The sequence below is a fragment of the Escherichia sp. E1130 genome (assembly GCF_005781065.1).
Taxonomy (GTDB): Bacteria; Pseudomonadota; Gammaproteobacteria; order Enterobacterales; family Enterobacteriaceae; genus Escherichia.
In genome coordinates this window covers 57672-115342 of the sequence record NZ_VATL01000012.1, presented here as the reverse complement: position 1 = coordinate 115342, position 57671 = coordinate 57672, and the positions used below count along the sequence as shown (strand labels likewise).

Here is a 57671-nt window from a genome sequence, read left to right as displayed (position 1 = left end):
GTACATTTATTTACCGCAGCGCAAAATGTGAAATATCGTCGGCTAATGCCTTAACATCAATCAGGTAAGAGTCTGGAATTTCACACTGTACCCTTTATACTGCCCTATCACTTTGCGAAGTTTTAACAGGTCATAAACACGAATGCGTCAGAAAGAGACAACGGCCACGACCCGCTTTTCACTCCTACCGGGGAGCATTACCCGCTTCTTTTTACTGCTGATCATCGTGTTACTGGTGACGATGGGTGTAATGGTACAAAGCGCCGTTAACGCCTGGCTGAAAGATAAAAGCTACCAGATCGTTGATATTACCCATGCCATACAAAAGCGCGTCGATACATGGCGTTATGTGACCTGGCAAATCTACGACAACATTGCCGCGACGGCCTCTACCTCCTCCAGCGAAGGGTTGCAGGAGACGCGCCTGAAACAGGATGTCTATTATCTGGAAAAACCGCGCCGCAAAACGGAAGCCCTGATCTTTGGTTCTCACGACAACTCAACGCTTGAAATGACCCAAAGAATGTCCACTTATCTGGACACATTGTGGGGCGCAGAGAATGTACCCTGGTCGATGTACTATCTGAACGGCCAGGATAACAGCCTGGTTTTGATCTCCACCCTACCGCTAAAAGATCTCACCTCGGGATTTAAAGAGTCGACCGTCAGTGACATTGTTGATTCTCGTCGCGCAGAGATGTTGCAGCAGGCCAACGCCCTGGATGAACGCGAAAGTTTTTCTAACCTGCGCCGCCTGGCCTGGCAGAACGGACATTATTTTACCCTGCGCACCACCTTTAACCAGCCGGGGCATCTGGCGACGGTAGTCGCTTTTGATCTGCCTATTAATGATTTGATCCCGCCGGGGATGCCGCTGGATAGTTTCCGTCTGGAGCCAGACGCGACAGCTGCGGGAACCAATAATAATGAGAAAGAAGCGACGGATAGCGTCAGTATCCACTTTAATAGTTCGAAGATTGAAATCTCTTCGGCGCTAAACTCCACGGATATGCGTCTGGTCTGGCAGGTTCCTTATGGCACATTGCTGCTGGATACGTTGCAAAACATTCTCCTGCCGCTGCTGCTGAACATCGGTTTGCTGGCGCTGGCGCTGTTTGGCTATACCACCTTCCGCCATTTCTCTGGCCGCCCCACCGAAAGCGTACCCAGCACGGCAGTGAACAATGAACTGCGCGTTTTGCGGGCCATCAATGAAGAGATCGTGTCACTGCTGCCGCTCGGCCTGCTGGTTCACGATCAGGAATCGAATCGCACAGTAATAAGCAACAAAATTGCCGACCACCTGCTGCCGCATTTGAATCTGCAAAACATCACCACTATGGCAGAACAGCATCAGGGCATCATTCAGGCGACGATCAATAACGAACTGTATGAGATCCGTATGTTCCGCAGCCAGGTCGCGCCGCGTACACAAATCTTCATTATTCGCGATCAAGATCGCGAAGTACTGGTGAACAAGAAACTCAAGCAGGCGCAGCGTCTGTACGAGAAAAATCAGCAAGGCCGGATGGCCTTTATGAAAAATATTGGCGATGCACTAAAAGAACCAGCACGCTCCCTGGCGGAAAGCGCAGCCAAACTCAACACACCGGAAAGCAAACAACTGGCGAATCAGGCTGATGTGCTGGTGCGCCTGGTCGATGAAATCCAGTTAGCAAATATGCTTGCCGACGATAGCTGGAAAAGCGAGAGCGAGCTTTTCTCCGTGCAGGATTTAATTGATGAAGTCGTGCCTTCCGTGTTGCCAGCCATCAAGCGTAAAGGTTTGCAGCTATTGATTAACAATCATCTAAAAGCACACGATATGCGCTGCGGCGATCGCGATGCCCTACGCCGTATTTTGCTGTTACTGATGCAATATGCTGTCACCTCAACGCAAATGGGGAAAATTACCCTTGAGGTTGACCAGGACGAATCTTCCGAAGAACGTCTGACTTTCCGCATTCTGGACACCGGAGATGGCATAAGTATTCATGAAATGGATAATTTGCACTTCCCGTTCATCAACCAGACCCAAAGCGATCGTTACGGCAAGGCGGATCCGTTAGCATTCTGGTTGAGCGATCAACTGGCGCGCAAGCTAGGCGGTCATTTAAACATCAAAACGCGCGACGAGCTTGGTACACGTTATTCCGTGCATATCAAAATGCCCACTGCGGAACCGGAAGTAGAAGAGGAAGAAGAGCGTTTACTGGATGATGTTAGCGTGATGATGGACATAACTTCCGCAGAAATTCGGAATATTGTCACTCGCCAGTTAGAAAATTGGGGGGCAACCTGCATTACACCGGATGAAAGATTAATTAGTCAAGATTATGATATCTTTTTAACGGATAATCCGTCTAATCTTACTGCCTCTGGCTTGCTTTTAAGCGATGATGAGTCTGGCGTACGGGAAATTGGACCTGGTCAATTGTGCGTCAACTTCAATATGAGCAACGCTATGCAGGAAGCGGTCTTACAATTGATCGAAGTGCAACTGGCGCAGGAAGAGGTGACAGAATCGCCTCTGGGCGGAGATGAAAATGCACAACTCCATGCCAGCGGCTATTATGCGCTCTTTGTAGACACAGTACCGGATGATGTTAAGAGGCTATATACTGAGGCAGCAACCAGTGACTTTGCTGCGTTAGCCCAAACGGCTCATCGTCTGAAAGGCGTGTTTGCCATGCTTAATCTGGTACCCGGCAAGCAGTTATGTGAAACGCTGGAACATCTTATTCGCGAGAAGGATGTCCCAGGAATAGAAAAATACATCAGCGACATTGACAGCTATGTCAAGAGCTTGCTGTAGCAAGGTAGCCTATTACATGAACAATATGAACGTAATTATTGCTGATGACCATCCGATAGTCTTGTTCGGTATTCGCAAATCACTTGAGCAAATCGAGTGGGTGAATGTTGTCGGCGAATTTGAGGACTCTACAGCACTGATCAATAACCTGCCGAAGCTGGATGCGCATGTTTTGATTACCGATCTCTCCATGCCTGGCGATAAATACGGCGATGGCATTACCTTAATCAAGTACATCAAGCGCCACTTCCCAAGTCTGTCGATTATTGTTCTGACCATGAACAACAACCCGGCTATTCTTAGCGCGGTACTGGACCTGGATATCGAAGGGATCGTTCTGAAACAAGGTGCGCCGACCGACCTGCCGAAAGCGCTCGCCGCGCTACAGAAAGGTAAGAAATTTACTCCGGAAAGCGTTTCTCGGCTGTTAGAGAAAATCAGTGCTGGCGGTTACGGTGACAAGCGCCTCTCACCAAAAGAGAGTGAAGTTCTGCGCCTGTTTGCCGAAGGCTTCCTGGTTACCGAGATTGCTAAAAAGCTGAACCGAAGCATTAAAACCATCAGTAGCCAGAAAAAATCCGCAATGATGAAGCTGGGAGTCGAGAACGATATCGCTCTGTTGAATTATCTCTCTTCTGTGACGTTAAGTCCGGCGGATAAAGAGTAATTTCCCGCATTCCCGATAAACTCCGATTACCGGATGCAGCGTAAACGCCTTATCCGGCCTACAAATTCCATTATTTCAATGGATTACAATAAGGTAGGCCAGATAAGACGCGCCAGCGCCGCATCTGGCATTTGCTCCGATTGCCGGATGCGGCGTAAACGCCTTATCCGGCTTACGATTCTCGCGCTTTCCTGACCCTCTCGGCATACATCGTCAGCGTCTGTTTTATAACATCCAACGTCACTGGCTTAGACAGACAGCTATCCATACCGGACTCCAGACACCGCTGTTTCTCTTCAGCCAACGCATTGGCCGTTACCCCTATTACCGGCAACGTGAGTCCCAACTGGCGGATACGTTGCGTTAACCGGTAACCATCCATATTCGGCATGTTGACATCACTTAACACGATATCAATGTGATTCTTACTAAGAACATTAAGCGCATCAACACCATCATTCGCCGTCTTACACTGATAGCCCAACGATCCAAGCTGATCGGCCAACAGACGACGGTTAATTGGATGATCGTCCACGACCAGAATCATCATATCGTCGTTATTGCTGACCACTTTGTCGGTCGACGGCAGAGAGTTAGCAGGATCGTCGCTCTCCATTTCTATCAGATAGATGCGCGCCAGCAATGTCGGTAGCTCGTGCGGAGCTGCCACACTGTGTACCCATTCACCAGGCGCTTTCTCAAGAGGGATACCGATATGGCGACGACAGAAAGTCACAACCGCCCTGCCCTGCCATTTTTTACTCATCACATCATCGGTGATCAACACATCTTCGGAAGTCGGCTCCTGCCCTTCGTATGTAGCAACGACTATGCCGCTACGCTGCAAACTGGTTTCAAGGAACTGACAGAGCGACGCATTGCGTACCGCCAGCCAGCAACGTTTACCCGTTAATCCTTCGACACCTTTTTTCTGCGGATACTGCGCGCCATACAGTGGAATACGCACCGCAAACTGGCTGCCCATTCCCGGTTCAGAATCCACCGAGATGTCACCGTCCATCATGCTGATCAGTTTTTCACAAATCGCCAGCCCCAGACCAGTACCCTGGAAGTTACGCTGTACGCCCGTCCCTACCTGGAAGAATGGATCAAATAACCGCACCACTTCTTTAGCTGGAATGCCCACCCCGGTATCGCGTACGCGAATAGAAAGATAATCACCATCAACGCGAACATGCAGAACAATGCAGCCGGTATCGGTAAATTTAATAGCATTACTCAACAGGTTGGAGATCACCTGCTGTAAGCGCATTGGGTCGCCATTGAGCGCCATCGGTACATCTGGCTCAATAAAACAGTACAAACCAAGTTGCTTGCGTACCACCAGCGGCAAATAGTTGGCGGTGATGTGGTTCATGACTTCGCGCGGTGAAAACTCGCGAGGTTCGATTTTCAACTGTTCCGATTCAATCTTCGAGAAATCGAGAATGTCGCTAATAATTTTCAATAACAGGCTGGAAGAGTTATTCATTGCCGTCACCAGACGGTCGACACCTTTTGGTAACTCTTTGGTTTGTAATAGATCCAGGTTGCCGATAATGCCATACAGCGGCGTTCGCAGTTCGTGACTGACGGTAGCAAGGAACATCGATTTTGACTGGCTCGCCTGTTCTGCTGCCTGCGCCATTTCTTGCAGCGACTCTTCCATCTTCACACGTGAAGACACATCGACCAGTACGCAAATTGCCACGTTTTCATTACGATAGCGCGAATGAACAAAGCTGATTTGCAGGTTGGTATTGTTACTGGTAAGGACATCGACAAAATTGACCTGCTGGCCACAAATAATTTGCGTTAGCCGTTGGCGATCCTCATGCGTAAGCATGTTGAGATAGGTATGCGCCAGCTCGTTACTCAAAATATTAACGCCATCGACAGTTCGCAAAATGCAGATCCCCACAGGCGCTGAGGCGACTATCTTGCGGTTAAACTGCTCATGCTCTTCCAGTCGCTGGGCGTCACTTTCCGCCGGAATAAAAATACGTCGCTCATACATCCGTGCGAGGGTAAACAATGCAGCACCCGCAATCACGTTCAGCAAAATCGCGTTAAGTATCAACATGCGAATACGTTCCAGCACCTGATCAACAGGCACGGAATAGACAATACTTAGCGAAGACGGCGGTAGATTTTTTTTCAGCACCAGCTCACGGAAACCTGGCGTATAGCCAAACCAGGATCGCTCCTGCATCCAACGCGGTTCGGCTTTAATCTTACTTTCCGGTCCGGTCAGCGAAATCAGGGTATGGCCATTTTCATCAAGAATGGTGACGCCCATCGGCAACGTCCCCGGCAGGAAGAAGTTCTCCATCCGAATTGTCTGTTCTACGCCTAAAAGCGCTTGCAAACGGTTTGCCAGATAAACCGGCGTCAGCGCGTAGAAATATCCCACCCCAGGACGCGGCCCTTCACTGATCCAGAAAAGGTTACTGCCACTGTCATCCTGTGGCGCGTTACGATATTTGTTAATGCGTTCATGCAGGGCTTTCAGAGCGGTGTCACGTTCGACGGGCATATCACGCAGGCCAAAGTTAGCCATACAGAGGTTATCGCTGCCGATTAAAAACACGCGGTTGAGATCGTAAGCCGCAGAGAAATTATCGCGCCAGTAGCGCATAAACCACGCCAGTGACTCCAGGGAGCCTCGCCAGGTATTGCTCATTGCGGAACAATCGGAATCAGCAAACAGAGGTTCGAAAACCGGCACATCTGCTTGCGTTTCACGCCCACGCGGAGAAAGCACGCCGTTTTCCACGGATAAGCGATTTTCAGCAATGTACTTCAGCTCTTTCATGACATCAGAGGTGCGCTGAATAAACCGCTGGGCCTGATCGGAGCTCAGATTAAATTCCTGACGAATCTCAGATTCTCGTTGATGTAAAGCGTTGACGATGTAAAACACTGATGAAAAAGCAATCAACAGCCAGATCAATAACGCCAGCGCTCTGAACATGTAGCGCGAGACTTTCAGGGTTGTGCGAAAAGAAGCAAGGTATTTCAAAGGGGCGAAGCTCCGCCTCAGGTGACCGATGGAGTGTGGTTAAGGTAGCGGTAAAAGCGTGTTACCGCAATGTTCTGTCTTCTCTGGAATATGATACACCGCCGAGAAATCATTACCTTAACCCCTGATAATCGTCGTTTGCCTGAAAAACAAACCCGGATACCCAGCATGCACTCTCTGAAGTGGTTGTACCCACGTCGTCTGCGCAACCAGCTCATTATGATGGCAATCCTGATGGTCATCATTCCGACGCTATCTATTGGTTATATCGTAGAAACAGAGGGTCGGTCAGCGGTCTTATCTGAAAAAGAGAAAAAATTAGCGGCAGTTGTGCAGTTGCTGAACGCCGCACTGGAAGAACGCTTTGCGCTTTACCAACATCTGCCTCGTGAGGCACGCATCCAGGCACTGAATCATGAGTTGGCTCCCATCACTGAACGTATTACCCGAGCATTTCCCGGTGTCGGGGCTGGCTATTACCACAAAGGGCTGGATGCAATTATCACTTATGCCCCGTCGGCACTCTATCAAAGCAATGTAGGTATTAGCATCACCCCGGATCATCCCGGCAATATCGTCATGCAAACCAACACGCCACAACTCTTTTCCGGCAGGCAAGTCCGCGGCGATATTATGAATTCCATGATCCCAATAGAACGCCAGGGCATCGTGCTTGGTTATATATGGGCGAATGAATTAACGGAGGATATTCGTCGTCAGGCATGGAAAATGGACGTGCGGATAATCATTGTCCTTTCTGCCGGGCTGCTGATTAGTCTGCTGTTGATTGTGCTTTTTTCCCGTCGTTTAAGCGCCAACATCGATATCATCACCGCGGGTCTGTCGACGCTAGCGCAGAATAATCCTACGCAATTGCCACCGCTACCTGGCGAACTAGGGCAAATCAGCCGTTGTGTGAATAACCTTGCCGATGCGCTTCGTGAATCGAAAACACTCAATGACCTGATTATTGAAAATGCCGCCGATGCCGTGATTGCCATTGACCGACAAGGCGATGTGATCACCATGAATCCCGCAGCGGAAGCCATTACCGGATACAAACGTCACGAGCTGGTAGGCCAGCCTTACGCCACGCTATTTGCCAACACCCATTTTTATAGCCCTGTCCTCGATACGCTGGCGCACGGCATTGAACATATGGCACTGGAAATCAGCTATCCCGGACGCGACCGAACCATTGAAATCAGCGCCACCACCAGCCGAATCCATGACGGACATGGCCAAATGATTGGCGCTTTAGTGATTTTTTCCGATCTGACGGCACGTAAAGAGGGCCAGCGGCGACTGGCGCAGACGGAAAGACTCGCCACCCTGGGGGAACTGATGGCGGGCGTAGCCCATGAAGTGCGCAATCCTCTCACCGCCATCCGGGGTTACGTGCAAATCATTCGCCAACAGACTCCCCAGTCAGAGCACAAGGAATATCTCTCAATTGTGCTGAATGAGATTGATTCCATTAATAAAGTTATTCAGCAGCTTTTGGATTTTTCCCGTCCGCGTAAAAGCCAGTGGCAACAAGTGTATCTCAATGCCTTGATCGAAGAGACGCTGATTCTTGCCCAAACCTCCGGCGTACAGGCACGGATCGACTTTATTACAGAGCTTGATCCTTCACTCACTGCGATCGTGGCAGATCGAGAACTACTCAAGCAGGTAATCCTGAATATGTTGATCAATGCCGTGCAAGCTATCACCGCGCGCGGGGAAATCCGCATTCGCACGTGGATGTATACGGCTAACCAGCAGGCGATCACGATTGAAGACAACGGCTGCGGCATCGACCTGTCACTACAGAGAAAAATCTTTGATCCCTTCTTTACCACCAAAGCGTCCGGTACGGGACTTGGCCTCGCCCTAAGCCAACGAATTATTAATGCGCATCAGGGCGATATACGCGTCGCCAGCCTCCCCGGCTGTGGTGCCACATTTACCCTTATCTTACCGATTGATCCGCAGGAAAATTTGCCCTTATGAATGCTGTTTACCGAATCCTGATTGTCGACGACGAAGAGAATGTGCGTCGTATGTTGTCCACCGCATTTTCTTTGCAGGGTTATGACACTCACTGCGCCAGTAATGGACAAGAAGCCTTGCCTCTGTTCACCCGTGTGCAGCCGGACGTAGTGCTGATGGATATCCGGATGCCGGAAATGGATGGCATCAGCGCGTTAAAAGCGATGCGTGGTCACAACCCTCGTACGCCCGTTGTCCTGATGACCGCGTATGCGGAGGTCGAAACGGCGGTGGAAGCCTTACGCAGCGGTGCGTTTGATTACGTAATCAAACCGTTTGATCTGGATGAACTGAACCTGGTCGTGCAGCGCGCATTACAGCTGCAGTCAATGAAGAAAGAGATTCGCCAGCTACATCAAGCGCTAAGCGCCAGTTGGCAGTGGGGCCACATATTAACCAACAGCCTGGCCATGAAGGAAATCTGCAAGGATACGGCAAAAATCGCCCTCTCCCAGGCCAGCGTATTAGTCAGCGGCGAAAGTGGTACGGGTAAAGAGCTGATCGCCCGGGCGATCCATTACAACTCCCGACGCGCCAATGGGCCATTTATTAAAATTAATTGTGCCGCGCTACCAGAATCCCTGCTTGAAAGCGAACTTTTTGGTCATGAAAAGGGCGCATTTACTGGTGCACAAGCGCTACGTCAGGGGCTTTTTGAGCGTGCCGACAGCGGAACGTTATTCCTGGATGAAATAGGTGAAATGCCATTGGTATTGCAGGCCAAATTATTGCGTATTTTACAGGAAAGGGAATTTGAACGGATTGGTGGTCATCAAACCATCAAAGTCGATATTCGCATTATTGCCGCTACCAATCGTGACCTGGACGCGATGGTAAAAGAAGGGACTTTCCGTGAAGATCTCTTTTATCGCCTTAACGTAATTCATTTAATATTGCCGCCGCTTCGCGAGAGACGTGAAGACATTTCCCTGTTAGCCAACCATTTTCTGCAAAAATTCAGTAGCGAAAACCAGCGCGATATTATCGAAATAGATCCCAGCGCGATGTCGTTGCTCGCCAGCTGGTCGTGGCCAGGCAATATCCGAGAGCTTTCCAACGTCATTGAACGCGCCGTGGTAATGAACTCAGGACCGGTGATTTTTGCAGAAGATCTACCACCACAATTTCGCCAGTCTGTAAGCCTGAATAGCGATGCGAAGAGCACTCCAGTTGGCGAACGCAATCTCAAAGAAGAGATTAAGCGTGAAGAGAAACGGATCATTATTGAAGTGCTGGAGCAACAGGAGGGAAACCGTACCCGCACCGCACTGATGCTCGGTATCAGTCGCCGCGCGTTAATGTACAAACTGCAAGAATACGGTATTGATCCAGCTGGTACGTAAGACAAAAACTGCTATGCAGAAATTTGCACAGTGCGCAAATTTCTGCATAGCAGTGTATTACCTCCTTCCCTCCTTATTTTTTTAATTCCCTTTTTTTCAATACATTAGAAATCGACATCGAATAACTTCATTCTGGCACTCCCCTTGCTATGCCTTCTGTGTACCCACAACGGTGTATTCAAGAGGGATAAAAAATGAAAACAAAATTGATGAGCATAGAGGACGCCGCCAGCTTCTTACGTGATGGCATGACCATTATGGTTGGTGGTTTTATGGGAATTGGCACGCCTCCCCGCCTCGTTGAGGCATTACTGGAGTCCGGTGTCAGGGATCTGACATTAATCGCCAATGACACGGCATTTATTGATACTGGTACTGGCCCGCTGATCGTCAACGGTCGGGTCAGCAAAGTCATCGCTTCACATATCGGCACCAACCCGGAAACCGGACGGCGTATGATTTCTGGCGAAATGGAGGTCGTTCTCGTACCGCAAGGTACGTTGATTGAGCAAATTCGCTGTGGCGGTGCCGGACTTGGTGGTTTTCTCACCCCAACCGGTGTCGGCACCGTCGTCGAAGAAGGCAAACAAACGCTCACCCTCGATGGCAAAACCTGGTTGCTTGAACGTCCATTGCGGGCAGACCTGGCGTTGATCCGCGCCCACCGTTGCGACGCACTCGGAAACCTCACCTACCAACTCAGCGCCCGCAACTTTAACCCCCTGATTGCTCTCGCAGCAGACATCACGCTGGTGGAACCCGACGAACTGGTCGACACCGGCGAATTGCAACCTGACCACATTGTCACCCCCGGTGCCGTTATCGACCACATCATCATTCCGCAGGAGAGCAAATAATGGACGCAAAACAACGTATTGCGCGCCGCGTGGCGCAGGAACTTTGTGATGGTGACATCGTTAACTTAGGGATCGGTTTACCCACAATGGTCGCCAACTATTTGCCGGAGGGTATTCATATTACTCTGCAATCGGAAAACGGCTTCCTCGGTTTAGGCCCGGTCACAACAGCGCATCCAGATCTGGTTAACGCAGGCGGACAACCGTGTGGCGTTTTACCCGGCGCAGCGATGTTCGACAGCGCGATGTCATTTGCGCTGATTCGTGGTGGTCATATTGATGCCTGTGTACTCGGTGGCTTACAGGTCGATGAACAAGGCAATCTCGCCAACTGGGTCGTGCCAGGAAAAATGGTACCTGGTATGGGAGGTGCGATGGATCTGGTGACCGGATCGCGCAAAGTGATCATTGCCATGGAACATTGCGCCAAAGATGGTTCAGCAAAAATTTTACGTCAATGCACCATGCCGCTAACCGCGCTTCACGCAGTTCATATACTGGTGACAGAACTGGCGGTGTTCCGCTTTATCGATGGCAAGATGTGGCTCACTGAAATTGCCGAAGGTTGTGATTTAGAAACTGTGCGTGCCAAAACTGAAGCGCAGTTCGCCGTCGCTGATGATCTTTTGCTCCCACAGGGGGCGCTATGATCGGTCGCATCTCGCGTTTTATGACGCGCTTTGTCAGTCGCTGGCTTCCCGATCCCCTGATCTTCGCCATGCTACTGACATTAATCACCTTTGCAGTAGCACTCTGGCTAACGCCACAAACTCCAGTCAGCATGGTGAAGCTCTGGGGCGACGGCTTCTGGAATCTGCTGGCATTCGGGATGCAAATGGCGCTCATCATCGTGACCGGACATGCACTCGCCAGTTCTGGTCCGGTGAAAAGTTTGTTACGTACTGCGGCGTCAGCAGCCAAAACGCCTACCCAAGGGGTCATGCTGGTCACCTTTTTTGGTTCCGTCGCCTGCGTAATCAACTGGGGATTCGGTCTGGTGGTTGGCGCAATGTTTGCTCGCGAAGTTGCACGTCGGGTACCAGGCTCCGACTATCCGTTGTTGATCGCTTGCGCCTACATCGGCTTTCTCACCTGGGGCGGTGGTTTTTCCGGCTCAATGCCGCTACTGGCAGCAACACCGGGGAATCCCGTTGAGCATGTCGCCGGGTTAATTCCGGTCAGCGATACCCTGTTTACTGGCTACAACATCTTTATCACCCTGGCCCTGATTGTGGTGATGCCGTTTATCACCCGCATGATGACGCCTAAGCCTTCCGACGTGGTGAGTATCGATCCGAAGCTGTTGTTGGAAGAAGCGGATTTCCAGAAGAAGCTCCCTGCAGACGCCCCACCTTCAGAGAAACTGGAAGAAAGTCGCATCCTGGCGTTGATTATTGGTGCTCTGGGCATTGCTTATCTGGTGCTGTACTTCTCCGAGAAGGGATTCAACATCACCATCAACACCGTCAACCTGATGTTTATGATTGCCGGTCTGTTGTTGCATAAAACGCCGATGGCCTATATGCGGGCGGTAAGTGCGGCTGCGCGCAGTACCGCCGGGATTCTGGTGCAATTCCCCTTCTATGCTGGGATCCAGTTAATGATGGAACACTCCGGCCTCGGTGGCCTGATCACCGAATTTTTCATCAATGTCGCCAACAAAGATACCTTCCCGCTGATGACCTTTTTTAGCTCTGCGCTAATTAACTTCGCCGTGCCTTCTGGCGGTGGACACTGGGTTATTCAGGGGCCATTCGTCCTTCCTGCCGCGCAGGCGTTAGGGGCCGATCTGGGTAAATCAGTCATGGCGATTGCTTACGGTGAACAGTGGATGAACATGGCACAACCGTTCTGGGCGCTACCTGCACTGGCAATAGCCGGGCTCGGTGTCCGAGACATCATGGGCTATTGCATCACCGCCCTGCTCTTTTCCGGCGTCATTTTCGTCATTGGTTTAACGCTGTTCTGACGGCAACTCATAAAAGGAAGAAAAATGAAAAATTGTGTCATCGTCAGTGCGGTACGTACTGCCATCGGTAGCTTTAACGGTTCTCTCGCCTCCACCAGTGCCATCGATTTGGGGGCAACGGTGATTCAAGCCGCCATTAAACGCGCGAGAATCGATTCACAACATATCGATGAAGTGATTATGGGGAACGTGTTGCAAGCCGGGCTGGGGCAAAACCCGGCGCGTCAGGCGCTGCTAAAAAGTGGACTAGCTGAAACGGTGTGCGGATTCACGGTCAACAAAGTGTGTGGTTCAGGTCTGAAAAGCGTGGCGCTTGCCGCCCAGGCGATTCAGGCAGGTCAGGCGCAGAGCATCGTGGCGGGTGGAATGGAGAACATGAGTTTAGCGCCCTACTTGCTCGATGCAAAAGCACGCTCTGGTTATCGACTGGGAGACGGACAGATTTATGACGTAATCCTGCGCGATGGCCTGATGTGCGCCACCCACGGTTATCACATGGGGATTACCGCCGAGAACGTTGCCAAAGAGTATGGAATAACCCGTGAAATGCAGGATGAATTGGCGCTACATTCACAGCGTAAAGCGGCAGCCGCCATTGAGTCCGGTGCTTTTACAGCCGAAATCGTCCCGGTAAATGTTGTCACTCGGAAGAAAACCCTCGTCTTCAGTCAAGACGAATTCCCGAAAGCGGATTCTACGACAGAAGCGTTAGGCGCATTACGCCCGGCCTTCGATAAAGCAGGAACAGTCACCGCCGGGAACGCATCTGGTATTAACGACGGTGCTGCCGCTCTGGTGATTATGGAAGAATCTGCAGCACTGGCGGCTGGCCTTAAACCACTGGCACGCATTAAAAGTTATGCCAGCGGCGGCGTGGCCCCCGCGTTGATGGGAATGGGCCCCGTTCCCGCCACGCAAAAAGCGTTACAACTGGCGGAGCTACAACTGGCGGATATTGATCTCATTGAGGCTAATGAAGCGTTTGCTGCACAGTTTCTTGCTGTAGGGAAAACACTGGGCTTTGATCCTGAGAAAGTGAATGTCAACGGTGGTGCCATCGCGCTCGGGCATCCTATCGGTGCCAGTGGTGCTCGTATTCTGGTCACACTATTACATGCAATGCAGGCACGCGATAAAACGCTGGGGCTGGCAACACTGTGCATTGGTGGCGGCCAGGGAATTGCAATGGTGATTGAACGGTTGAATTAACGAACAAAAACGCCCGATAGCGAAAGTTATCGGGCGTTTTCTTGAACATCGGCAGCGAAGGTAACCCCATTAATCACCAGTCAAAACTTTTCACCAGCGTCAGCTCGCCAGCATTACGCATCGGTACAATAAATGTTTCCTGTTTCTCATTGACCGATCCTTCATCGGTGATCAGTGTCAGTTGGGCGGTAGTTAATTCCGTTTCACTGCGCCCGCCGTAGTAGTTGATATACACCTGATAACGGCCGTGAACTGGCGCTGGCATGGCGAAAATCTCGGGTCCGTACCCCGTCGTGACATCCATATCCAGTGCACCACTGTTTTTCAGCACGGTATTACCGTACCAGGCATGCTCTCCATCGGGCGTAACAACGTGAAGGTCGAGGTCGGTATTGTCCGTATCCCACGAGAGAACCAGCCGTAAACGCGCGCGAATCGCTCCAGCCCCCGGCGTAGAGTAAAACTGCATTTTTTGTCGGCTTTGCCCATCGGGGCTGATGACCTGCACGCTGTTACTGCCTTCCGTGAAAATATAAGGGCGTGCAAATGAACCATCGGATTCAATTCTCTGCGGCATACTGGCACCGTTGACCACCAGTCGCCCCTGCTGGACTTTGCCCGCCGCAGCATAATTTTTTATTTTGCCGCGGATTTGCGCAGAGATATTTTGATCATCAGCCATGTTGACGGATGACGCCGGGTAATTGATCGATTGTGAAAAACTGGCATCTTCGCCCTCTGCCGGATGCCAGCCAGAGAGCGGAGCATCAATCTCGACTTCCTGCACACCTTCACTGTGAGCGACAGGCGAAAGCGCCACCAGTAACAACGGAAGAAAAATCTTTCGCATAGCATTAGTCCATTAATAATTGTCGGGTCAGCGTTTCGATATAGTTCTCATCAAGCCCGGTGGGATAACCATCAAAGGCCAGGTGCAGATACTCATGGGTTAAATCCAGCCGATCCTGAAGCGTAAAGAAGTTACGAATAAACAGCCGTTTCTGCTGCCGATCGGTATAGGGGAAACCTGAGACTAAACGACAGACCGCAAACACGTCTGGTTCGTTGTACCCCGTCTCGCCTTGTAATATACGCCGCCACTGCGGCATTTTTTTCGCCAGCCAGGCTTTCGCTTTGGGTAATAACTGGCAGGTTGAGCGTGGCGCTCCCCAGCGGCTAAGGCTGTTATCGGGATAAGCAAACGCCAGTATCTGGTCGTAACGCTCTCCCTGCCCCGCCTGGGACGTGGCTTGCCGCCAGGAAAGCGTCCCTTCGGTAGCGCGACTGCCATGATAATGAACCGGATCGCCCGCATAGATGAGATCCTGCGTCCAGGCGGTCATCGTTCGCGCCCCCGTGGTAGCTGGCGAAGCAGAAACACGCTGCGTGGCGCTGCTGTCGGGAATGGTCAGGCAATCGCCTTCCCGATTGGCGTTTTGCTGTAAAAAAGTGCGAATCGCCACGGTCATGGCTTTCGCTGCCTCAGGGGGCGTACTTTTCGCCTCGCGATCCAGAACTCTGGCAACGTACTCTTCACGATCGAGATGCGACTGTAATTTCAGTTTGCCCTTCTCCGTCAGTAACGTCGTCTCACCACGGCTAACAAACGTAATGTGGTTACCATTGGCGAACGTCACACGATAGCGCCCATTGAGCACACCAGGTTTTACTGCCGTCGTGCTCTTTTCCTCAGTGACTTTCTTCAACGGATAGCGAGCAAACAGATCCACCAGTACACATTGCCCGCTGGCAACTTGCGTCGGCACAGGCAAAACCTGATTAAGTACCGTCGCATAACGGGTCAGTACTGTCTTGCTGGTGCCACTACCTGCAACCCACAGCGGCGTGCCATCAGTTAACCATCCGGCAAAACCACCCTGGCGGATTTCCTGTTTATCATCGGCAAACCAGCTCCAGGTTTTCACCCGCACACGACTACCGAGCATAGACGCAACACCGATTTTCGCCTCGTCCAGCACAACATCCAGTAAGACTTCCTGAGCTTTGTTTTGCGCGGGTAAAGTCGCTAATGAATCAAGCAGCGATGTAACGGTTACCGACGTTTCTGGTTTCAGCGTAGAAAGAGATGCTAACCACGCCGGAGCCTGACGCGGTTGCCAGTATTGCCCCCATACATCCGCGCTAATGTGCAACCGCTGCGGCGCAAAATAGAGTCCGCAGGAGCGTACCAGCGCGGTATCGCGCGTTATGCTCTCCCCCGCCTGGCAACAATAAACTTCTTCCGGGGAGTTGCCGCGACACTGGTATGGCTGCTCCGGTTGATGGGTATCCTCCAGCCAGGCGTAAACATACAGTTTCCACAAACTCCCTAACGGCGTGGTGAGCGTGTCAGGTAACGTCGAGACATTTGTCACGCCTGACAACGATAACTGATACAGTTGGTCATGCTGCGCGCCCCGCAGCGCCAGTTGTAACGGCGTCTCCTGTGCAAACGTCGGCAGGGTAACCAGCGTTAATAGCCAAACGACTCTGCGCCAGTTCACTTATTTCACCTGCATTCCGGTCCATTCGCTACCTGCCGCAACGCTTTGCTGCGCAGGTGCATAGGAACGCACATAGCGAGCAGGCGGCAGAACGAATTGCCCTTTTTGTGAGAAGCGCAGCAGATGGCGGAAAGTGACCGTTCCCGTCAGTTCTTTCACCGGCACCATATAGGCCAGTTCGCCCATTTCATTACGCGCTTTTTCCAGCGATTGCCCCTGCTGTTTCGCGGCGTTGGGTTTATTGACCGAAATGCCCCACGTTGTCCGTTCAACATCGGCTCCCGGCGGCAGTGGGACTTCCACCTGACCGTAGCGCAGAACTGCATCCTGCTCGCTGGTAAGCGTGATTTCATCGAGATACAGCGCATCGCTGTTAATCTCATTGCTGGTCACCGGCTGCAACGTAAAACTCATTTCTTCATCACCGGGGATAAGCCGATACAACTGGCGTTCAACGGTCACCGGAATATTACTTTGTTGAGCCGTTTTTGCCGGTTCACGCCAGCGGACCTGCACGTTTTGCGGCGGTAATTCGTCACCAAAAGAGAGAATTTCCGGCACGCCCTGACCAACCCAACGCCAGTATTCGCCCCCTCCGGTTAACTTATGTTTGGCCCATGCGCCCGCAGGCACAGGTAATACAACCGGGGGCATCGTCGCCATATATTTCGCCAGCCAGTTCATGGCCAGCGCGCGCTCAATAGTGGATTGCTCAGCGGTCAAACCACTTAAAATAGCGGCCGCCTGGGTGGTGTCGCCACCGCTATTGAGCAGCACAACCGTGTGCGCCAGCGGCTGATTGCTGTTTGCCGCTATATCCCACGCATATTGCTGAACCTGTGGCATCACAGTGGACTTCAACTGCGTTTTTTTCAGCAACGTCATGGTTAAGACGTTTGCCACCGCATCTGCCAGCGGAGATTCCGGTGTATCAAGGATCAAACTGTCATTGATATCGCTGGTGTCTTCCTCAGAGAAATCTTCTGTTTTAGTTCCGCGCCGGGCGATAGCTTCATCCAACCCTTTCAACAACGTTTTGCACGGCAGATTCATCTCCTGCGCCCACGCCAGCACCAGCGCCCGATGCAATAACGGCATGTTATCCGCCTGCTCCGCGTAGCTGTCGAGCATATGTTGCCAGTATTCCGGTTGTTGCGTCACGCCAAGGGCCTGGCTCGCTTGCCAGTCGGCGTACCATGCCCATGCCGTGAGGAATGCATCGCCATTGCCATCTTCACCCCACCAGGTAAAGCGCGCTCCTGGCCCCGCCAGTTGCATCAGCCGCAGACGGTTATCCTGAATCATCTGACGAATGTCGTTAGCGGCGGCACTTTGATGATCGGCAAGCGAACGCCAGGCAAGACTGAGCGGGATCAGACGGCTACCGGTGTTGATCACGCCACCCCAGGGTTCCTCTATTAACGCATCAAGATTGTTGCGGAAAATCTCCTGCGGCGTTTCGCTACTTTGCAACCGGATATTGCTCGCCTGCTCGGGCAACATCAGCGCATTATCGCCACCGCCGAGCATGACGTTTTTCTGCTGTTCAACGGGCCAGCTGTTATCAACAAAAGACAGTTTTGTGCTAATGCTGTCCTGCACTTGCCCATTTTGTTGCAGTTCTGCGCTTAACAAGCCAGATTGCTGAATGTTCTGCGCCAGCGAAATATAGTTCGCCCCCTTATGCAGTGTCAGCGTCTGGTGCATCTCGTCGCCCGCAAATTTACTCACCAGCTCTACCGGTTCGTTATCCTGCTGACTGAAGATAAACAGCCCTGCCGCTGGTTTGTCGCCAAGGCGATAGACCGTTGGCATGCTCCACTTCATGTAGAGATTTTTTTCCGAGCGCAGATAAGCACGTCCCTGCCCGACCAGTCCGTCGCCGTTCATCCCTCGAGCGGTAATGCGCCAGCGCGTTAACGAATCCGGCATCAGGAATGTAAAGTACGCTTTGCCTTGTTTATCCGTGGTTAGCGACGGTATCCATGCCGCGGTATCCACCTCTTCACGCCGTGGACGTTCAAGCATTTTTACTCGCCGCTCGCTGCGGTTAGTCGCGCCAGGCGCAACCGGCTCGCTGGAGAGCGCCTGGTCGTAGCTGATAAATGACAGACTGGAACTGGTGCGTACATTGTTACGTCCCAGCGGATAGAAAAATTTGCCGATACTCGGCGCGATTTCCGGTTGCAGCGCGTAGATCATTTCATCGACCACGCCAACCGTTAGCTGTGCAGAAACAGGTTTACCTTTCAGCGACGAGGTTAATTCGACATTGACCAGTTCACCTGGCTGGTAATGGGTTTTGTCCGTTTTCACCCGGATATCCAGCTGAGGAACGGCAACTTTGATCCCAGCGTTCTGAAAACTGTACTGACCGTTACGGGTATACAGCACCGAAAAAGTGATGTTGGGCGCAAAGGTATTGCTCACCGGAACGCGGGCTTCATACTGGGTATCGTTTAAGCGTTGTAGCGTCAGCCAGCTTGCCGGATGCGATAGCAGCGACTGCTGTTCCACGCGATCGCGTTCCAGCGTCAATAACGCTTCATCAATAGGCTCCGGGAAGGTAATCAGCATCTTCGCGGTTTCGCCTGGCTGGTACAGCGTTTTATCCGCCACGATATCTACCGTACCAGTATGCGCCGTGCTGCCCTTACCGCTGACGGCATGGCTTAACCCGGCGAGAATTAAGCCGTCTTTATCGCGTAATGTCAGATTGTAGTTGCCAGGTTTTTCGAAATTAACGGTGAAGGATTTACCGCCAGACGGTAGATCTCCGCTGTGGCTTGTTCGGTCTTCCAGACGTAACCACTCATACTTAACAGGAACCTGCTTTGAAGATTCCAGCGCGGTATAACGGAAAACAACCGACTCGCCGCTATTACTGTATTGTGCGGCGGTGCTTAGAGAGTAATGCGCCAGACCGCGTTCGATGAGGATCTCTTTGGTTGTGGTAACACGATATGCCGCGCCGTCGCTGGCGGAGACGGTCAGTAAATAGCGGCTCGGTTTATCTGCTGCGGGAAGATTTAACGCCACATGACCGCTGGCGTCTGAAACTGTTTCACTGCCTTCAAGCGACACAGGGAAGCGCCCGGCATAACGCAAATCGTTACCGACCATCGAAAGTTGTTGGGCGCGCAAACTTAACTGCACGCGGGCATTTTTTACCGGCTCGCCATCCGGGTAGAGCAGTTGCAGTTTGCCGCTGACCGCTTCGCCAGTTTTGAAATCTTTTTTGTCGAGAGCTAAACCAATTTCGAAATGTGGTTTGATGTAGTTTGCCACGCGAAAACTGCTGCTATAGACCTGCTTGCGGTAAGCCAGGCGTAACTCATAACCTCCGGCAACGGCATTTTCTGGCAGGCGGAAACTCCCCTGCCCGCCATTACGCGCATCAAGCGTGACATCGACGGTTTGCAACAGGCTGCCGTTGGCGTCCAGCACTGAAAGCTTCGCCGGTGCGCTGACGATAGGGGATGAATGCAACGGATCGTGAAACTCGCGGCCCATCACTTTAACATCGACACGATCGCCTGCGCGATATAGCGGGCGATCGGTAAAGATATACAAGCGGGTATTGTAGATTTCGCTTTCGTAGAAGAAGTTCTCGGAGACAAAAACGCCGCCTTCAGCATCTTTACCCAGAATATATGAACGTTCAGGCGATATATGTTGTAACTGCAAGGTGCCGCTGTCATTGGTGACGCCTCGGGTCATCACGCCAAGACCGTCAGTCCACAGGATTTCTGATCCAGGCTTCGCTTCCCCCTGCTTTTTGCCAGCGGTCCATACCAGAAGCTCGTTACCCGACACTTTACTCAACGCCACGGTATTGGAGACAAACACCACCGTCGTCGCCCGATACCCACCCACCATCGCTTCGACGAGATACAGCCCCGGCTCTTGTTTGCCGAGAGGAATATAGATGTTGCCCGGCTGCGGCGAGATGAAGTTACTGGATGCGCCTTCCAGTTTTACCCCTTGCTGCGGCTCAACCGGTTTTGCCTGCCATAGTGGATAACGGAACTGTTCCACCAGTGGATATTTCTTCAGCGGTGAAAACTGGCTGTTTTGTACATAACGGGAAGGTTTGATGATGGCATTGCCGAGCTGCAATTCCGGTAATGCCTGGGTCACATTCTGCCGTGACTGATAAGAGAAAGAACGCTGCATGACACGGCGAGATTTGCCGTACCAGTTATCCCACAGCCAGGTTAGCGTATTGTTCAGACCGTCACCCAGATACTGCAGTTGTACTACAATGCGGTGCAGGTTTTTCTGCTGACGCAGAAATGCCATCGGATCAGGAATACGATACAGGCGAACATCCACGCCGCCGTACTCTTCCATCTGATAACGTTGATAATCGCGCCCCGGCGCTTCCAGACGTACTTTCGCCTCTTCGCTGCTGCTAAAACTGCTGTCAGCGAGCAAAAAGAACGTTCCCCCGGCTGGCGGCGCATAGTTGCTGGAAGGAAGCGAATCGTCAGCATTAACAAGCCCCGCCCCCACAAGAGACAGGCACAGGCAGGCCGCTATTGCGCCAGAAAATTTAAACGATAAATGCCAATGAAATTGGGATTGGAATCGTTGGGTATCCATCGGGTGTCCTTCCATGTCATAAGTTGTTGCAAACTGACTGCGCGCATTCCGTTGTCAGTTTTCGTGGCGCTTCCGGTGTGGTAGATGACGTAACGCCCCATCCAGACCATTAAGTGCTGGGCATCGCCCTGATCGAAAAAAATCATATCGCCTGGCAGTGCCTGGTTTATATCCTGGCCAATAAACTGGCTGTTGTACTGAATCAAATTAATCGCGGTCACGTAGGGGCCGGTTTTCCCGTTCCCTTGGTTCCAGTTTTGTGCCAGTTGTCGTTGCTCAGGTGTTAGCGTCATTTCTGGCGGTAGATACTGGTTTGACAGACCGTTACTTTTAAGCCATTTGCTATCGTGAACTTTCAGCGACTCGTTCGCTGCAAAGCGCACCAGGCCTGCGCAATCCTGTTGATACCAACGTGGACTTGGCCCCTGGCGTAGCTGTTCCTGCGCAATGCGCACAAACCAGGCACGAAATAGTCCCGATTGTTCGACATTCAGCATTTCGCTATGAGCAACAAAACAACACAGCCAGCAAATCAGTGCCAGCAGTCCACGCCTCATAATGGCTGCCAGTTGATTGGCAACCATTGCCAGGCGGCGCCCGGTTTCATCTGGTCCAGCTTCATGACATAACGAGGCTGTTGCGATAAAGCGTCCAGTTTCGGCATTAATAAAGTTTGTGCGGCGTTATAAAAAACCGGTTCGAGATTCTTCGGCAGACTGGTCAGCGTTTCGTTACGCAGCAGTTTCGCCATTCCTTGTGGATTGATATAGACCGGAACGACGCCATCAGTGGGTATCACATCCACCATTGCCGGGCGGGTTTTATTCAGTGTTTGCAGCGCGTTATTAACCAGCGTGTCATCGAGGGAGAAAAGCAGCGTTTTGTTTTGCATCGCCAGCGACACGCGGAAAAAATAATCCGACATTAATTGATCTGGTTGCGCCGCCTGCGCTTTCGGATACTGACCGTATCGGGAACTCACTTCGCGACGCCAGATTTGCGCTTCGCCCTGCTGAGTTTGAGTTACCGGTAATACGCCTTCTGGCGCTTTGCTTTCACGAGCACCAATATTTTGGGTAAACAGTTTCCCTGGCAATGGCGCCTGTTCGTCAGTGCCATCAAACTGACCAACAAACAGCGGGGTTTGCAGTTTTGAATCCTCATACCAGCACAGCCCGGCGGCACCATCTAATGCCCCATTCAACTTGTCGTTTTCCTGAGCGATTTGTGAGAGCATCTCTTCAGCAATACCGTGCGAGTAAGGCACCGCCACGCAGAAGCTTGCCCCGGCAGGCATACTGCTCCATACCGGCGTAAAATCGAAACTGGCATCCACGCTAGCGGATGCATCATTTAACGCCAGAAAGCTATGCCAGCCGTCGTTGCTCATTTCGAAGCGTACGCCAGCAAAAGAAGGCATTAATCGCTGGTAGCCAAAACCCAGCAAATTTGCACTGACCACGATGCGCTGGCGTACTGGCGTTTTTTCGGCAGCACGCTCTTCCAGACCGAAGCTGGCTTGCCAGCGTTTTTTGCCGCTCAACAAATCACTTGCGATCGCCGTGGCTTCAGTATCCTGCTGGTCATCTTTAAACAGCATATCCGTGCTGGAAAACACCAGCATCTTGTCCTGATATGTCGCGAACATCAGGGCGTTATTGCCGTTATAGCGCAACTGATAAACAGGGATGGTTTCACTATTTAGCTTAATACTACTGATTTCCGTCTTGCTTAACTGGCTGTCGCTGGTAGCAGCAAACAGCAATGGCTCCAGCAACTTGCTCAAGCCACTACGCTGGATAAGCACCATATAATGTGAAAGATGGCCTTGGTTATCGTGCCACAGTGCCGCCTGCGCGGGCTGGTCTAAGAGCAACGAAAAGAGCTTATCTTTCAGCGTGAGATCGTGTTCATAGACAATGCGGCGAATACTGCCTTCAATGCCCAGACGATCGGCATGATTCTGATAATAGAAAACGAAATCTTCACTCAGGACATCGTGGAGAAAAGGAATAGTAAGGAGATCTTTGGGAAGCTGGCTTAGAGAGTCGCTATCGAGAAAGAGGTCAGGCTCATTGAGATCGATTTGCAAATTATTATGCACTACCAGCGGCGACAACGTTTTTTCTGGACCGCTGCCAGTGTATTGCAATGCCCAGACGCCCGCGGAAAGGAGCGCAACAACACCGACACCTACAAGGCCATAAAACTGCCAGCCTTTCGCCTTTTTTTCACCGCTCATTGCCACATTCCTTGTGTATAACCGTCATTTTTGACGAACGAACCCGCCCTTTAGCGCGCCCTAATACGACAAAAGCCCAGACTTTGCAGCCTGGACTTTTCATTTCGAAGAAGGGATGTTTACTCCCTTCGGTCATGAAGCGATGAAATTATTCTTCTTCCGGTTCGTCGTCAACGTCCACTTCCGGAGCGATTTCATCGTCCCCTTCCGCGGCACTGCCGTCGATGGTATCCAGATCTTCTTCGTCAACCGGTTCAGCAACACGCTGCAGACCCACTACGTTTTCATCTTCCGCAGTACGGATGAGGATCACGCCTTGGGTGTTACGGCCAACGATGCTGATTTCCGAAACGCGAGTACGTACCAGCGTACCGGCATCGGTGATCATCATGATCTGGTCGCAATCATCTACCTGCACCGCGCCAACCACTAAACCGTTACGTTCGGTTACCTTGATGGAGATAACCCCTTTCGTCGCACGCGACTTGGTTGGGTATTCCGCCACTGCGGTACGTTTACCATAACCGTTCTGCGTTGCGGTGAGGATGGCGCCATCGCCACGCGGCACGATCAGAGAGACGACTTTATCGCCTTCGCCTAAGCGAATACCGCGAACACCGGTGGTGTTGCAGCCCATCGCACGGACAGAAGACTCTTTAAAGCGCACCACTTTACCTTCGGCGGAGAACAACATTACTTCATCTTCGCCACTGGTCAGGTCAACGCCGATCAGCTCATCGCCTTCAACCAGTTTGATCGCCACTTTACCGGCGGTACGCAGACGGTTGAATTCGGTGAGGACGGTTTTCTTCACAGTACCGTTAGCGGTCGCCATGAAGACTTTCACGCCTTCTTCAAACTCGGTCACCGGCAGGATCGCGGTGATACGTTCGTCCTGCTCCAGCGGCAGCAGGTTGACGATCGGACGACCGCGCGCGCCACGAGAGGCTTCCGGCAACTGGTAAACTTTCATCGAATAGACGCGACCGCGGCTGGAGAAGCACAGGATATGATCGTGAGTGTTCGCCACTAGCAGTCGGTCGATAAAGTCTTCTTCTTTAATACGTGCGGCAGATTTACCTTTCCCGCCACGACGCTGCGCTTCGTATTCAGAAAGCGGCTGATACTTCACGTAGCCCTGGTGAGAGAGCGTGACGACGACATCTTCCTGGGTGATCAGATCTTCCAGGTTGATGTCTGCGCTGTTGGCGGTGATTTCAGTACGACGTTTGTCACCGAACTGTTCACGAACCAGCTCCAGCTCTTCGCGGATCACTTCCATCAGACGATCGGCGCTGCCAAGAATACGCAGCAGTTCCGCGATCTGATCCAGCAGTTCTTTGTATTCGTCGAGCAGTTTTTCGTGCTCAAGGCCAGTCAGTTTCTGCAAACGCAGATCCAGAATTGCCTGGGCTTGCTGTTCGGTCAGATAGTACAGACCATCGCGCACGCCGAACTCTGGCTCCAGCCATTCCGGACGCGCAGCATCGTCGCCAGCACGTTCCAGCATCGCGGCAACGTTGCCCAGCTGCCACGGATTAGCAACCAGCGCGGTTTTCGCTTCTGCAGGGGTCGGAGCATGACGGATCAGTTCGATGATCGGGTCGATGTTTGCCAGCGCCACGGCCAATGCTTCAAGGATATGCGCACGGTCGCGAGCTTTACGCAGTTCGAAAATGGTACGACGGGTCACCACTTCGCGGCGGTGACGAACAAACGCCGCGATGATGTCTTTCAGGTTCATGATCTTCGGCTGACCATGGTGCAATGCCACCATGTTGATACCGAAAGAAACCTGCAACTGGGTCTGGGAGTAGAGGTTGTTGAGCACCACTTCACCGACCGCATCGCGTTTCACTTCAATCACGATGCGCATGCCGTCTTTGTCAGACTCGTCACGCAGCGCGCTGATGCCTTCCACGCGTTTTTCTTTTACCAGTTCCGCAATCTTCTCGATCAGGCGCGCTTTGTTCACCTGATACGGAATTTCGTGGACGATAATGGTTTCACGCCCGGTTTTGGCGTCAACTTCCACTTCTGCGCGAGCGCGGATATACACCTTGCCGCGACCGGTACGGTAAGCTTCTTCAATACCGCGACGACCGTTAATGATTGCCGCCGTCGGGAAGTCCGGACCCGGGATGTGTTCCATCAGCCCTTCAATGCTGATGTCTTCATCATCGATATACGCCAGACAACCATTGATGACTTCCGTCAGGTTGTGCGGCGGGATGTTGGTTGCCATACCTACGGCGATACCGGAGGAACCGTTCACCAGCAGGTTAGGAATTTTGGTCGGCATGACGTCAGGAATTTTTTCCGTGCCGTCATAGTTATCAACGAAATCGACCGTCTCTTTTTCGAGATCGGCCATCAGTTCATGGGCAATTTTCGCCAGACGGATTTCCGTATAACGCATTGCCGCCGCAGAGTCGCCGTCGATAGAACCGAAGTTACCCTGACCGTCTACCAGCATATAACGCAGCGAGAATGGCTGCGCCATGCGGACGATCGTGTCATAGACCGCCGAGTCACCATGGGGATGGTATTTACCGATTACGTCACCAACGACACGGGCAGATTTTTTATAGGCTTTGTTCCAGTCATTGCCTAGTACGTTCATGGCGTAAAGTACGCGACGGTGTACCGGCTTCAGGCCATCTCGGACATCTGGCAGCGCACGGCCAACAATGACCGACATCGCATAATCCAGATAGGAGCTTTTCAGCTCTTCCTCAATGTTGACCGGTGTAATTTCTCTCGCAAGGTCGCTCATCTAACCGCTATCCCTCTACTGTATCCCGGATTCAAAGGTCGCAAATTATAACACAGCCGCGAAGATCTAGGTAAACCTATACGCTTTATTCACATCCAATGCCTGATATACTCGATTGTCTTGCCAATTACGGAGTAGAAGTGCCAATGAATGCCGAAAAATCGCCGGTAAACCATAACGTAGACCACGAAGAGATCGCTAAATTTGAAGCCGTCGCCTCCCGCTGGTGGGATCTGGAAGGCGAGTTCAAACCACTGCACCGCATTAACCCGCTGCGTCTGGGCTATATTGCCGAGCGTGCTGGCGGTTTATTTGGCAAAAAGGTGCTCGATGTCGGTTGTGGCGGCGGCATTCTGGCCGAGAGTATGGCGCGCGAAGGCGCGACGGTGACCGGTCTGGATATGGGCTTTGAGCCATTGCAGGTGGCAAAGCTGCACGCGCTGGAAAGCGGTATTCAGGTAGAGTACGTACAGGAAACCGTGGAAGAACACGCGGCAAAACATGCCGGGCAGTATGATGTGGTGACCTGCATGGAGATGCTGGAACACGTTCCCGATCCGCAGTCAGTGGTCAGAGCCTGTGCACAACTGGTAAAACCGGGTGGCGATGTCTTTTTCTCCACGCTTAATCGTAATGGCAAGTCGTGGCTAATGGCGGTGGTCGGCGCTGAATATATTTTGCGCATGGTGCCTAAAGGCACGCACGACGTGAAGAAGTTTATTAAACCGGCAGAATTGCTGGGCTGGGTGGATCAAACCAGTCTAAAAGAGCGCCATATGATCGGGCTGCATTATAACCCGATCACTAATACTTTTAAGCTCGGCCCCGGCGTTGATGTGAACTATATGCTGCACACACAGAATAAGTAAGGTTGTTGTTTGGATTCATCCGGCAACCGCGCCAATGCCTGATGCGACGCTTGTCGCGTCTTATCAGGCCTACAAATGCTCCCCGCCGACCGGATAAGGCGTTTACGCCGCATCCGGCAACCGTGCCAATGCCTGATGCGACGCTTGCCGCGTCTTATCAGGCCTACAAATGCTCCCCGCCGACCGGATAAGGCGTTTACGCCGCATCCGGCAACCGCGCCAATGCCTGATGCGACGCTTGTCGCGTCTTATCAGGCCTACAAATACTCCCGTAGGCCGGATAAGGCGTTTACGCCGCATCCGGCAACGATGCCGGGCGGACAGCGATTACCATTTCACCGTCATCGACAAAAACCCTGCCGTCTGGGCAAAATCATCGCTTCCTTTCTGCCACGCCACGCTGCCACGCAGGGAAACTCGCTGACTGATATTGCCCGTTACTCCCACTTTTATTTCACCACGCTGCTTCGCCGCATCGTCGCTGATTTGGCTACCATCTTCTTCAATTTCCGTCGAATGGGGATCGTGATAATAATTCAAATCCAACGTTGGCGTGATATGAAGCGCAGTATGCCATTCGCTGTGTAATCCCAGCCGCGTCTGAATATCATCGCCCTGCGATTGTGACACCCGCGCATGGTTAGCGGCGGTAAAATCATCCTGCTGCACGCCCTGATAAATCACCTGCGCCTGCGGTTCAATCACCACACCACGCCCCGGTAACCACTGATAGCCGGCTTCCAGCGAAGCAACGATCCCCGACGAATGGTAATGATCCGCACCATCACCTTGTTCAGAAACATCATTGCTAAACCAGGCATATTGCAGCCAGCTATCCAGCCATGCCCCTTGTTTTTGGCTACCGTGCTGAAACCAGCTTGAGGTCAGCCCAACAGCATAACCGTGGTTCTGGTTATCGGCGCGAGTTCCGGTCATGTTTGAGCGACTGTCCCCCTGATTATCACTGTAGCCACCTACGGCCCCTAGCATCCACTGGCCATCATCGCCCCAGTCTCCGCTTAACAGGTTGCCGCTAAGCTGTACCGTAGAAATGTCTTCATGCTGGGCCAACTGCCCTGCTGCTGTGTAATGATAATCTCCGCCGATAACGCGTAAATTCAGCGTCTGACCATCGCCACCAGCGTGATCGTGTCGCTCCATCATAAACGCCTGATTTGCCGCCCGAAGGTTATTAAAATATCCACCAACTTTGGCATTCAGCACAGGCTGATAAGCGGGTGTTGGGTCGGGCTCCGGCGTGGGATCGGGAGTCGGATCCGGATCGGGCGGTGGCGTCGGAGTGACTTTTTGCGAGCGCAGATACCAGTCATTATCATCTTCCACCAACGTATAGTCGTAAGCGCCCATATTGACGTAGCCGCTGCCCGCCAGACTAAACTGCGCATTGTTTTGAAATTGCGTGGGATCGGCTGCGAAATCAACCACTTTAATGCCTGTAGATGTCGGCTCACCAATCCCGGTAATGGGGTTAACCACCACGGTCGTGTTGCCAGCAGTATTACCGTTCAACACCAGTTGGTCGCTTGCTGAGTCATCGCCGTTTAATTCGCTATCGAGCAGTAGCGTACCGCCGCCGGTATAATCACCGTTTACCGTCAGCGTATCGCCAGCGACGCCATTTTGCAGGCTAACCGCACCGGACGTATTGGTCAGATCACCATTAACCGTCACGTCTGAAAGATAAGTCAGACTGTCGGTTTCCAGGTTGGTATTAAGCTCACCTGTCAACATCACACCATCGGTGGCATTCACCAACGTACCGTCGCCGTTAAACAGCGAGGCATCCAGTGCGGCGGAAGTATCCTGCCCGGTCAGGCGCAAAACCGTACCATCGCTGATGTCGATAGTGCCGCTGGAAGTAGCATCAATAGACTGAATATCCTGATCCGCACCAGTCTCGAACGTCGCCCCATCACCGACCCACAGCGATGATGCATAAGGAAAGATATCCACAGCATCGCCTTTCAACGTGCCTTCTTCCACTCGCACCGCCGACTGCGCCGTGCCACTGGCAGTCAGTTCCAACGTTCCTGCACCGGTTTTCGTCAGTGTGGTTCCCGCGTCCTGCTGCTGCCCGCTGCTGTCAGCCATCAGTGCGCCCCACTGCGTGTCTACACCCGCATCCACCATCACTTCACCATCGGCGCGCATTTCGATATCACGTCCGTGGCCTGCCGCATCTGAACGCGTGTCAACGTCGGAGGTAATCTCCATCGTGCTATCTTGTTGATTATCAGTAAAGATAACCTGGCGGTTATAGTGGGTATCACCAAGCTGAGAGTTGTCGCTCACCACCAGCGTACCGGAAGCGATTTGTGTTGTGCCGAGGTATTGATTGTCATTTGCCAGGCTGACCTGCCCGTCACCTGCATCCACCACCACATAAACACCATTATTCCCGTCATCGCCAATATGCAGATCGTCGCCACCGTAAAGATCGACAACATCCTGCTGACCAATCACCGTACCGTCGCTGCCACTGATTTCCAGACCATCGTTCTCTGACGTACCGCTCTGCCAGGTAGTAAAATCGGAGAGATCCAATACGCCGCCATTTAACACGATGGACTGCGGATCGTCTTGCATCTCCGCAAGATCCGTGGCGTTACCCGAAAGCGAGAGGATTGCGCCATCTTCCACCACAATATCGCCGGTCAGCGCCATCGACTGCGCACCCGCCAGTATATAACTCCCGTTTTCAGCAATAGTCAGTTGCCCTTCCCCCTGAATAGTTCCGGCAAAACCGCCCTGGTTGACGGTAACATTGCCGCCAGCGTCAATATTTAAAGTGCCATTCTGAAAACCCGTTAACGAATGTACAAATGTTTGCTGAGTCGAACCGACGTTAAGCTCTGCCTGATTATCTGTTTGTCCGATACTACCAACGCTCAAGCCATAGCAATTTTGTGGATTACTTTGGCACTGACTGTCACCCACATTCATCAGCGAATTATTCCGCCCTAGCGTGACTTCACCGTTTTTAATTCTCATCTCGCCGGTAAAATCATTGTTATCAGCGTTAAGCACCAGTTCGCCCGCTCCAGCTTTGGTAATAACGCCCGTCCCCGCAATGGAGTCGATAGCCCCATCATTTTTTGTACTGCCAATGATCAAGGTTTTATCAGCCGCAACATCAAAACGGATTTCACTTGACCCTGTATACAGAAAGCCTCCAGCTGCTGCCGAAGCGTCTTCACCATAAGCGGATGCGCTGTTATTCACATCTACTAATACGCCCCCGTTCTGGCTGTAGCTGTCATCAACAGCGATATCAATAAGATAAGGAGAAGTCGTGCTACTGGTATAAATTGCGCCACCATAACCTTCAGCAGTGTTATTTATGAACGAAGTATTGTTAATAATGGTAAATCCTGATGGGTGTGTTTTATCGCTATTATTATCAGTAATATCGATGGCTCCACCATCACCATCACTGTAACTTGTTGATGTATATGCCTGATTATTATCAAAAACAGTGTTATTTAAGTAGACATTATTATTAATCGAATAAATTGCGCCACCTTTACCATCATTAGCAACATTATCCGTAAATACAGCATTGGTAATGCTAAGATCAATATCACCAGCGTCATTTGTTCCCGCAGAGTAGATCGCCCCTCCATACCCTCCAGCGATGTTATTGTCAAAAATAACCTGAGTAAGGTTCAGCGTTGAGTTTTCTTTTGCAAAGATAGCTCCGCCATTATTATATTCACCGCTCACGGCATTATTTTCAAACAGAGTCATCCCTGTTCCGCCTTGTGCTGATAATGTGAAATCAGCACCTTGTTGTAAAAATACCGCGCCTCCACTGGCATCATTTGCCATAGAGGAAAAAACAAGCCATTGCCCGTCAGCAACATTCCAGGTCTGTGTACTACCTGAAAGACTTTGATAGCTGGCCCGACAACTGGCAGTAACGTTAACACCCTGACATGAAGCCAGAACCTGCGACGCGGCGTTTGCACGCGTAAACACGCAAGCAACGACGGCTGGGATAATTAATAGATATCCTTTCCTGATAAAAACAATCCGTTTTTTATTCATAATCTGACAGCCTGTGAGAAATAACACGCCATCATTAAAAGACATATTGTGGTTGTAGATAATGATTAATTGTAAATAAGAAACATTTAAAACATATATACTAAAATAATATCTTCTAAAAGAAATAAATTATTCCTTTTGATACTGACCAAATTATGAAATAACAATAATTAAAACACATTAAACTGATTAATTCGTTTCTTGTTTACCTGGAATAATCAACATAACAAACTTTTATTTCACATCTGTTGATTAAAAAATACCTGTTCCGTGAACCGCAGCCATTTACATTCGCTCACATCATAAACATAACATTAAGTGCCGACGTTATATGAATTTGTGATGGCATCAATTTTCACCACACCTGACAAAAGCGCAACAAATAACCTGGATCAATAATTATCTTAAATTGAGCGTTCAAGAAATCACCGAACGGTTATTTTTAACAAATTTTTCTCTTCCCATTGACTTTCCCGGACACCTTGTCTGACCTAAGGTACGCGGAAGTCGCTTTTTCCTTCCTGAGTTATCCACAAAGTTATGCACTTGCAAGAGGGCCGTTTTCACACTATCTTGCAGTGAATCCCAAACATACCCCCTATATATAGTGTTCGTTGCAGCTTTCCTTACTACAGGTAGTTGCCGTGAAACTATTGCGGAAAGAATTCCAAAAACAGGTACGACATACATGAATCAGAATCTGCTGGTGACAAAGCGCGACGGTAGCACAGAGCGCATCAATCTCGACAAAATCCATCGCGTTCTGGACTGGGCGGCAGAAGGACTGCATAACGTTTCGATTTCCCAGGTCGAGCTGCGCTCCCATATTCAGTTTTATGACGGAATCAAGACCTCCGACATCCACGAAACTATTATCAAGGCTGCCGCTGATCTGATCTCCCGTGATGCACCGGACTATCAGTATCTCGCCGCGCGCCTGGCAATTTTCCACCTGCGTAAAAAAGCCTACGGCCAGTTTGAGCCGCCTGCGCTGTACGACCACGTGGTGAAAATGGTCGAAATGGGCAAATACGATAATCATCTGCTGGAAGACTACACGGAAGAAGAGTTCAAGCAGATGGACACGTTTATCGTTCACGACCGTGATATGACCTTCTCTTATGCTGCCGTTAAGCAGCTGGAAGGCAAATATCTGGTACAGAACCGCGTGACCGGCGAAATCTACGAGAGCGCACAGTTCCTCTATATTCTGGTTGCTGCGTGCCTGTTCTCGAACTACCCGCGCGAAACGCGTCTGCAATACGTGAAGCGTTTTTACGACGCGGTTTCCACATTTAAAATTTCGCTGCCGACGCCAATCATGTCCGGCGTGCGTACCCCGACTCGCCAGTTCAGCTCCTGCGTGCTGATCGAGTGCGGCGACAGCCTGGATTCCATTAACGCGACCTCCAGCGCGATTGTGAAATACGTTTCCCAGCGTGCGGGGATCGGCATCAACGCCGGGCGTATTCGTGCACTGGGTAGCCCGATTCGTGGCGGTGAAGCGTTCCATACCGGATGCATTCCGTTCTACAAACATTTCCAGACGGCGGTGAAATCCTGCTCCCAGGGCGGCGTGCGCGGCGGTGCGGCAACGCTGTTCTACCCAATCTGGCATCTGGAAGTGGAAAGCCTGCTGGTGTTGAAAAATAACCGTGGGGTTGAAGGCAACCGCGTGCGTCATATGGACTACGGGGTACAAATCAACAAACTGATGTATACCCGTCTGCTGAAAGGTGAAGATATCACCCTGTTCAGCCCGTCCGACGTACCGGGGCTGTACGACGCATTCTTCGCCGATCAGGAAGAGTTTGAGCGCTTGTACACCAAATATGAGAAAGACGACAGCATCCGCAAGCAGCGTGTGAAAGCCGTTGAGCTGTTCTCACTTATGATGCAGGAACGTGCGTCTACTGGTCGTATCTATATTCAGAACGTTGACCACTGCAATACCCATAGCCCGTTTGATCCGGCCATCGCGCCAGTGCGCCAGTCTAACCTGTGTCTGGAAATCGCTCTGCCGACCAAACCGCTGAATGACGTTAACGACGAAAACGGTGAAATCGCGCTGTGTACGCTTTCGGCTTTCAACCTGGGGGCAATTAACAGCCTGGATGAACTGGAAGAGTTGGCCGTTCTGGCGGTACGCGCACTCGACGCGCTGCTGGATTATCAGGATTACCCGATCCCGGCAGCCAAACGTGGAGCGATGGGTCGTCGTACACTGGGTATTGGTGTGATCAACTTCGCTTACTATCTGGCGAAGCACGGTAAACGCTACTCCGACGGCAGCGCCAACAACCTGACGCATAAAACCTTCGAAGCCATTCAGTATTACCTGCTGAAAGCGTCTAATGAGCTGGCGAAAGAGCAAGGCGCGTGCCCGTGGTTTAACGAAACCACCTATGCGAAAGGGATCCTGCCGATCGATACCTATAAGAAAGATCTGGATGCCATCGCTAATGAGCCGCTGCATTACGACTGGGAAGCATTGCGTGAGTCGATCAAAACTTACGGCCTGCGTAACTCTACACTGTCAGCGCTGATGCCTTCCGAGACCTCTTCGCAGATCTCTAATGCTACTAACGGCATTGAACCGCCGCGCGGTTATGTCAGCATTAAAGCGTCGAAAGACGGTATTCTGCGCCAGGTCGTTCCAGACTACGAACACCTGCACGATGCCTATGAACTGCTGTGGGAAATGCCGGGTAACGATGGTTATCTGCAACTGGTTGGTATCATGCAGAAATTTATCGATCAGTCGATCTCTGCGAATACTAACTACGATCCGTCACGCTTCCCGTCAGGAAAAGTGCCGATGCAGCAACTGCTGAAAGACCTGCTCACCGCCTACAAATTCGGGGTCAAAACGCTGTATTATCAGAACACCCGTGACGGCGCAGAAGACGCACAGGACGATCTGGTGCCGTCAATCCAGGACGATGGCTGCGAAAGCGGCGCATGTAAGATCTGATATTGAGATGCAGGATACGGCGTAAAATGTCTTATCCGGCCTACGTCTCGAATTTTGTAGGCCTGATAAAACGCGCCAGCGTCGCATCAGGCTCTGGATGCCGGATGCGGCGTAAAATGCCTTATCCGGCATTAAACTCCCAACAGGACATATTCATGGCATATACCACATTTTCACAGACGAAGAATGATCAGCTCAAAGAACCGATGTTCTTTGGTCAGCCGGTCAACGTGGCCCGCTACGATCAGCAAAAATATGAAATCTTCGAAAAGCTGATCGAAAAGCAGCTCTCTTTCTTCTGGCGTCCGGAAGAAGTTGACGTTTCTCGCGACCGTATTGATTACCAGGCACTACCTGAACACGAAAAGCACATTTTTATCAGCAACCTGAAGTACCAGACACTGCTGGATTCCATTCAGGGTCGTAGTCCGAACGTGGCACTGCTGCCGCTAATTTCTATTCCGGAACTGGAAACCTGGGTAGAAACGTGGGCATTTTCAGAAACGATTCACTCTCGTTCTTATACCCATATCATTCGTAATATCGTTAACGATCCGTCTGTTGTATTCGACGATATCGTCACCAACGAGCAGATCCAGAAACGCGCAGAAGGCATTTCCCGCTATTACGATGAACTGATCGAGATGACCAGCTACTGGCATTTGCTGGGCGAAGGCACCCACACCGTCAACGGTAAAACCGTGACCGTTAGCCTGCGCGAGCTGAAGAAAAAACTTTATCTCTGCCTGATGAGCGTTAACGCGCTGGAGGCCATTCGCTTCTACGTCAGCTTTGCTTGTTCCTTTGCCTTTGCAGAACGCGAACTGATGGAAGGTAACGCCAAGATTATTCGCCTGATTGCCCGTGACGAAGCCCTGCACCTGACCGGTACTCAGCATATGCTGAATCTACTGCGCAGCGGCGCGGATGATCCGGAAATGGCGGAAATAGCCGAAGAGTGTAAGCAGGAGTGCTATGAGCTGTTTGTCCAGGCGGCACAGCAGGAGAAAGACTGGGCGGATTATCTGTTCCGTGACGGTTCGATGATTGGTCTGAACAAGGACATTCTCTGCCAGTACGTCGAGTACATCACCAACATCCGCATGCAAGCTGTCGGTTTGGATCTGCCGTTCCAGACACGTTCCAACCCGATCCCGTGGATCAACACCTGGCTGGTGTCGGATAACGTGCAGGTTGCCCCACAGGAAGTTGAGGTGAGTTCTTATCTGGTCGGTCAAATTGACTCGGAAGTGGACACCGACGATTTGAGTAACTTCCAGCTCTGATGACCCGCGTTACCTTGCGCATCACTGGCACACAACTGCTGTGCCAGGATGAACACCCTTCCCTTCTGGCGGCGCTGGAATCCCATAATGTGGCGGTTGAGTACCAGTGTCGCGAAGGCTACTGCGGCTCCTGTCGCACTCGCCTGGTTGCAGGTCAGGTTGACTGGATTGCCGAACCGTTAGCCTTTATTCAGCCAGGGGAGATTTTGCCCTGTTGTTGCCGGGCAAAAGGCGATATCGAAATAGAGTTGTGAGCGGGTACTAGTGCCAGATGCGACGCTTATGCGTCTTATCTGGCCTACAACGATTACATGGCGTAGTAATACGCTTTCACCTGCTCCCAGTCGTCGGGAGGAATGGGAGATAAATACTTCTCCAGTTGGGCGAAATCATGCTGAGCTGCTTTTTGACGACGCAATCGGCGGCGACTTTTTTCCAGATCAAGAAACCCCGCTTCCGCCACACCCTCCGTTTTCACATAAATATGACGAACGTAGCAACAGCCATGCTGACGCTTGACGCTATGCATTTTTTTAAACGCTTGTGCCACCGCGTGTAGCATTGCTTCACGCACATCGTCTGGGTAAGGGGTAATAGCATGTTGTGTATACCAGTCTGCAATACTGATGAAACCGGTCATATCCTCGGTAACCAGTAGCGCCCGCCATTCCCCTTCTCGTTTGATTGCTTCACCAAATACGATTTTCGGCACGATAACGCCCGCGCGCTCCAAATCGTTTATCACCTCAATCTCCCGCACAATCGTCGGGCGTCCAAAGGGATAGCGCAGCGAATGAAAGAGATGCTGAGTCATACGCTTCACATAAAGCTTTTTACCATCGCGCTCTACACACTGCACACCACTCATACCATTGCGTCGATAATTGGGTTCTTCGACCCAGTCTCCTTTGGTCGCCCACCAACGTTCAAATTGTTCGTCTTCCGTTCCTGACACCATTACTTACCATCCGGCACTATGTGCACATTAATTATCAGGATGGAAATATAAAGTGTTGCCTTAAGAAATCCTTAAGATTTTTGTGTACAAAAATGGACTTGTTACAGAAGCAAAGCGGCATTCCGGGCAGACCGGAATGCCGAAGGTGAGATTATTTCTGTTGTTGCAGGAAGGTAACCGCTTTATCCGGGAAGTCAGTGAACAAACCGTTCACTCCAGCTTTGTTATACAAAATGTCATAAAGCTGATTCACATTCGTTGTGTAGGCCGGTAGCTTGTCGGCCCGCACGGTATAAGGATGCACCACCAGCTTATTCTGCTGTGCATCTTTTACCATTCCGGTAAGCTTGATATTACCCGGCTGCGATGTCTCATCAATCACCATATGGTAATCCGGGCCAATACCATCAGCGTATTCCGCCACCTGTTTCATGGCACCCGGCTTGAACATCCAGTCATAGCTGTAATTAACCCAGCTTCCGTCCGGTTGTTTCTGCTGAGTTTCGTTCCAGTCGGTATAGGCAATCAGCTGTACCAGGTTGAGGTCCATACCCATTTTAGGTTCCAGCTCATTCTTAATACGCTTCAGTTCATCAGCATCAAAGCATTGCAGATAAACCTTATCATCCTTACCGGTGTAGCCATATTTCTTCAGCACTTCCAGGGTTTTTGCCGCAATATCCTTCCCTTCCTGATGATGGAACCACGGCGCTTTAATCTCTGGATAGATACCAATATTTTTCCCGGTCGAATGGTTTAGCCCCTGAACAAATTCAATTTCCTCTTCGAAAGTGTGCACCCGGAAGTCAGATTTACCCATCGGGAAACGCCCGGGAAAAGTCTGCACTTTTTTACCGTTTTCAATATCGAAGCCTTCAGTGAATTTTAAAGACTTAATTTCATCCAGTGTAAAATCTATCGCGTAGTAACGGCCATCTTTACGCGCCCGATCCGGGAAACGATCGGCAACATCGGTTACCCGGTCAAGATAGTGGTCATGCAGAACGACCAGATGGTCGTCCTTCGTCATCACCAAATCCTGTTCCAGATAATCGGCCCCCTGCGCATACGCCATCGCCTTTGCAGGCAGCGTATGCTCCGGCAAATAACCACTGGCGCCGCGATGGGCAATCACTATTTTCTCACTGTTATCCGCCGCCATTGCACTGCTTCCCATGATCATTCCACTCATCATGATAGCCATGCTAAGTTTTTTCAGCGTCAATTTCATGCCATTAGCCTCCGTTGCGTTTTTGCTGTAATTCCTGATGGCGACGTTTTTCGCCAATCATCACGACAATTAACAAGATAACCGCCAGGATGCTGCCGCCAATCATCACCATGAAGCCGCCATCCCAGCCAAAGTAGTCAACGGTGTAGCCGACAATCGCGCTTGCCGCTACGGAGCCACCAAGGTAACCAAACAGTCCGGTAAAGCCCGCCGCCGTACCTGCCGCTTTCTTCGGCGCCAGTTCCAGCGCGTGCAGACCAATCAGCATGACTGGGCCGTAGATCAGGAAGCCGATAACAATCATACAAATCATATCGACAGTTGGGTTGCCTGCCGGGTTCATCCAGTAAACGATGGTGGCGATAGTCACCAGAGTCATAAAGAAGACGCCGGTTGCCCCACGGTTACCGCGGAAGACTTTGTCCGACATCCAGCCGCACAGCAGAGTGCCTGGAATGCCCGCATACTCATAGAAGAAGTAGGCCCAGGAGGATTTATCCAGCGCGAAGTGTTTCACCTCTTTCAGGTAAGTCGGTGACCAGTCGAGGATACCGTAGCGCAGCAGATAGACGAACACGTTGGCGATGGCGATGTACCACAGCAGTTTATTCGGCAGCACGTACTGCATGAAGATCTGTTTCGCGGTCAGTTCCTGTTCCGCTTTTTCGTTATAGTCGTCCGGGTAATCATTTTTGTACTCTTCGATCGGCGGCAGGCCACAAGATTGTGGGGTATCGCGCATCATCGCAAAGGCGAACAGAGCCACCAGAATGGCACAGAAAGCCGGCATATAAAGCGCCGCGTGCCAGTCATTGAACCAGGCCATCCCCAGCAGGAACAGCAGCGGCGGAATACCACCACCGACGTTATGCGCACAGTTCCACACCGACACAATGCCGCCACGTTCTTTCTGCGACCACCAGTGCACCATAGTACGACCGCACGGCGGCCATCCCATCCCCTGGAACCAACCGCAGAGGAACAGCAGCACAAACATCACCGCAATGCTCGATGTCGCCCACGGTACAAAGCCCATAAAAAGCATAACTGCCGCAGCAAGAATCAGACCTGCCGGCAGGAAAACGCGCGGATTCGAGCGGTCCGACACTGACCCCATGATGAATTTGGAAAATCCGTAGGCAATTGAGATCCCTGAAAGGGCAAAACCTAAATCACCACGTGAGAACCCCTGCTCCACCAGGTAGGGCATCGCGAGAGCAAAGTTCTTACGAACCAAATAGTAAGCGGCATAACCAAAGAATATCCCCAGGAAAATTTGCCAGCGTAATCGACGGTAAGTCGGGTCGATCTCCGCAGCAGGTAAGCGCGCCTTGTGTGGCGCTGGTTTAAAAATACTCAACATTTATAGCCTCCGTGGCCGTGGTCTTATTTATGATTAACAGCCTGATTCAATGGAAGAACCTGCCGTTTCTTGAGTTGCCGCGATGTTAATTAATCATTCATTCAATGAATGTGAATTACCGCACACATTATTAAATAAGATTTACAAAATGTTCAAAATGACGCATGAAATCACGTTTCACTTTCGAATTATGAGCGATTATGCGCGAAATCAAACAATCTATGTTTTTTCTGTGGCTAAATGAGACAAAACGAACTTTTGAGGGATAACAATGAAAACTCGCGATTCGCAAACAAGTGACGTGATTATCATTGGCGGCGGCGCAACGGGAGCCGGGATTGCCCGCGACTGTGCCCTGCGCGGGCTGAAAGTGATTTTGGTTGAACGCCACGACATCGCAACGGGAGCCACCGGGCGTAACCACGGTCTGCTGCACAGCGGCGCACGCTATGCGGTTACCGATGCGGAATCGGCCCGCGAATGTATTAGTGAAAACCAGATTTTAAAACGCATTGCGCGTCACTGTGTCGAACCAACCAACGGCCTGTTTATCACCCTGCCGGAAGATGATCTCTCCTTCCAGGCAACTTTTATTCGTGCTTGCGAAGAGGCTGGAATCAGTGCTGAAGCCATTGATCCGCAGCAAGCACGCATTATCGAACCTTCCGTTAACCCGGCACTGATTGGCGCGGTAAAAGTTCCGGATGGCACCGTTGACCCATTCCGGCTGACCGCAGCGAACATGCTCGATGCAAAAGAACATGGTGCCGTTATCCTTACCGCTCATGAAGTCACGGGACTAATTCGTGAAGGCGCGACGGTGTGCGGTGTTCGTGTACGTAATCATCTCACCGGCGAAACTCAGGCACTTCATGCGCCTGTCGTAGTTAATGCCGCCGGGATCTGGGGGCAACACATTGCCGAATATGCCGATCTGCGCATTCGCATGTTCCCGGCGAAAGGATCGCTGCTGATCATGGACCACCGCATTAATCAGCATGTGATCAACCGCTGCCGTAAACCTTCCGACGCCGATATTCTGGTGCCTGGCGATACCATTTCGCTGATTGGCACCACCTCTTTACGCATTAATTACGATGAGATAGACGACAACCGAGTGACGGCAGAAGAAGTGGATATTCTGCTGCGTGAAGGGGAAAAACTGGCCCCCGTTATGGCGAAAACGCGCATTTTGCGGGCCTACTCTGGCGTGCGCCCGTTGGTTGCCAGCGATGACGACCCGAGCGGCCGTAACGTCAGTCGTGGCATCGTGCTGCTCGACCATGCCGAACGCGATGGTCTGGACGGATTTATCACCATCACCGGCGGCAAACTGATGACCTATCGTCTGATGGCGGAATGGGCTACGGATGCCGTCTGCCGCAAGCTGGGCAACACGCGCCCCTGTACGACCGCCGATCTGGCACTTCCTGGTTCACAGGAACCTGCTGAAGTCACCTTACGTAAAGTCATTTCCCTTCCTGCCCCACTACGCGGCTCTGCGGTTTACCGTCATGGCGATCGCACGCCAGCATGGTTAAGCGAAGGCCGTTTGCACCGCAGCCTGGTTTGTGAGTGTGAAGCCGTTACCGCTGGCGAAGTACAGTACGCGGTAGAAAATCTAAACGTGAATAGCCTGTTAGATTTACGCCGTCGCACCCGTGTGGGGATGGGCACCTGCCAGGGCGAGCTCTGCGCCTGCCGCGCCGCCGGGCTGCTGCAACGCTTTAACGTCACCACCTCCGCACAATCTATCGAACAACTTTCCACTTTCCTTAACGAACGCTGGAAAGGTGTGCAGCCCATTGCATGGGGAGACGCATTGCGCGAAAGCGAATTTACCCGCTGGGTTTATCAGGGACTGTGTGGTCTGGAGAAGGAGCAGAAAGATGCGATTTGATACTGTCATTATGGGCGGCGGTCTTGCCGGATTACTCTGCGGCCTGCGATTGCAAAAACACGGTCTGCGCTGTGCCATTGTCACCCGTGGACAGAGCGCTCTGCATTTCTCATCCGGATCGCTGGACCTACTGAGCCACCTGCCAGACGGTCAGCCGGTGGCAGACATTCATGCAGGGCTGGAGTCTTTGTGCCATCAGGCACCTACCCACCCTTACAGTCTTCTCGGCCCACAACGCGTACTGGATCTCGCTTGTCAGGCGCAGACATTAATTGCGGAAAGCGGCGCGCAATTGCAGGGCAGCGTGGAACTGGCCCATCAGCGCGTTACCCCGCTCGGCACTTTGCGTTCGACCTGGTTAAGTTCGCCAGAAGTTCCCGTCTGGCCGCTACCCGCGAAGAAGATATGTGTGGTGGGAATTAGCGGGCTGATGGATTTTCAGGCGCATCTTGCGGCGGCTTCGTTGCGCGAACTGGATCTTTCGGTTGAAACTGCTGAAATTGAACTGCCGCAACTGGATGTGCTACGCAATAACGCCACCGAGTTTCGCGCGGTGAATATCGCCCGTTTCCTTGATAACGAAGAAAACTGGCCGCTGTTAATTGATGCACTAATCCCTGTCGCCAATACCTGTGAAATGATCCTGATGCCCGCCTGCTTCGGCCTGGCCGATGACAAACTGTGGCGCTGGCTGAATGAAAAACTACCTTGCTCACTGATGCTTTTGCCAACGCTGCCGCCTTCCGTGCTGGGTATTCGTCTGCAAAACCAGTTACAGCGCCAGTTTGTACGCCAGGGCGGCGTGTGGATGCCGGGCGATGAAGTGAAAAAAGTCACCTGTAAAAACGGCGTGGTGAGTGAAATCTGGACCCGCAATCACGCCGACATCCCGCTGCGTCCACGTTTCGCGGTTCTCGCCAGCGGCAGTTTCTTTAGCGGCGGGCTGGTGGCAGAACGCGACGGCATTCGTGAGCCAATTCTCGGCCTTGATGTACTGCAAACCCCCACGCGGGGTGAGTGGTATAGAAGTGACTTTTTTGCTGCGCAACCGTGGCAACAGTTCGGCGTAACCACTGACGAGGCGCTACGCCCGTCACAGGCTGGTCAAACAGTAGAGAACTTGTTTGCCATCGGTTCGGTGCTGGGCGGATTTGATCCCATCGCCCAGGGATGCGGCGGCGGCGTTTGTGCTGTCAGTGCTTTACATGCCGCTCAACAGATTGCCCAACGCGCAGGAGGCCAACAATGAACGACACCAGCTTCGAAAATTGCATTAAGTGCACCGTCTGCACCACCGCCTGCCCGGTGAGCCGGGTGAATCCCGGCTATCCAGGGCCAAAACAAGCCGGGCCGGATGGCGAGCGTCTGCGTTTGAAAGATGGCGCACTGTATGACGAGGCGCTGAAATATTGCATCAACTGCAAACGTTGCGAAGTCGCCTGCCCGTCCGATGTGAAGATTGGCGATATCATCCAGCGCGCACGAGCGAAATATGACACCACGCGTCCCTCGCTGCGTAACTTCGTTTTAAGTCATACCGATCTGATGGGCAGCGTTTCCACACCGTTCGCGCCAATCGTCAACACCGCTACCTCGCTGAAACCAGTACGGCAGCTGCTTGATGCTGCGTTAAAAATCGATCATCGTCGCACGCTGCCAAAATACTCCTTCGGCACGTTCCGTCGCTGGTATCGCAGCGTGGCGGCTCAGCAGGCGCAGTTTAAAGACCAGGTCGCCTTTTTCCACGGCTGCTTCGTCAACTACAACCATCCGCAACTGGGAAAAGATTTAATTAAAGTGCTCAACGCGATGGGAACGGGAGTGCAATTACTCAGCAAAGAAAAATGCTGCGGTGTGCCGCTAATCGCCAACGGCTTTACTGATAAAGCGCGTAAACAGGCGATCACAAATGTAGAGTCGATCCGCGAAGCGGTGGGGGTAAAAGGCATTCCGGTGATTGCCACCTCCTCAACCTGTACATTTGCCCTGCGCGACGAATACCCGGAAGTGCTGAATGTCGACAACAAAGGCTTGCGCGATCATATTGAACTGGCGACCCGCTGGCTGTGGCGCAAGCTGGACGAAGGCAAAACGTTACCGCTGAAACCGCTGCCGCTGAAAGTGGTTTATCACACTCCGTGCCATATGGAAAAAATGGGCTGGACACTCTACACCCTGGAGCTGTTGCGTAAGATCCCAGGGCTTGAGCTGACAGTGCTGGATTCCCAGTGCTGCGGTATTGCGGGTACTTACGGTTTCAAAAAAGAGAACTACCCCACCTCACAAGCCATCGGCGCACCACTGTTCCGCCAGATAGAAGAGAGCGGCGCAGATCTGGTCGTTACCGACTGCGAAACCTGCAAATGGCAGATTGAGATGTCCACAAGCCTTCGCTGCGAACATCCGATTACGCTACTGGCCCAGGCGCTGGCTTAAACTCCTTTCTGATGCCCGGTAAGCATGTGGTTACCGGGCATTTTTGCGTACACGATTCCGTGCCCAATGTATGCGTTGCAACGCAGTGAAAATTCCTCTGAAAACGTCTCGCAAAGGCTAAAACCGCCAGATGCCATCGGCCTGCGATCCCCGTAATGTCCCGTCATCATAAAAATCAGGTGACGGACAACCATGACCGAATCAACAACCTCCTCCCCGCATGATGCGGTGTTTAAAACGTTTATGTTCTCACCCGAAACTGCGCGGGATTTTCTGGAAATACATCTGCCGGAACCGCTGAGAAAACTTTGCAACCTGCAAACCTTACGCCTGGAACCCACCAGTTTTATTGAAAAAAGTTTACGCGCTTACTACTCGGATGTTTTGTGGTCGGTAGAAACCACCGACGGCGAAGGTTATATCTACTGCGTGATTGAGCATCAGAGTACTGCGGAAAAAAACATGGCCTTTCGACTGATGCGTTATGCCACTGCCGTCATGCAGCGCCATCTGGACAAAGGCTATGACAGAGTCCCTCTGGTAGTGCCAATGCTGTTTTATCACGGCGAAACCTCACCCTACCCATATTCACTTAACTGGCTGGATGAATTTGACGACCCGCAGCTTGCCCGGCAGTTGTACACCGAAGCTTTTCCGTTGGTGGATATCACCATCGTACCTGACGATGAGATCATGCAACATCGGCGTATAGCTCTGCTGGAACTGATTCAAAAGCATATTCGCGAGCGCGATTTAATCGGTCTGGTCGACAGGATCACCACGCTTTTGGTTAGGGGCTTCACTAATGACAGCCAGGTGCAAACGCTGTTTAATTATCTGCTGCAATGCGGCGATACCTCCCGTTTCACCCGCTTTATTGAGGAGATTGCCGAACGTTCACCACTACAAAAGGAGAGATTAATGACTATTGCTGAACGGCTGCGGCAGGAAGGACACCAAATTGGCTGGCAGGAGGGCATGCATGAACAAGCCATTAAAATTGCTTTGCGCATGCTGGAACAGGGCATCGATCGTGACCTGGTACTCGCAACCACCCAGCTAAACGAAGCCGATCTGACAGTGAAAAACCACTAACTAACATACAGGCCCACAGGTAATCCCTATGGGCCTTTGATATTAATAACTTCCTGTTATGCGTGGCCCATTTTTGCCTGATTTAAATATCGCCAGTCGTTGATCCAGGGCATCGCTATAGAGCATCGTGTCAACGCCAACAGCGACAAAGTTCGCTCCCCACGCCAAACATTGCTGCGCCATATCAGGAGCCACAGCCAGAAAACCAGCCGCTTTACCCGCAGCGCGGATCCGACGAATGCTTGCTTCAATAATACACTGAACTTCCGGGTGGCCGGCGTTATCCGGATACCCCAACGACGCTGAGAGATCCGCAGGCCCAATAAATACGCCATCAATCCCTTCGACTTCGAGGATTTCGTCCAGGTTATCCAGTGCCGTTTTACTTTCCACCTGCACCAACAGACAAAGCGAGTCGTTGACTTGCGCCATGTAATTCTCAATGCGTCCCCAGCGAGCAGCACGAGCTACACTGGCCCCGACACCACGCTCACCGTAGGGTGGATATCGGGTAGCAGACACCACCTGACGTGCCTGTTCGGCAGTATCGACCATCGGGATCAGTAGGGTTTGAGCGCCAATATCCAGGACTTGTTTAATCAGCGGTTTACTGCCTTCCACCGGACGGATCACGGGCTGACTGGCATAGGGCGCTATCGCCTGTAACTGGTGATAAAGATCCTGAATGGTATTTGGCGCGTGCTCTCCGTCAATCAGCAACCAGTCATAACCGGAAGTAGCGGCGATTTCTGCCATATAGGCAGTCGTTGAGCTTAACCACAGACCAATTTGCACTTCACCTTTGCGTAAGCGTTCTTTGAAGGGATTGGTTAATAATGCGTTCATCATGTTCCTTAACCTATTAGTGATGTGCCACGTTAGTCTGCACAGCAGAGCGACTTACACGTAGAGTGAAAATAATCAGCGAGCCGACGACCGCCACCGCAGCCAGCGTCAGCAATCCTGCCGCATCGCTGGCAAACAAGGTTTCTGCTTTTACGCGCAGGATCGGGGCGATAAATCCGCCCACTGCGCCAAACAGGTTGACAAAACCAATCCCCGCCGCCAGCGCCGTACCAGAAAGCAGTTGTGTCGGCATAGTCCAGAACACCGGCTGCACGGCAATAAACCCTATTGCTGCAACACACAGCGCAACGATTGCCAGTACTGGCGAAAGTAGCCCGGAAAGGCCAATACCAATGCCCGCGGCCAGCAATGTCAGCGCCGCGACATTGCGTCGTTCGCCGGTTTTATCGGAATAGCGCGGAATAAGCCAGGTCCCAAACAATGCCGCAACCCACGGAATAGCGGTGACCACAGAGGCCGTAAAGCCCACTTTTGTCCCCAGCAATGCCGCAACCTGCGTCGGCAAGAAGAAAATTAATCCATAAACCGCGACCTGAATGGTCAGGTAGATAATTGCCAGTTGCCAGACTCGTCCATTACGCAACGCATCGCTCAGTCGAGAAGTCACTTTCTGTTGTTCTTCACTTGCCAGTTGATTGATAAGCAACGTTTTTTCTTCTTTACTCAGAAAACGTGCCTGATCTGGTGTGTCATCAAGCCAAAAGAAAGTGAATACCCCAGCGCCGACTGCCAGCAATCCTTCAATCACAAACATCCAGAACCAGCCGGGATGCCCCATAAATCCATGCATCTCCAGCAGCGCGCCGGAAAGCGGTGATCCCAGCGTTAACGCCAGCGGTGCTCCCATATAAAACAGCCCCATAATGCTGGCGCGATTACGCTGCGGAAACCATTGCGAGGTGAGATAAATCATACCGGGGAAGAATCCGGCTTCCGCTGCGCCAAGCAGAGTGCGAACGATCAGAAATTTCGCTTCAGTATCGGCCCATGCCATTGCTGCCGAAAGAAATCCCCACAGCAGTGTCGTCGTACCAATCCAGGTTCTGGCCCCCAGTTTGCGCATCAACAGATTCGCCGGAACACCAAGAAACGCGTAAACCACAAAGAAAATACCCGCCCCCAGCGCATAAGCTTCATTACTCAGCCCGGTATCAATCTGGTAGGTCTGTTTGGCAAAACCAATATTCGAACGATCGAGAAACGCCAGCACATACAGTGCCAACATAAACGGGATCAAACGCGCGCGGTTTTTCTTCACCACGGCGTCAAGCAAAGCGGTGCTCATAAAAAGCTCCTTAGAATATGTGGGCGTTACCATTGTCACAGCAACGCCCGGAGTGATTAGTGGCTGTAGGGGCGTTTCAAATTGCAGTCACGATTGAGTTCGACGCCGAAACCGGGTTTATCAAGCACTGATTTATGAATACGACCATTCACCGGAACCGGCTCATTAAGCAGAATGGGGTCAAACTGCGGACGCATCGTTGAACAATCCGGACTGGTCATCAGGAATTCGCTAAATGGGGTATTAGTGAAAGTGATTACCGCATGGTGGGAGTAAACAGACGAACCGTGCGGCACCACCAGCTGTCCGCGTGATTTGGCAATTGCGGCAATTTCCACCAGCGTGGTTAAGCCACCACACCAGCCAACATCCGGCTGCATGATGTCGATACCGGTTTCTGAAAGCGTACGAAAAGATTGCAGTGTGCCGTGGTGCTCACCACTGGTGACCATCATTCCCGCTGGCGCGTTGCGTTTTAGTTCGCGATAACCTTCATACTGCTGTGGCGGCAGGCACTCTTCGATCCATTTCAGGTTATAGGGAGCGCAAGCATGGGCTAGTTTGGTGGCATAGTTCACGTCCTGGCTCATCCAGCAGTCGAGCATTAACCAGAAATCTTCACCACATTTCTTACGCATATCCGCGACCATAGCGGCATCTTTGCGGATCCCCGCATCGCCATCATGTGGCCCCCAGTGCGTCGGCATTTTGCCACCGATAAAGCCCATCTCTTTTGCCAGATCCGGACGTGCGCCAGTGGCGTAGAACTGGATTTCATCACGGACTGCGCCACCTAACAGTTTGTAAACCGGAAGCCCAACCACTTTGCCGAACAGGTCCCACAGTGCCAGATCGACACAGGAAATCGTGTTCATCACCAGGCCACCAGAACCGGAGTAATACAGAGTGGCATTGAGCATTTGATCGTGAATCAGTTTGATATCACTGACACATTTGCCCTCGATAAAACGGTTAAGGTGTTTTTCGACGATAAAACACCCCATTTCACCGGCAGTTGAAACGGCGAAACCGATCTGGCCGTTTTCTGCTTCAACTTCGACAATCAACGTGCCAAGAACGTTAATGCCAAATGACTGGCGCGACTGTTCGTAATCGCGGTATTTACTCATCGGGGTAGCAATGTGATCGTCTATCCAGTGATTCGCCCCCTGGTCGTGATAATCACCTCCGCCAGCGCCTTTTTCTGCTGTCGCACCGCCAGTAAACCAGGCGCGAACCTGTTTGATTTTTGGTAGGGTCATGATGTTCTCCATTGTTATGAGGCCTGTAAGTCAAAGGGACTTTTCCATCCCAACAGACGTGAAATATCCCTGGCGCAGGCAATGGCTTTGCCCGCCAGATAGTCACGGTATTCTTCGTTGATTTGTAAGCGGGTACCGACCACCGAGATCGCGGCGGTAAGTTCGTTATTGGCGTTAAACACCGGAGCGGCGACGCAACGAACATCGGCGTAATCTTCGCCGTTGTCATAGCTCCAGCCCTGACGGCGAATACGCGCCAGTTCCTCGTGGAGCAGTTGTGGATGAGTCATTGTGGTAGGTGTCGCCTTTTCCCAGACCAGTCCTTCGATAATGCTTTGCTGGACAGCGGCTGGTTGCCAGGCAAGAAGGCATTTCCCGATGCCGGAACGATAAAGCGAAAGGCTTTTCCCTTCATGGGAACGCACACTGATGGTGGCTGAAGACTCCACTTTCAGAATGTAATAAGCACTACCGTTATCGATGATCCCAAGGTGGCATAACAGCCCAGTGGTATCCATCAGTTGCGTCAGGCGTGGTCGCGCCAGCTCCCTGAGATCCATCTTGCTTAACGCATGAGCGGAAAGCTCCACCAGCTTGGTCCACAAACAAAAATTTTCCTGGTGATCAAGGCTAAGAAAACGCTGGCGTTTAAGTTCGTTAAGCAGCAGATAGGCCGTGCTTTTCGGGATCCCCAATGTGTCAATGATCGTTGCAGCACTACAAGGGCCAATGCGGGCAATCAGATTGAGAATATCAATAGCCCGTGTCAGGGCGGGTACTTTGCTTGATTCCAACATACTGGACTCCAGTCTTAGATACTGGAATCAGTCTCGTCGCTCAGGGTGAGTAAAATTGTGAAGCGCATCAAATCCCGTTTCTCGTCCAGCGGACTGGAGAAATTACGCACAAATTTGTGAATCAGCGCACGGATTTTTTCTTATTGAGTACAACAGGTTGGACAAATTTGCGGGAGGGGAATGTGCCGGTGCAGTAAACCGGCACAGAATGACTGATCAGACGGATAAGGTCATGGACTCAACAACCTCAATCCAGCCGTGCTCGCTGGCGATGTCCTGACTGTTCAGCCAACGGCGCAGCATATTCAACGCCATCATTGCACACACTTCCTGACGAATAGCCAGACTGTAGCGCGTAGTGCTGAAATGTACGCGCAGAGCATAAGTGCCGTCCGGCGTGGCTAGCGCAAAGTTGAGATATTCGTTCTCGAACCCCGAAACAGCCAGTGCCAGCCCGGCAAAATGGTTGGCCCGCCGTTCTGTAATCCAGTGCGCGGTTTGTGCCAGAGTCTCTTCCTGTGAAGGAACCACTTCACACGCCAGCAATGGCGCACCTGCGCGAGAAAGTTGCAAAGCCAATAAACCACCGGTGAATTGCTCGCTCAACGTCAGGCTGAACTGGCGGTTTTGCAATTCGCGACTGATCTGCGCGGGCAGTCCTTCGGTGCCTTCGTAAATCACGCTCTGTCCGGCAACACGTTTAACGTCCAGCCACAGTTTTTCCATCGCCTGTTGCTCGCTTGCCGGTCCGGTCAGCTTCAGTTCAATTATCGGCATCGAGGAGCGATAGCCCATTGTTACGCCCGGCGGCAGTTGTAGAGTGTCCAGGATTTGTGCCAGATCGCTTTCCGAACGACCAAAGGTAGTCAAACGCAGACAAACCGGCGGCTGCGGTAAAGAAAAACGCTCGCGCAGGCGCGGCAGGATTTCGTGCTCGACCATCACCTTAAATTCTGACGGTACGCCGGGGGTAAAGAACATCAGGCAACGATTAAGCTGCACGGCAAAACCACAGGCGGTGCCTACGGGGTTATTGATGAACTCGGCACTCGCTGGCAATTCTGCCTGTTTACGGTTGCTCGGCGCCATCACGCGACCACGTTCGCGGAAATAACGTTCCATCTCTTTAAGCCAGGCTTCATGTAGCACCAGACCTTCACCTTTTGCTGTCGCAGCAGCGAGCGCGCTTAAATCATCGCTGGTTGGCCCCAGTCCGCCGTTGACGATCAGCACATCGGCGTGCTGACTGCGCTCACGAAGAATGGTGACTAAATCTTCAAGGTTATCGCCTACCGTATTACGGCGAGATAGCGGCAAGCCCTGATGAAAGAAAAAGTCGGCCAGCCAGGCTGCATTCGTGTCAACGATTTGCCCGTGTAACACCTCATCCCCGGTGGATAGCATTTCCACTTTTAACATGGTTATCTCCTGCTTTTGTTATCGAATCACTATAACGCAAAGGGAGATAAGGCGTAGTAAGAAACTGAATGGCGCGACAGAACGCCGCGCCGGAAGGTATCAGAAGCTGGCGTTAACCCCGACATAAGGGCCGTCGGCCACGGCATTATCGCGATTGCCGTCTTTCCCCGACAGGTTCAGATAACGGTAGCCTGCCTCAATACTGACTGGACGCATAATGGTATAACGCGCGCCAGCATTCGCTTCTTCATAACTTTGAATACCGCTGGAGAGCGAATCCGGAGAGTAATAATACTCGCCAAACAGACGGAAGCTGTCGCCAATTTGCCACTGCAAACCACCACCGACTGCCGCCGCATAACCTTCATCACCGTAATTCGGGTTGGTATAAACACCTTTCCCACCTACAGTTGCCATTAACGGCCCCAGAGGAAGATTCAGGCCCAACCCCACGCCCGCGACATCACCGTCGTCGTCGTTATGTGTCCAGTTACCGCTTAACGCCAGTCCCGTAGACTCGGTCCCGAAACCGACGCCAATATTGGTGTATTCCTTACCTGCCTGGCCGCTGATGCTTATCGCATTTGCCGATGCAGAAACCAACAGCATTCCAGCCAGAACTGGTAGCGCAAATTTTTTCATTTTTACCTTTTTCCGCAAGAAGATAATCAACATTCCCCAAAGCTGCGGGATTGTACTGCCTGACGCAGAGGATTCAATGCGTGAAAAAAGCGATCTGCTAACTTATTGTAACTAAATACGTCTTTAATAATTTAACGCCGAAAAAACAAACATGATTTACGTTATAAACCAAAATAATAATCAGCGCAGTTATCATCGCAAAAGAGACTAATGTCACTTTCGCATATTTCTGAGTTGCCGTATTCTCTTGGTTTATTTTCGATTATAAGGAACATCCCTGTGCGACAACGGACTATTGTTTGCCCTTTGATTCAAAATGATGGTGCTTATCTGCTATGCAAAATGGCTGACGATCGCGGCGTTTTCCCGGGTCAATGGGCGCTTTCGGGTGGTGGCGTGGAGCCTGGCGAACGTATTGAAGAAGCATTACGCCGTGAAATCAGAGAAGAGTTAGGCGAGCAACTGATTCTTACCGACATCACTCCGTGGACTTTCAGCGATGACATTCGCACTAAGACATATGCAGATGGTCGTAAGGAAGAGATTTATATGATTTACCTGATCTTTGACTGTGTTTCTGCCAACCGTGAAGTGAAAATAAACGAAGAGTTTCAGGAATACGCGTGGGTAAAACCTGAAGATCTGGCGCAATACGATTTGAATGTTGCGACCAAGAAAACATTACGTTTAAAGGGTCTTCTGTGATAGTGATGACAGCCATTACTGGCTGTCAGATTCAAAGATCAGTGATTGACAAATTCCCCATCCAGTAAGACTTTACCGTTTTCCACATGCATCACCAGTCCATCCAGATAATCTGGTTTAAATGTCACGTTACGTTTATCTTTCGCGATATACGTCAGACAGTGATTGTGGGTGAAGATAACAATATTTTTATCAGGCGCTTTACTTTGTAAGTCTTTAATTGCGCTATAAATCTCATTACTACATTGTAGCAGTCGTTTATCTACCGTCAGTTTTTTGCCCGCGGAAAACCAGGTTGCCGACTGAATAGTCCGAACGGTATTACTGGAATAAAGATCGAAATCAGGGATATCTGCGCTGAAGGCTTTGCCCAGTTCACGCGCATCCTGAGAGCCATTTACCGTAATACCTGTTTTGTCTGACAAGCATTGATTGGAGGAACGATCGCAACGTTCTCCATGGCGAAACAGAACCACCACCGGGTGCTGCTGCGCTAGCCTGGCCAACGTTTTATTGTCGATTCGTGGCAACCCATTGCTACTCCAGGCAGCATGACTACCCAACCCGGCAATTACAGCAAGCACCAGTAAAATGAAGATATATTTTTTAGACTTCATCGAAGTCCGACAAAAAGCTAACACTTAAGCTCCACCTATAGACACGCGTAGCCAGCTAAATGACCGTGAAAAAAAATAACATTTTCACCGGAAAATAGGGGCTGGGGATAGTATTAAAACATTACGATGCACGCAAAATGCCTTAAATCTTGTCAAATGAAAAGCCTGAAAAAGATAAAAAAACGAAAAAAACTAATATTTAAGTACTATATTAGTTCCTTAAGGTTAAATTAATATTCTACCCTTAGAATTTTACGCCAAATGGCAAAATACATATAACGCTCCCTATAACAAATATTAGTGAATAGATGGGAAAAGTATTCAATGGCCGAAGGAATAATAATGTCAGATTTTTTGCCCTTTTCACGTCCGGCAATGGGTGTGGAAGAACTCGCTGCGGTTAAAGATGTTCTCGAATCTGGATGGATCACCACAGGTCCGAAGAATCAGGCGCTTGAACAAGCCTTTTGCCAGTTGACGGGAAACCAACATGCCATCGCGGTCAGTTCAGCCACAGCCGGAATGCATATTACGCTGATGGCGCTGGAGATAGGTGCTGGCGATGAAGTGATCACGCCTTCTCTGACCTGGGTATCAACTCTTAATATGATTTCTTTGTTGGGCGCTACGCCGGTAATGGTAGATGTCGATCGCGATATGCTGATGGTCACGCCTGAAGCGATCGAAGCAGCCATTACGCCGCGTACCAAAGCCATCATTCCAGTGCATTATGCCGGTGCGCCAGCAGATATTGACGCCATTCGCGCCATTGGCGAACGTTACGGTATCGCGGTTATTGAAGATGCCGCCCATGCCGTCGGTACGTATTACAAAGGCCGACATATTGGTGCGAAAGGTACTGCTATTTTTTCGTTTCACGCCATCAAAAATATTACCTGTGCAGAAGGCGGCCTGATTGTTACTGATGATGAAAACCTCGCCCGCCAGCTACGGATGCTGAAATTTCATGGTCTGGGCGTCGATGCATATGACAGACAAACCTGGGGCCGTGCACCGCAGGCAGAAGTATTAACGCCAGGCTATAAGTACAATCTGACCGATATTAACGCCGCGATTGCCCTGACACAGTTAGCCAAATTAGAGCAACTCAACACCCGTCGTCGGGAAATTGCCCTGCAATATCAGCAAGCACTGGCAGCTCTCCCGTTCCAGCCTTTAAGCCTTCCCGCATGGCCGCACATTCACGCCTGGCATCTGTTTATTATTCGTGTCGATGAACAACGTTGTGGTATCAGCCGCGATGCGTTGATGGAAGCGTTAAAAGAAAAAGGCATTGGCACCGGGTTACATTTCCGCGCCGCTCACACGCAAAAATATTATCGCGAGCGTTTTCCCACGCTGTCGTTACCGAATACCGAATGGAACAGCGAACGCATCTGTTCGTTGCCGCTTTTTCCAGATATGACCACCGCCGATGCCGACCGCGTCATCGCTGCCCTTCAGCAACTCGCAGGACAATAAGCCATGTTTGAAATCCACCCTGTTAAGAAAGTCTCGGTGGTTATTCCCGTCTATAACGAGCAGGAAAGCTTACCGGAATTAATCAGGCGCACCACCGCAGCCTGTGAATCGCTGGGGAAAGAGTATGAGATCCTGCTGATTGATGACGGCAGTAGCGATAATTCCGCACAAATGCTCGTCGATGCCTCACAAGCAGAGGGCAGCCACATCGTGTCTATTTTGCTTAATCGTAATTACGGACAGCATTCGGCGATCATGGCAGGTTTCAGCCACGTTACCGGCGACTTAATTATTACCCTCGATGCCGATCTCCAGAATCCGCCAGAGGAGATCCCCCGTCTGGTAGAAAAAGCCGATGAAGGTTACGACGTGGTGGGTACTGTACGCCAGAATCGCCAGGATACCTGGTTTCGTAAAACGGCATCGAAGATGATTAACCGGCTTATTCAGCGCACTACCGGCAAAGCGATGGGCGACTATGGCTGTATGTTACGCGCCTATCGCCGTCATATTATCGATGCCATGTTGCACTGCCATGAACGCAGCACCTTTATCCCGATTCTGGCGAATATCTTCGCTCGCCGCGCCATTGAAATTCCGGTGCATCATGCCGAGCGTGAGTATGGCGAATCTAAATACAGCTTTATGCGCCTGATTAATTTGATGTACGACCTGGTGACCTGCCTCACGACCACACCGCTACGTATGCTGAGTCTTCTCGGCAGCGTGATTGCGATTGGGGGTTTCAGCATTGCGGTACTGCTGGTGATTTTACGCCTGACCTTCGGGCCACAATGGGCGGCAGAAGGCGTCTTTATGCTATTTGCCGTGCTGTTTACTTTTATTGGCGCTCAGTTTATCGGCATGGGATTGCTCGGTGAATATATTGGCAGGATCTACACCGATGTCCGCGCCCGCCCCCGCTATTTTGTTCAGCAAGTTATCCGTCCATCCAGCAAGGAAAATGAATAATGAAAACCGTCGTTTTTGCCTACCACGATATGGGATGCCTCGGTATTGAAGCCCTGCTGGCTGCCGGTTACGAAATTAGCGCCATTTTTACCCATACTGATAATCCTGGCGAAAAAGCCTTTTATGGTTCAGTCGCTCGCCTGGCGGCGGAAAGAGGCATTCCGGTTTACGCGCCGGATAACATTAATCATCCGCTGTGGGTGGAACGCATTGCCCAACTGTCACCAGAGGTGATTTTCTCTTTTTATTATCGCCATCTCATTAGCGATGAGATTTTACAGCTCGCTCCCGCAGGTGCATTTAATCTGCATGGTTCGCTGTTACCAAAATATCGTGGTCGCGCGCCGCTGAACTGGGTACTGGTGAACGGTGAAACGGAAACGGGCGTAACATTGCACCGAATGGTTAAACGTGCCGATGCCGGGGCCATTGTTGCCCAACTGCGCGTTGCCATTGCGCCAGATGATATCGCCATTACGCTGCATCATAAATTGTGCCATGCCGCGCGTCAGTTGCTGGAACAGACGTTACCCGCCATTAAACACGGTAAGATTCTGGAAATAGCCCAACGCGAGAACGAAGCCACCTGTTTTGGTCGCAGAACACCAGAAGACAGCTTCCTCGAGTGGCACAAACCGGCAGCCGTATTGCATAACATGGTCCGCGCCGTCGCCGATCCGTGGCCGGGTGCCTTCAGCTATGTTGGTAATCAAAAATTTACCGTCTGGTCGTCACGCGTACATCCTCATACATCCGCAGCGCAGCCGGGAAGCGTGATTTCTGTTGCGCCGTTGCTGATTGCCTGTGGCGATGGCGCGCTGGAAATCGTCACCGGACAAGCGGGCGACGGCATTACTATGCAGGGCTCACAATTAGCGCAGACACTGGGCCTGGTGCAAGGTTCACGCTTGAATAGCCAGCCTGCCTGTGCCGCCCGACGCCGTACCCGGGTACTCATCCTCGGGGTGAATGGCTTTATCGGTAACCATTTGACAGAACGCCTGCTGCGCGAAGATCACTATGAAGTTTACGGTCTGGATATTGGCAGCGACGCGATAAGCCGTTTTCTGAATCATCCGCATTTTCATTTTGTTGAAGGCGATATCAGCATTCATTCCGAATGGATTGAGTATCACGTCAAAAAATGTGATGTCGTGTTGCCGCTGGTGGCGATAGCTACGCCGATTGAATATACCCGCAACCCGCTACGCGTATTTGAACTCGATTTTGAAGAGAATCTGCGCATTATCCGTTACTGCGTGAAGTACCGTAAGCGAATCATCTTCCCGTCGACTTCAGAAGTTTATGGGATGTGTAGCGATAAATACTTCGATGAAGACCATTCTAATTTAATCGTCGGCCCGGTGAATAAACCACGCTGGATTTATTCAGTATCAAAACAATTACTTGATCGGGTGATCTGGGCGTATGGCGAAAAAGAGGGGTTGCAGTTCACCCTCTTCCGCCCGTTTAACTGGATGGGGCCACGACTGGATAACCTTAATGCTGCGCGAATTGGTAGCTCACGCGCTATTACGCAACTCATTCTCAATCTGGTGGAAGGTTCACCGATTAAGCTGATTGATGGCGGAAAACAAAAACGCTGCTTTACTGATATTCGGGATGGTATCGAGGCGTTATACCGCATTATCGAAAATGCGGGAAATCGCTGCGACGGCGAAATTATCAACATTGGCAATCCTGATAACGAAGCGAGTATTGAAGAGCTCGGCGAGATGCTGCTGGCGAGCTTCGAAAAACATCCGCTGCGCCATCACTTCCCACCGTTTGCGGGCTTTCGCGTGGTAGAAAGTAGCAGCTACTACGGCAAAGGATATCAGGACGTAGAGCATCGTAAACCGAGCATCCGCAATGCCCGCCGTTGCCTCGGCTGGGAACCGAAAATTGATATGCAGGAAACCATCGATGAGACGCTGGATTTCTTCCTGCGCACTGTCGATCTTACGGATAAGTCATCATGACCAAAGTAGGTTTACGTATTGATGTCGATACTTTTCGTGGCACCCGCGAAGGGGTGCCACGTCTGCTGGAAACCTTAAGTAAGCATAATATTCAGGCCAGCATTTTTTTCAGCGTCGGCCCGGACAATATGGGCCGCCATCTCTGGCGACTGGTGAAGCCACAGTTTTTGTGGAAGATGCTGCGCTCAAACGCGGCATCGCTTTATGGCTGGGATATTTTACTGGCAGGTACGGCATGGCCAGGAAAAGAGATTGGTCATGCCAATGCCGATATCATTCGTGAAGCGGCTAAATACCACGAAGTCGGCCTGCACGCCTGGGATCACCACGCCTGGCAAGCCCATAGCGGCAACTGGGATCGGCAAACAATGGTAGACGATATTGCCCGCGGCCTTCGTACCCTGGAAGAGATTATCGGCCAACCGATAACCTGCTCCGCTGCTGCTGGCTGGCGTGCCGACCAACAGGTGATCGAAGCAAAAGAAGCGTTCCATTTACGCTACAACAGCGATTGTCGTGGGGCGATGCCGTTTCGTCCCTTGCTCGAATCAGGAAAACCTGGCACTGCACAAATTCCAGTGACATTACCTACCTGGGATGAAGTGATTGGCCGGGATGTGAAAGCGCAAGATTTTAACGGCTGGCTACTCAACCGCATCCTGCGAGATAAAGGGACGCCGGTTTATACCATCCATGCTGAAGTTGAAGGTTGTGCTTATCATCCTGATTTTGTTGATCTCCTGAAGCGTGCCGCCCGTGAAGGCATTACTTTTTGTCCATTAGGCGAGCTGCTGCCGGAGACGTTGCCGCTCGGACATGTGGTGCGTGGAAGAATCGCTGGACGTGAAGGCTGGCTGGGTTGCCAACAAGTTGCGGGAACTCGTCCATGAAATCCATTCGCTATTACGCCGCATTCTTTGCGTTTATTACCGTCTATTATCTCTTGCCGATTAATTATCGCCTGCTCTGGCAACCTGATGAAACACGATATGCGGAAATCAGTCGGGAAATGCTGGCTTCCGGCGACTGGATTGTGCCCCATCTGTTAGGGCTACGTTATTTCGAAAAACCGATTGCCGGATACTGGATTAACAGCATTGGGCAATGGCTATTTGGCGCGAATAACTTTGGTGTTCGGGCAGGCGTTATCTTTGCGACCCTGTTAACCGCCGCGCTGGTGACCTGGTTTACTCTGCGCTTATGGCACGATAAACGTCTGGCACTACTCGCCGCTGTGATTTATCTCTCGCTGCTTATTGTCTACGCCATCGGCACTTACGCCGTGCTCGATCCGTTTATTGCATTCTGGCTGGTGGCGGGAATGTGTAGCTTCTGGTTGGCAATGGATGCGCAAACGTGGAAAGGCAAAAGCGCGGGATTTTTACTGCTGGGAGTCACCTGCGGTATGGGGGTAATGA

Annotated in this window: 40 protein-coding genes (1 of these 40 only partly in view); 22 read left to right on the top strand and 18 right to left on the bottom strand. The window is 51.4% G+C overall.

Annotated features, from left to right (window positions below):
* Positions 1 to 142: 142 nt before the first annotated feature.
* Positions 143 to 2815 (top strand): phosphotransferase RcsD, encoded by a 2673-nt coding sequence (rcsD, locus tag FEK66_RS11270; protein ID WP_135494568.1) that lies wholly within the window; start codon positions 143 to 145, stop codon positions 2813 to 2815.
* A gap of 16 nt (positions 2816 to 2831) precedes the next feature.
* On the top strand, positions 2832 to 3482 hold the full coding sequence (gene rcsB / locus FEK66_RS11265) for a response regulator transcription factor RcsB (protein WP_042290573.1): 651 nt from the start codon (positions 2832 to 2834) through the stop codon (positions 3480 to 3482).
* Between the two features lie 172 nt (positions 3483 to 3654).
* Here rcsB and rcsC read toward each other — a convergent pair whose 3' ends face one another.
* Positions 3655 to 6504 carry a two-component system sensor histidine kinase RcsC gene (gene rcsC / locus FEK66_RS11260; RefSeq protein WP_130260524.1) on the bottom strand — a complete coding sequence of 950 codons (2850 nt, stop codon included), beginning with the start codon at positions 6502 to 6504 and terminating at the stop codon, positions 3655 to 3657.
* A 168-nt stretch (positions 6505 to 6672) separates the two neighbouring features.
* Between rcsC and atoS the strand changes: the two genes are divergently transcribed.
* The 6 genes from atoS (at position 6673) to atoB (ending at position 13916) form a co-directional block, all read left to right on the top strand.
* On the top strand, positions 6673 to 8499 hold the full coding sequence (gene atoS, locus FEK66_RS11255) for a two-component system sensor histidine kinase AtoS (protein WP_130207149.1): 1827 nt from the start codon (positions 6673 to 6675) through the stop codon (positions 8497 to 8499).
* Positions 8496 to 9881 carry an acetoacetate metabolism transcriptional regulator AtoC gene (atoC, locus tag FEK66_RS11250; protein ID WP_130207150.1) on the top strand — a complete coding sequence of 462 codons (1386 nt, stop codon included), beginning with the start codon at positions 8496 to 8498 and terminating at the stop codon, positions 9879 to 9881. Before atoS ends, atoC begins: the two co-directional genes overlap by 4 nt.
* A gap of 194 nt (positions 9882 to 10075) precedes the next feature.
* On the top strand, positions 10076 to 10738 hold the full coding sequence (atoD, locus tag FEK66_RS11245; RefSeq protein ID WP_135494571.1) for an acetate CoA-transferase subunit alpha: 663 nt from the start codon (positions 10076 to 10078) through the stop codon (positions 10736 to 10738).
* Positions 10738 to 11388 (top strand): 3-oxoacid CoA-transferase subunit B, encoded by a 651-nt coding sequence (locus tag FEK66_RS11240; protein ID WP_130207151.1) that lies wholly within the window; start codon positions 10738 to 10740, stop codon positions 11386 to 11388. The genes atoD and FEK66_RS11240 overlap by 1 nt, the downstream gene beginning before the upstream one ends.
* Positions 11385 to 12707: a TIGR00366 family protein gene (locus FEK66_RS11235; RefSeq protein ID WP_130207152.1), complete on the top strand. Its 1323-nt coding sequence runs from the start codon at positions 11385 to 11387 to the stop codon at positions 12705 to 12707. The genes FEK66_RS11240 and FEK66_RS11235 overlap by 4 nt, the downstream gene beginning before the upstream one ends.
* A 24-nt stretch (positions 12708 to 12731) precedes the next feature.
* Entirely contained in the window at positions 12732 to 13916 is a 1185-nt protein-coding gene (gene atoB / locus FEK66_RS11230) for an acetyl-CoA acetyltransferase (RefSeq protein WP_130207153.1), read from the top strand.
* A gap of 73 nt (positions 13917 to 13989) precedes the next feature.
* Here the strand turns inward: atoB and FEK66_RS11225 are convergent, their stop codons facing one another.
* From FEK66_RS11225 to gyrA, 6 genes are all read right to left on the bottom strand, one after another.
* Positions 13990 to 14766 (bottom strand): YfaP family protein, encoded by a 777-nt coding sequence (locus FEK66_RS11225; RefSeq protein WP_001225847.1) that lies wholly within the window; start codon positions 14764 to 14766, stop codon positions 13990 to 13992.
* Positions 14767 to 14770: 4 nt separating this feature from the next.
* Positions 14771 to 16420 carry a YfaQ family protein gene (locus FEK66_RS11220; protein ID WP_135494573.1) on the bottom strand — a complete coding sequence of 550 codons (1650 nt, stop codon included), beginning with the start codon at positions 16418 to 16420 and terminating at the stop codon, positions 14771 to 14773.
* The gene (locus FEK66_RS11215) at positions 16421 to 20935 is read right to left on the bottom strand and encodes an alpha-2-macroglobulin (RefSeq protein WP_205714133.1); all 4515 of its coding nucleotides are present in this window, start codon (positions 20933 to 20935) and stop codon (positions 16421 to 16423) included.
* A gap of 23 nt (positions 20936 to 20958) precedes the next feature.
* Positions 20959 to 21582: a DUF1175 domain-containing protein gene (locus tag FEK66_RS11210; RefSeq protein WP_130207155.1), complete on the bottom strand. Its 624-nt coding sequence runs from the start codon at positions 21580 to 21582 to the stop codon at positions 20959 to 20961.
* Positions 21579 to 23267, bottom strand: coding sequence for a DUF2138 domain-containing protein (locus FEK66_RS11205; protein WP_135494576.1), 1689 nt, complete (start codon positions 23265 to 23267; stop codon positions 21579 to 21581). Before FEK66_RS11205 ends, FEK66_RS11210 begins: the two co-directional genes overlap by 4 nt.
* Positions 23268 to 23415: 148 nt before the next feature.
* On the bottom strand, positions 23416 to 26043 hold the full coding sequence (gene gyrA, locus FEK66_RS11200) for a DNA topoisomerase (ATP-hydrolyzing) subunit A (RefSeq protein ID WP_001281237.1): 2628 nt from the start codon (positions 26041 to 26043) through the stop codon (positions 23416 to 23418).
* Between the two features lie 146 nt (positions 26044 to 26189).
* Between gyrA and ubiG the strand changes: the two genes are divergently transcribed.
* The gene (gene ubiG / locus FEK66_RS11195) at positions 26190 to 26912 is read left to right on the top strand and encodes a bifunctional 2-polyprenyl-6-hydroxyphenol methylase/3-demethylubiquinol 3-O-methyltransferase UbiG (protein WP_130207157.1); all 723 of its coding nucleotides are present in this window, start codon (positions 26190 to 26192) and stop codon (positions 26910 to 26912) included.
* Between the two features lie 327 nt (positions 26913 to 27239).
* On the opposite strand, the gene yfaL is transcribed toward ubiG, so the two are convergent.
* Positions 27240 to 30980: an AIDA-I family autotransporter adhesin YfaL/EhaC gene (gene yfaL / locus FEK66_RS11190; RefSeq protein WP_135494602.1), complete on the bottom strand. Its 3741-nt coding sequence runs from the start codon at positions 30978 to 30980 to the stop codon at positions 27240 to 27242.
* Between the two features lie 688 nt (positions 30981 to 31668).
* Here yfaL and nrdA point away from each other — a divergent pair.
* From nrdA to yfaE, 3 genes are all read left to right on the top strand, one after another.
* Positions 31669 to 33954: a class 1a ribonucleoside-diphosphate reductase subunit alpha gene (nrdA, locus tag FEK66_RS11185; RefSeq protein ID WP_130207159.1), complete on the top strand. Its 2286-nt coding sequence runs from the start codon at positions 31669 to 31671 to the stop codon at positions 33952 to 33954.
* Between the two features lie 155 nt (positions 33955 to 34109).
* Entirely contained in the window at positions 34110 to 35240 is a 1131-nt protein-coding gene (gene nrdB / locus FEK66_RS11180) for a class Ia ribonucleoside-diphosphate reductase subunit beta (RefSeq protein WP_130207160.1), read from the top strand.
* Positions 35240 to 35494, top strand: coding sequence for a ferredoxin-like diferric-tyrosyl radical cofactor maintenance protein YfaE (gene yfaE / locus FEK66_RS11175; protein WP_130207161.1), 255 nt, complete (start codon positions 35240 to 35242; stop codon positions 35492 to 35494). The genes nrdB and yfaE overlap by 1 nt, the downstream gene beginning before the upstream one ends.
* Before the next feature lie 53 nt (positions 35495 to 35547).
* Here the strand turns inward: yfaE and inaA are convergent, their stop codons facing one another.
* The 3 genes from inaA to glpT form a co-directional block, all read right to left on the bottom strand.
* Positions 35548 to 36198: a lipopolysaccharide kinase InaA gene (gene inaA, locus FEK66_RS11170; RefSeq protein WP_135494605.1), complete on the bottom strand. Its 651-nt coding sequence runs from the start codon at positions 36196 to 36198 to the stop codon at positions 35548 to 35550.
* A gap of 151 nt (positions 36199 to 36349) precedes the next feature.
* A complete protein-coding gene (gene glpQ, locus FEK66_RS11165; RefSeq protein WP_130207163.1) occupies positions 36350 to 37429 on the bottom strand; it encodes a glycerophosphodiester phosphodiesterase in 1080 nt (359 codons plus the stop codon).
* Between the two features lie 4 nt (positions 37430 to 37433).
* A complete protein-coding gene (glpT, locus tag FEK66_RS11160) occupies positions 37434 to 38792 on the bottom strand; it encodes a glycerol-3-phosphate transporter (RefSeq protein WP_064526704.1) in 1359 nt (452 codons plus the stop codon).
* Positions 38793 to 39063: 271 nt separating this feature from the next.
* Between glpT and glpA the strand changes: the two genes are divergently transcribed.
* The 4 genes from glpA (at position 39064) to FEK66_RS11140 (ending at position 44223) form a co-directional block, all read left to right on the top strand.
* A complete protein-coding gene (gene glpA, locus FEK66_RS11155) occupies positions 39064 to 40692 on the top strand; it encodes an anaerobic glycerol-3-phosphate dehydrogenase subunit A (protein ID WP_135410192.1) in 1629 nt (542 codons plus the stop codon).
* Positions 40682 to 41941, top strand: a complete 1260-nt coding sequence (gene glpB / locus FEK66_RS11150; protein ID WP_135494607.1) for a glycerol-3-phosphate dehydrogenase subunit GlpB — start codon at positions 40682 to 40684, stop codon at positions 41939 to 41941. The genes glpA and glpB overlap by 11 nt, the downstream gene beginning before the upstream one ends.
* The gene (gene glpC / locus FEK66_RS11145) at positions 41938 to 43128 is read left to right on the top strand and encodes an anaerobic glycerol-3-phosphate dehydrogenase subunit GlpC (protein WP_135494609.1); all 1191 of its coding nucleotides are present in this window, start codon (positions 41938 to 41940) and stop codon (positions 43126 to 43128) included. Before glpB ends, glpC begins: the two co-directional genes overlap by 4 nt.
* 192 nt (positions 43129 to 43320) lie before the next feature.
* Complete coding sequence (locus FEK66_RS11140; RefSeq protein WP_135494612.1) at positions 43321 to 44223, top strand: ISNCY family transposase; 903 nt, start codon at positions 43321 to 43323, stop codon at positions 44221 to 44223.
* A 42-nt stretch (positions 44224 to 44265) separates the two neighbouring features.
* Here the strand turns inward: FEK66_RS11140 and yfaU are convergent, their stop codons facing one another.
* From yfaU to FEK66_RS11110, 6 genes are all read right to left on the bottom strand, one after another.
* Positions 44266 to 45069: a 2-keto-3-deoxy-L-rhamnonate aldolase gene (gene yfaU / locus FEK66_RS11135; protein ID WP_135494668.1), complete on the bottom strand. Its 804-nt coding sequence runs from the start codon at positions 45067 to 45069 to the stop codon at positions 44266 to 44268.
* Positions 45070 to 45085: 16 nt separating this feature from the next.
* Entirely contained in the window at positions 45086 to 46375 is a 1290-nt protein-coding gene (locus FEK66_RS11130; RefSeq protein WP_135494614.1) for an MFS transporter, read from the bottom strand.
* Between the two features lie 56 nt (positions 46376 to 46431).
* Entirely contained in the window at positions 46432 to 47637 is a 1206-nt protein-coding gene (gene rhmD / locus FEK66_RS11125) for an L-rhamnonate dehydratase (protein WP_130257482.1), read from the bottom strand.
* Positions 47638 to 47651: 14 nt separating this feature from the next.
* Positions 47652 to 48434: an IclR family transcriptional regulator gene (locus tag FEK66_RS11120; RefSeq protein WP_130207169.1), complete on the bottom strand. Its 783-nt coding sequence runs from the start codon at positions 48432 to 48434 to the stop codon at positions 47652 to 47654.
* Positions 48435 to 48650: 216 nt separating this feature from the next.
* A complete protein-coding gene (locus tag FEK66_RS11115) occupies positions 48651 to 49853 on the bottom strand; it encodes a nicotinamide mononucleotide deamidase-related protein YfaY (RefSeq protein ID WP_135494616.1) in 1203 nt (400 codons plus the stop codon).
* Positions 49854 to 49952: 99 nt separating this feature from the next.
* Complete coding sequence (locus FEK66_RS11110; protein ID WP_130207171.1) at positions 49953 to 50495, bottom strand: YfaZ family outer membrane protein; 543 nt, start codon at positions 50493 to 50495, stop codon at positions 49953 to 49955.
* Positions 50496 to 50774: 279 nt separating this feature from the next.
* Here FEK66_RS11110 and nudI point away from each other — a divergent pair, with 279 nt between their 5' ends.
* Positions 50775 to 51200, top strand: a complete 426-nt coding sequence (gene nudI, locus FEK66_RS11105) for a nucleoside triphosphatase NudI (protein WP_130207172.1) — start codon at positions 50775 to 50777, stop codon at positions 51198 to 51200.
* A 38-nt stretch (positions 51201 to 51238) separates the two neighbouring features.
* Here the strand turns inward: nudI and ais are convergent, their stop codons facing one another.
* The gene (ais, locus tag FEK66_RS11100) at positions 51239 to 51841 is read right to left on the bottom strand and encodes a lipopolysaccharide core heptose(II)-phosphate phosphatase Ais (protein ID WP_130260545.1); all 603 of its coding nucleotides are present in this window, start codon (positions 51839 to 51841) and stop codon (positions 51239 to 51241) included.
* 318 nt (positions 51842 to 52159) lie between these two features.
* On the opposite strand from ais, the gene arnB reads away from it, so the two are divergent.
* The 5 genes in view from arnB to arnT are tightly spaced (at most 3 nt apart) and all read left to right on the top strand, a layout consistent with a single transcriptional unit that may run on beyond the window.
* A complete protein-coding gene (arnB, locus tag FEK66_RS11095) occupies positions 52160 to 53299 on the top strand; it encodes a UDP-4-amino-4-deoxy-L-arabinose aminotransferase (protein WP_130260546.1) in 1140 nt (379 codons plus the stop codon).
* Positions 53300 to 53302: 3 nt separating this feature from the next.
* Complete coding sequence (gene arnC, locus FEK66_RS11090; protein WP_130257477.1) at positions 53303 to 54271, top strand: undecaprenyl-phosphate 4-deoxy-4-formamido-L-arabinose transferase; 969 nt, start codon at positions 53303 to 53305, stop codon at positions 54269 to 54271.
* Complete coding sequence (gene arnA / locus FEK66_RS11085; RefSeq protein WP_130207176.1) at positions 54271 to 56253, top strand: bifunctional UDP-4-amino-4-deoxy-L-arabinose formyltransferase/UDP-glucuronic acid oxidase ArnA; 1983 nt, start codon at positions 54271 to 54273, stop codon at positions 56251 to 56253. Before arnC ends, arnA begins: the two co-directional genes overlap by 1 nt.
* Positions 56250 to 57143: a 4-deoxy-4-formamido-L-arabinose-phosphoundecaprenol deformylase gene (gene arnD / locus FEK66_RS11080; protein ID WP_130207178.1), complete on the top strand. Its 894-nt coding sequence runs from the start codon at positions 56250 to 56252 to the stop codon at positions 57141 to 57143. Before arnA ends, arnD begins: the two co-directional genes overlap by 4 nt.
* A protein-coding gene (gene arnT / locus FEK66_RS11075) for a lipid IV(A) 4-amino-4-deoxy-L-arabinosyltransferase (protein WP_135494619.1) crosses the window boundary here: on the top strand, positions 57140 to 57671 show its 5' portion. 1121 nt of this gene lie beyond the right edge of the window; only the first 532 of its 1653 coding nucleotides appear in the window; its start codon is at positions 57140 to 57142; its stop codon lies beyond the right edge, outside the window. The genes arnD and arnT overlap by 4 nt, the downstream gene beginning before the upstream one ends.

Bases quoted from the DNA above. Each gene is read 5' to 3' on its own strand.
- rcsD (WP_135494568.1), top strand. From the start codon at position 143: ATGCGTCAGAAAGAGACAACGGCCACGACCCGCTTTTCACTCCTACCG.
- rcsB (WP_042290573.1), top strand. From the start codon at position 2,832: ATGAACAATATGAACGTAATTATTGCTGATGACCATCCGATAGTCTTG.
- atoS (WP_130207149.1), top strand. From the start codon at position 6,673: ATGCACTCTCTGAAGTGGTTGTACCCACGTCGTCTGCGCAACCAGCTC.
- atoC (WP_130207150.1), top strand. From the start codon at position 8,496: ATGAATGCTGTTTACCGAATCCTGATTGTCGACGACGAAGAGAATGTG.
- atoD (WP_135494571.1), top strand. From the start codon at position 10,076: ATGAAAACAAAATTGATGAGCATAGAGGACGCCGCCAGCTTCTTACGT.
- FEK66_RS11240 (WP_130207151.1), top strand. From the start codon at position 10,738: ATGGACGCAAAACAACGTATTGCGCGCCGCGTGGCGCAGGAACTTTGT.
- FEK66_RS11235 (WP_130207152.1), top strand. From the start codon at position 11,385: ATGATCGGTCGCATCTCGCGTTTTATGACGCGCTTTGTCAGTCGCTGG.
- atoB (WP_130207153.1), top strand. From the start codon at position 12,732: ATGAAAAATTGTGTCATCGTCAGTGCGGTACGTACTGCCATCGGTAGC.
- FEK66_RS11225 (WP_001225847.1), bottom strand. From the start codon at position 14,766: ATGCGAAAGATTTTTCTTCCGTTGTTACTGGTGGCGCTTTCGCCTGTC.
- FEK66_RS11210 (WP_130207155.1), bottom strand. From the start codon at position 21,582: ATGAGGCGTGGACTGCTGGCACTGATTTGCTGGCTGTGTTGTTTTGTT.
- FEK66_RS11205 (WP_135494576.1), bottom strand. From the start codon at position 23,267: ATGAGCGGTGAAAAAAAGGCGAAAGGCTGGCAGTTTTATGGCCTTGTA.
- gyrA (WP_001281237.1), bottom strand. From the start codon at position 26,043: ATGAGCGACCTTGCGAGAGAAATTACACCGGTCAACATTGAGGAAGAG.
- ubiG (WP_130207157.1), top strand. From the start codon at position 26,190: ATGAATGCCGAAAAATCGCCGGTAAACCATAACGTAGACCACGAAGAG.
- yfaL (WP_135494602.1), bottom strand. From the start codon at position 30,980: ATGAATAAAAAACGGATTGTTTTTATCAGGAAAGGATATCTATTAATT.
- nrdA (WP_130207159.1), top strand. From the start codon at position 31,669: ATGAATCAGAATCTGCTGGTGACAAAGCGCGACGGTAGCACAGAGCGC.
- nrdB (WP_130207160.1), top strand. From the start codon at position 34,110: ATGGCATATACCACATTTTCACAGACGAAGAATGATCAGCTCAAAGAA.
- yfaE (WP_130207161.1), top strand. From the start codon at position 35,240: ATGACCCGCGTTACCTTGCGCATCACTGGCACACAACTGCTGTGCCAG.
- inaA (WP_135494605.1), bottom strand. From the start codon at position 36,198: ATGGTGTCAGGAACGGAAGACGAACAATTTGAACGTTGGTGGGCGACC.
- glpQ (WP_130207163.1), bottom strand. From the start codon at position 37,429: ATGAAATTGACGCTGAAAAAACTTAGCATGGCTATCATGATGAGTGGA.
- glpT (WP_064526704.1), bottom strand. From the start codon at position 38,792: ATGTTGAGTATTTTTAAACCAGCGCCACACAAGGCGCGCTTACCTGCT.
- glpA (WP_135410192.1), top strand. From the start codon at position 39,064: ATGAAAACTCGCGATTCGCAAACAAGTGACGTGATTATCATTGGCGGC.
- glpB (WP_135494607.1), top strand. From the start codon at position 40,682: ATGCGATTTGATACTGTCATTATGGGCGGCGGTCTTGCCGGATTACTC.
- glpC (WP_135494609.1), top strand. From the start codon at position 41,938: ATGAACGACACCAGCTTCGAAAATTGCATTAAGTGCACCGTCTGCACC.
- FEK66_RS11140 (WP_135494612.1), top strand. From the start codon at position 43,321: ATGACCGAATCAACAACCTCCTCCCCGCATGATGCGGTGTTTAAAACG.
- yfaU (WP_135494668.1), bottom strand. From the start codon at position 45,069: ATGAACGCATTATTAACCAATCCCTTCAAAGAACGCTTACGCAAAGGT.
- FEK66_RS11130 (WP_135494614.1), bottom strand. From the start codon at position 46,375: ATGAGCACCGCTTTGCTTGACGCCGTGGTGAAGAAAAACCGCGCGCGT.
- rhmD (WP_130257482.1), bottom strand. From the start codon at position 47,637: ATGACCCTACCAAAAATCAAACAGGTTCGCGCCTGGTTTACTGGCGGT.
- FEK66_RS11120 (WP_130207169.1), bottom strand. From the start codon at position 48,434: ATGTTGGAATCAAGCAAAGTACCCGCCCTGACACGGGCTATTGATATT.
- FEK66_RS11115 (WP_135494616.1), bottom strand. From the start codon at position 49,853: ATGTTAAAAGTGGAAATGCTATCCACCGGGGATGAGGTGTTACACGGG.
- FEK66_RS11110 (WP_130207171.1), bottom strand. From the start codon at position 50,495: ATGAAAAAATTTGCGCTACCAGTTCTGGCTGGAATGCTGTTGGTTTCT.
- arnB (WP_130260546.1), top strand. From the start codon at position 52,160: ATGTCAGATTTTTTGCCCTTTTCACGTCCGGCAATGGGTGTGGAAGAA.
- arnC (WP_130257477.1), top strand. From the start codon at position 53,303: ATGTTTGAAATCCACCCTGTTAAGAAAGTCTCGGTGGTTATTCCCGTC.
- arnA (WP_130207176.1), top strand. From the start codon at position 54,271: ATGAAAACCGTCGTTTTTGCCTACCACGATATGGGATGCCTCGGTATT.
- arnD (WP_130207178.1), top strand. From the start codon at position 56,250: ATGACCAAAGTAGGTTTACGTATTGATGTCGATACTTTTCGTGGCACC.